Origin of the sequence: Marivivens sp. JLT3646 (assembly GCF_001908835.1) — a bacterium.
Taxonomy (GTDB): domain Bacteria; phylum Pseudomonadota; class Alphaproteobacteria; order Rhodobacterales; family Rhodobacteraceae; genus Marivivens; species Marivivens geojensis.
On the sequence record NZ_CP018572.1, the window covers coordinates 1,018,749 to 1,075,523 of the forward strand.

The window sequence follows — 56,775 nt, forward strand, 5'->3', positions numbered from 1 at the left end:
AAAGGCATGGGCGGCAACGCCTATGCTTTTGAAGTCGTGACAGCCTGTCGCATGTCAAAAGCATAATATATATGTCACATGCGGATTATGACTGAACATGCACACAACCCCGAAAACTTTGGCACGATCGTAAAACCGCTACTTGGCCTTGTGGTTTTGCTGGTGCTGCTTGCCATCTCGATCAAGATTTTTGGCATCGCAGGACTGATGGTTCCCGTGCTCGCACTGGTTCCCACCGTCTATGTCATTTTGATCTGGATCTCGATGGGCAAGTCCTAAGCTTCTGATTTTTCCATCAAAAGCATCCACTCTTCTTCGGCAGCGGCAAGCGCATCTTGTCGCTGCACGAGGGCCTCTGTCGCCTTTTGGAACTTCACCGGTTGTTTGGTGAACAGCTCAGGATCGGCCATCAATTCCTCAAGTTTCGCGATTTCTGCGGTGATTTTATCAATCACGGCAGGTAGTTCTTCGAGTCGGTGTTTTTCGGTAAAGGACAAACCGTTTTTACGAGTATCCGATTTCGGTTTTTCGGTCGTTTTGGGTGTTTCAACTGGCTTTGTCGTCTCTTCAACAACGGTGCCGCGCTGGTTCAGATAATCGGTCCAGCCACCTGCATAGACCGTGGCGTTTCCGTTACCTTCCATCGCGATGGTCGTCGTCGCAACTCGGTCGAGGAAATCGCGGTCGTGGCTGACGAGGACCACAGTGCCATCGTAATCGTCGAGGATCTCTTGCAAGAGATCCAGCGTCTCAATGTCGAGATCGTTCGTCGGTTCGTCGAGGACCAAGAGATTCGACGGTTTCGCCATCAGCTTGGCCAGCAAGAGACGCGCTTTTTCACCGCCCGACAGGGATTTTACAGGCGCACGCGCTTGCGCTTCGTTAAAGAGGAAGTCTTTGAGGTAGGCGACAACATGTTTGGGCACGCCACGGACCATGACCTGATCCGCGCGTCCACCGACCCGCATTTCGGGATCACCTGTGAGGCTGTCCCAGAGCGACATCTCGGGATCGAGCTGCGCACGCGTTTGGTCGAACACAGCGACCTCGAGGTTCGTGCCCAACTTCACACGGCCCGCATCTGGTTCGACCTGTCCCAGCATCATCTTGATCACGCTGGTTTTTCCGACCCCGTTTGGCCCGACAAAGGCCACGCGATCGCCGCGTTGAATGGTGATCGTCAGTCCTTTCACGATTTGCTTATCGCCAAAGGATTTGGTCAGATTTTCAACCTCAATGACCTTCTTACCTGAGGTCGGCCCACTCTCGAGCGTGAGGGCCGCCGTTCCCTGCCGCTTGATCATCGAAGCCCGTTCAGCGCGCAAATCCTGTAGAGCGCGAACACGCCCTTGGTTCCGTTTACGACGCGCAGAAATCCCCTCGACAGCCCATCGCGCTTCGGCTTTGATCTTGCGATCCATCTTGTGCTTGGCGGTTTCTTCTTCGTCCCAAACCTTGTCGCGCCAGGCTTCGAACCCGTCAAAGCCGGTTTCCTGACGACGCACTTCGCCGCGATCAATCCACAGCGTTGCCCGCGTCAAAGCTCGCAAAAACGCACGGTCATGGGAAATCAGAACATAGGCTGCCTTGGTCGATTTCAGTTCATTTTCCAACCATTGCACCGCCTCAATATCGAGGTGGTTGGTCGGTTCATCCAAGAGCATCAATTCTGGTGCTTCGGCCATCAACTTGGCCAAGGCCGCGCGGCGACGCTCACCGCCAGATGCTGTCGCAACATCGCGGGACGGATCAAACTTGAGACCATCCGCAACCATTGCTACGCGGTAAGATTCACTCGGGTCAAGGCCGCTGGCGGCATAATCGCCCAAGGTCGCAAACCCCTCCATCGTGGGGTCCTGCTCCATGTATCCAACCGACACACCCGGTGGAACAACGCGCATCCCTTGGTCGGCTTCTACCAACCCCGCCATCACTTTCATCAGTGTCGACTTTCCCGACCCATTGCGCCCAACCAGCGCGACGCGATCGCCACCCTGTACAACGGCAGAGAGGTCTGAAAATACGGGATCCCCACCAAAGGTCAGGGAAATATCGGATAACTGGAGTAAAGGTGCGCGTGCCATGACGTGCAGCTAATCTGCCCCATCAAAACACGCAAGGGCTCGCCTGCCTTTGTGCCTGAAATATCCCGGGGGTGTGGGGGCAGAGCCCCCATGTTTTATCCGTCGAAGTTCACTTCTTCCATGATCCGAAGTGCTGTTGAGCGGTGGCCAGCAACCTCGGTCAGGTCGATTTTGTCGTGCTCAAACGTACCCCAGCTTGCGACGAGGTCAGACAAGTCCGCGCCTTCCAGCACTGGGTATTCGTTGTTCAGTTCGGCGTAGATGGCCTGTGCCTCGGGGGAGACGAGGAATTCCATCAGTTGCAGGGCTTCGTCGTGGTTCGGTGCTGCTTTGGTCATCGCGACGCCCGAGACGTTGATGTGGGTGCCTTCGCCCTCAAATGTCGGAAACACGATGCGGACAGAGTTCGCCCATTCGGTCTGTTCCGGATCGGCGAGCATTTGGCCCATGTAATAGGTGTTCCCGAGCGAGATATCGCATTCGCCAGCCCAGATTGCGCGAACCTGTGCGCGGTCGTTGCCTTCGGGCTTGCGGGCTAGGTTCGCTTTGACACCTTCTGCCCAAGTGCGCGCGTAATCTTCGCCATGGTGGGCGATGACAGCTGAAAGAAGGGCGAGGTTATAGTCGTGCACGCCTGAGCGGGTGCAAATACGGCCAGCCCATTTCGGGTCGGCGAGGTCTTCGTAGGTGGTCACTTCACCATCTGCCACGCGCTCTTGGCTCGCATAGACGATGCGGGCGCGAGTGGTAAGCGAGAACCAGAGGTTTTCAGGACTGCGCAGTTCCGCCGGGACCGAAGCGGTCAGAATTTCGCTCTCAACAGGCTGGATCACATCAGCATCAACGATCTGCTGCAGGTTTGCGATGTCGACCGTCATCACGAGGTCGGCGGGCGAACGAGCGCCCTCTGCCTTGAGGCGTTCAACTAGACCACTGTCCACGAAGGCGAGGTTCACGTTGATGCCTGTTTCGGCGGTGAAGGCATCCATTACGGGCTGGATCAGTTCCGGCTGGCGTGTGGTGTAGATGTTGACGTCTGCAACGGCAGGGAGGGCAGTCAGACCAGCCACAGAAGCGAGGAGGAGGGAACGAAATGTCATGCTAAACTCCGGCATTTGAATTGCCGTCGTTAAACCTGACTAAAATGATCAGGTCAATACCTGAATTTTATAGTCGGGTTTTTTCCGCTTCCCGTTCTGCCAGTTTAGCAGCGTCCCAAAGTTCGTCCATTTCGTCGAGATTGCTTTGCTCTGGACTGCTGCCTTTGGCAATCAATGCGTCTTCTACGGCGTTGAAACGGCGAATGAATTTCGCATTGGTGCGGCGCAGGGCGGCTTCGGGGTCAACGTTCAGGTGGCGGGCAAGGTTTGCCACAACGAACAGCAGATCGCCCATTTCCTCTTCGACTTCGTCTTGTGTCAGAGTGTCGCGAGCCTCGACCAGTTCGCGCGACTCTTCGATGATTTTGTCGATCACCTGATCGGTTGATGGCCAATCAAACCCGACCCGTGCAGCGCGTTTTTGCAACTTCACCGCACGCAAGAGCGCAGGCAGTCCGACGGCGACGCCATCCAAGACGCGGGTTTCGGATTTGGCAGCACGCTCTGCTGCTTTGACCTCTTCCCACCGGTCAACTTGGGTATCGGCACTGAAGTCATTGCCTTCGGTGCCAAACACGTGTGGATGGCGCGATACCATCTTGTCACTGATGGCCTTGGCGACGTCCTCGAATTTAAAATGGCCCGCTTCTTCGGCCATTTGCGCGTGGAACACGGATTGGAACAGAAGGTCGCCCAACTCGCTGCGCAATTCGTCCCATGCACCGCGTTCGATTGCGTCAGCCACTTCGTAGGCTTCCTCAATCGTGTAGGGCGCAATGGTTGCGAAATCTTGTTCGATGTCCCACGGGCAACCTTTTTCAGGGTGCCTGAGGCGGCGCATGATCTCTAACAGCCGCTCCATTGTTCCGTCGGGGGAATGCACGATGGCGTCAGAAGCAGAGAGGTCCATTGCAGGCGTCCTTGAATTAGGGTTCTGTGGCCAAGGTATCCACCCAAGCACGAGAGTCCACCCATGCCCGTCCTAAACCGCATTGCCGAATTCGAAACCGATATGACCGCGTGGCGCCGCCATTTGCATATGCATCCAGAGATCGGGTTCGAGTGTCATAATACGGCTGCCTTTGTGGTGGAACGGTTGCGCGAATTTGGCGTGGACGAGGTGCATACGGGCATTGCGACCTCTGGCGTGATTGCGATCATCAACGGGCAGGGCGAGGGCCCGACCATTGGTCTGCGGGCAGATATGGACGCGCTGCCGATGCAGGAACATTCGGGCGCTGACTATGCGTCGACCATCGACGGGCGGATGCATGCTTGCGGGCACGATGGGCATACGACGATGCTCTTGGGGGCGGCACGGTATTTGGCCGAGACTCGCAATTTCAAAGGCCGCGTTGCGCTGGTGTTCCAACCCGCCGAAGAAGCAGGCGGAGGCGCGGGCGTAATGGTCAAAGAGGGCGTTCTTGACCGTTTCGACATCAGCCAGATTTACGCAATTCATACGCTTCCTGGTCTGCCGCTGGGCGAATTCTACACGACCTCAGGCCCGATTATGGCTGCTGTCGATGCTTTTGATGTGGAAATCACAGGGAAGGGCGGTCACGTCGCCTATCACCAAGAGGCCCGCGATCCGATCGTTGCGGCCTGCGGCATTACTCAAGCGATCCAAACCATCGTAAGCCGTAGCCGTTCGCCCTTTGACGATCTGGTTGTGTCGGTGTCGCAAATCCACACGGGCACGGCGGACAACATCATTCCAGATCAGGCTTATATCAACGGCACCGTTCGGACGTTCTCGCGCGATGTTCAGGCGATGGTCAAACAACGCCTCCAAGAGATCGTGCAAGGGCAGGCGATGGCTTATGGTGTCGAGGCAAAGCTGATCTACATGGATGATTATCCGCCCACCATTAACGATCCCGAAGCGACCCAATTCGCCATCGCAACGGCCTCTGAAATTGTGGGCGCCGATAAGGTGGACGGCAACGGCGGCAAGGAAATGGGCGCAGAGGATTTTGCGTTCTTCCTCGAAAACCGTCCGGGGGCTTATTTGTTCCTCGGCAACGGTGACACAGCGAGCGTTCACCATCCCGCCTATGATTTCGATGACCGTTCCGCACCGATTGGCGCCAGCTATTTGGCGCGGCTTGTGGAGCGCGCACAGCCGCGCGATTGATCGCTAGGCTTGACGGTTGACCTGACTTCGGGCATGGACCCCTTATGGCCCGTATTGATGAACTCCCCCCTCTGCGTGATGTAATCGCGACGCACCAGCTTTCGGCAAAGAAATCGCTGGGGCAGAACTTTTTGCTCGACCTTAATCTGACTGCGAAAATTGCGCGTCAGGCAGGTGATCTGAGTGGGGCCGATGTTCTTGAAATCGGTCCGGGTCCGGGTGGTTTGACCCGTGGCCTGTTGGCAGAGGGTGCGCGCCGCGTGCTCGCCATCGAAAAAGACGAACGCTGCCTGCCCGCTTTACAGGAGATTTCAGACGCCTATGACGGGCGTTTACAAGTGATCAACGGCGACGCTCTCGAGATTGACCCGCTGCAATATCTCACTCCGCCGATCAAGATCGCAGCGAATCTGCCATACAATGTCGGGACAGAGCTTTTGGTGCGTTGGTTGACGCCGAAAGAATGGCCGCCGTTCTGGCAGTCGCTGACACTGATGTTCCAAAAGGAAGTCGCCGAACGTATCGTCGCCCAACCCGGCGGCAAGGCTTATGGTCGTTTGGCGATCCTTGCCCAGTGGCGTGCTGACGCGAAAATCGTGCTCGACCTGCCGCCGCAAGCCTTTACGCCGCCGCCCAAAGTGTCGTCGGCTGTGGTTCATCTTACCGCATTGCCAGAGCCGCGTTTCCCTGCTGACGCCGCGACCCTATCGCGCGTTGTCGCGGCTGGCTTTAATCAGCGCCGCAAAATGCTGCGTGCCTCGCTCAAGGGCGTTGCCCCAAATATCGAAGATCATCTGATCGCCGCAGGTATTCAGCCGACGGAACGCGCAGAGCAGGTCAGTTTGGAACAGTTCTGCGCGCTGGCTCGGTCAATTAAGGACGCGTAAAACCTGCGATTGCGGCCGCTGAAAAAGCACGATGATGGCAGCCCTCCGCGTGGTCGTTCACCATACCTGCGGCCTGCATGAACGCATAGGCCGTCGTGGGACCTACGAATTTCCAGCCGAGCTTTTTCATCACCTTTGACATCGCCGTTGCAGCGGGTGAAGTGCCTCGCTGCACTGTGCCAGAGCCGAGGTCGTTCGGATCCGCAAAGGACCAGAAGAATGTGGCAAGCGATCCATGAGCAGCGATTGCTTCTAACGCACGATTGGCATTGTTGATCGTTGCCGTGATCTTGCCCCGATGCCGAACGATGCCTTTGTCATTCAAGAGGCGATCTACATCCGCCTCACCAAATTGCGCGACTGTTGCAATGTCGAAATTGGCAAAGCCATGGCGGAACCCATCGCGTTTTTCCAAAATCGTCCGCCAGCTTAGTCCAGACTGAAACGATTCGAGTGTGATCTTTTCAAAGAGGGTGCGGTCATCGGCAGTCGGAACTCCCCAATCGTCATCGTGATAGGCAATGTATTGCTCTGTCGCGGTGCACCACCAGCAGCGGTGCAAACCGTCCGAAGTCTGTTCAATTTTCATAATAGACCAAATAAAAAACCCGACCGTTTCGGGTCGGGTTCCAGTTTACTCTGCCGCGGCTGGGCTGTCATCGCTAGGCGTGTCAGCTTTCGCTTTGGGTTTGCGCGGCGCGCGCGGCTTGCGGGGTGCTTTTTTCGGCTCGTCCGCTTCTGGCGCTTTGCTTTCTGGTGTCTCAACCAGACCGTTGTCGTCTTCGTCCTCCGACGGAGTTTCGATCACATCCTCGCGGCGCGGACGACGAGCCTCGCGTTGCGGGCGGTCCTCGCGCTGCGGACGTTCAGGACGATCCTCGGACACATCAGGCTGTTCGCCTGCGCCAGCAGCTTGCTCTTCCTGAGCCTTCAGGCGATCCGCGCGTTCGCGGTCACGTTCGGCCTGACGCTGACGGTTCTGTTCTTCTTGCTCTTCGCGGGCCTTGTCGACCTCACGCTGAGCCTCAGCCAGAATTCGCAAATAGTGTTCGGCGTGCTGGGCAAAGTTCTCTGCCGCGACGCGGTCGCCGGACAACTGCGCATCGCGGTGCAGCTGATTGTATTTCTCGATGATTTGTTGCGGCGTCCCGCGCACCTTTCCATCAGGACCCGAGCTATCAAACACTCGGTTAATGATGTTACCGCCAGACGGACGATTGTTGTTGCGGTTCTTACCGCGGGACCGTGATTTCGATGATCTCATGAACGTGCTTTCGGGCAGCGGAAAATGCGTTGCGTTTGGCTTTCCCATCTACGGGACAAAATGCCAAAGATGTTCAGGCGAATATCAGAGAGAGGCCGAAGCCTTCTGTCTTCTGATGCCCCGTGACTACCCTTCAAACTGGATACGTTACAAGTCTAAAATGCATCGAATCCGACGAAAGGCGTGCTTTTCTGCACAGAACAGGCGGATTAACCATGATATTCGCCTGAAACGACCCGATCCCGACCATCAAGATCCTGAATCACCCGAACCTTTTCAAACCCGTTGTCCGCAAACATTTGTGCGACGGCGACGGCTTGGGTGGGGCCGATTTCGACGATCAGGCGACCGCCAACACGCAAGAGGTTAGCTGCTTGCTGGCTGATCTCTCGGTAGGCGGATAGGCCATCACCGCCGTCGGTTAGGGCCATGTGCGGTTCGTGATCGTGGACTTCGGGCGACAAACCATCCATCTCGTCCAGCCCGATATAGGGCGGGTTCGACACGACCAGATCAACCTGACCTTCGATGCCGTCGGCCCAAGAGGTGCGTAGGATCGCCGCCCGTTCACCCAGATCCAGCGCATGCATATTGTCCTCTGCCACGCGGCAGGCGTCTTCTGACAGATCAGTGCCAACGCCCCGTGCTTCGGGCATTTCAGCGAGAAGCGTCAGGAGGATACAGCCCGACCCAGTGCCAAGGTCGATCACGCTGGCAAAGGCGTCTTGGAGCGCAACCTCGATCAGGATTTCGGTTTCAGGACGCGGGTCTAAAACATTCCGCGTGACCTTGAACCGACGCCCATAGAACTCACGATAGCCCAACAGATGCGACACAGGTTCCCGACCAGCCCGCCGCTGCAAGAGGGCGGCAAAGCGCGCTTCGGCCTCTTGGGTCACGGGTTCGGGGAGGATCAACGTCAGACGACCAGCCTCAACCCCGACCGCATGAGCTAGTAACCGTCGCGCATCGCGAGGCGCATCAGGCACTCCTGCATCGGTCAATTGTCGCACGCCTTTGGCCAGCAGAACCGATCCAGTGGGCTGGTTCATCCTTCCATCTCCGCAAGGAGCGTCGCTTGGGCATCGGCAATCAACGCATCAATCGTTTCATCCAAGTCACCCTGCATGATCTTATCAAGCGAATAGAGCGTCAGGTTAATCCGGTGATCTGTCATCCGTCCCTGCGGGAAGTTGTAGGTGCGAATGCGTTCAGAGCGGTCCCCAGACCCCACCTGCGATTTGCGGCTGGCAGAGCGTTCATCGTGGAGCTTCTGACGCTCCAAATCAAAGAGGCGGGTTTTCAGAACCTGCATCGCAATTTCGCGGTTGCGGTGCTGTGATTTCTCAGAGCTGGTGACAACGATACCAGAGGGGATGTGGGTGATCCGAACGGCAGAGTCGGTGGTGTTCACGTGCTGACCGCCTGCACCCGACGATCGCATCGTGTCGATGCGGATGTCATTGGCGTTGATTTGAATATCGACGTCTTCGGCTTCTGGAAGAACGGCGACCGTTGCGGCAGAGGTGTGGATACGTCCGCCGCTCTCTGTCTCGGGCACACGTTGCACACGGTGCACGCCGGATTCGTATTTCATGCGGGCAAAGACGCCATCACCTGCGATCCGAGCGATCACCTCTTTGATGCCGCCCAATTCCGTTTCTTGGTGTTCGAGGATTTCCAGCTTCCAGCCTTTGTCTTCGCAATAGCGCTGATACATCCGCAACAGATCACCCGCGAATAGCGAGGCCTCGTCGCCACCCGTGCCAGGTCGGATTTCGAGGATCGCAGGACGGGCATCAGCGGCATCCTTTGGCAGCAGAGCAAGGCGCACGTCTTGTTCGGCCGTCTCTAGCTGGTCGCGCAAGGAAGGGAGCTCATCCTCGGCCAGTTCGCGCATATCTGGGTCTTTGAGCATCAGCTCTGCCTCGGCGATATCGGCAACGATCTGGCGGTAGCCCAAAACGGTTTTTACAACCGGCTCAAGCTCGGAATATTCTTTCGAAAGGGCCGCGATCTGCGACGGCTCAACGCCGCCGTTCAGTTTGGCCTCTAAGAACTGAAAGCGAGAGATAATTTGGTCGAGTTTGTCACTGGGTATCATGTGTTTTGCAATGGCCGACAGGCCGCGCGGCGTCAAGGCTGGTTGATGCCTGCCGCCATGAGCCAACCGTCGATCCGTTTTGCATTCACGCCCAAATCAGAACGCCCAAACCGTAACCGCCCGTGGATTTGAAGGTGCCATTCGGGCGTCTCTGTCGCCTGTTTTATCACGCGGACCGTAGTGTAATCGGGAAAGCCCCAGAGCGCGGTGCGGGTCACGAAAGTGATCATCGCCTCATCGCGAGAGCCCGCGATTTGAACGGTGCGTGGCGTGTCATTGATTGCATCAAAGAGGGCGTCGATGCGGGACGGGTCACTGAGGACCGTTGCGACCGTCAGCCCGTCGGCTTCGGGGTAGCGGCCTGCAGGTAATTGCGGGGCCGCCATCCGATGCCAACGCTGCGCGTCGAGTGGCGCGAGGCGTACATAGGCTGCAAAGCCCAGAACAAGGGCGACAACAATACCGAGCAAAAGCTTCATTTTCTTTTGTTCCAGAGGTTTAGACAGCAAAGCTCCATCGCGACATGAGCACCCGCAACGGCTGTGATATTGCCGTGATCAAAAGGTGGAGAGACCTCAACCACATCACCGCCAACCATGTTGATCCCCGCCAAATCCCGCAGGAGTGCCGCAGTTTGCCACGATGCCAAACCACCCCAAACAGGCGTGCCCGTCCCGGGTGCAAAGGCTGGGTCGAGCGCATCAATGTCAAAGGTCACATAAGTCGGGTTATCGCCGACGATGGACTTGGTCCGCTCAACGACCCAAGGCAGGCCCATTTCATGGACGGAACGCGCGTCGATGTAGTGCATGCCGAGGTAATCATCACAGACCGTCCGAATGCCAATTTGGACAGAGCGGGTCGGGTCCACGTAGCCGAGCTTTACCGCCTTATACATAAAGGTGCCGTGATCGATGCGGTCGAAATCATCATCGGCCCAGAGGTCAGAGTGGGCGTCGAACTGGATCACCGACATTGGACCGTATTTTTCGGCATAGGCCTTCAGGATCGGGAGGGTGATCGAGTGATCACCGCCTAAGGTTACGCTTGCTGCATTTGCGTTTAGAATTGTGCGAATGTGATCGGTCAAGAGCGCGGGGAAGCTTGGCGTATGGGCATAGTCAAAGGCCAGATCGCCGTAGTCGATAATCGAAAATTCCCCTAGCGGGTCAAAGCCCCAACCGATTGGAGGGTCATAGGGCTGCAGGGTGGAGGCTTCGCGGATCGCACGCGGGCCAAAGCGCGTGCCTGTGCGGTGCGTCACAGCCTGATCAAAGGGAACACCTGTTATGGCGATATCGACCCCTGTCAGGTCCTTGGAATACTGACGGCGCAGGAACGACAGTGCGCCACCAAAGGCGTTTTCAAAGGCCAAACCGCGACGATCCTCGCGGGTAAAAGCGAGGTCGATTTGTTTCTTTGCATCCTCAAGTGCCATGGGTCGTTCCTTTTGATCAAATTATGACCAAAGAGCCAGAGCGCGGAGTTTTGGTCAAGAGGGGAAAGGGGCGAGGGGGCTCTGCCCCCGCTGCGCTGCGGCCCCTACGATATTTTCAGGCACAATGACCGATCAGCAGCGCGATTTTGCCATTTTGTCAGCAATGCGTAGAGCGGCGATCATCGACGACGGGTTGGCGATCCCTTTGCCCGCGATGTCAAAAGCGGTGCCGTGATCGGGCGAGGTGCGAATGAAGGGCAGGCCCAAGGTCACGTTCACGCCATTGTCGAAATCGATTGTCTTGATCGGGATGAGGGCCTGATCATGATAGGCGCAGATCGCCGCGTCATAGGTCGCGCGGGCGCGAGCGTGGAACATTGTGTCAGGTGGCATCGGTCCACGCAGGTCGATCCCTTCGGCACGAAGAGCCGCGATGGTGTCGTTCATCCACTCTAGCTCTTCGGTTCCCATCTTGCCGCCTTCGCCCGCATGGGGGTTTAGGCCAGCGACGACGAGGCGCGGACGATCAATGCCGAAGTCACGTCTTAGGGCCGCGTGAGTGATGAGGACGGTATCGGTCAGAAGGCGGGCGGTGAAGGCCTCAGGCACATCGGCTAATGCGATATGGATCGTTGTCGGCACCACGCGCAACTGGTCGCACGCGAGCATCATCACAACTTGATCGACCTTGCCCAAAGCGGCGAGGAATTCGGTATGCCCGGGGTAGGAAAACCCAGCACCGTCTGCGAGCGCCTTTTTGTGGATTGGCGCGGTGGTTATGGCAGAGCATTGCCCAGAAGCGACCAGATCAACAGCCGTTTCAATCGCAGCGATCACACCAGCGGCATGGGCGGGATTGGCGATGCCAGGCGTAAGCGCAGGTCCGAAATCGCGGGCCAAAACGGGCAGGGCGGTTTGGCTAACAGAGGCGGCCTCGCTTGCGTCGGAGATCACCTGATGCGGGGTTCCAGCGGGCAAGTGGCTCGGATCTCCAATCCAGAGCATAGGCATGTCATTGCGAAGCGCGGCCCAAGCCTTGGCAGCGACCTCTGGGCCGACGCCTGCGGGTTCGCCACAGCTGATCGCGATGGTCATTGGCTGCTGATCACGGCTGTATCGCGCAACTGTGCCAAGAGCGCATCCGCGTAGCCAGCGAGTTTTTCACTGCGCAGGCGGCTTGCGACTTGGTCACGATCGACGGTCTCGGCCACCTGAGGAATGCGGTTGCACATCATCACATAAAGCAGGGTTTGACCGTCATTCCGCGTCAGGATGGCAGAGCTTTCGGCAGCATCGAGCTTTGCAAGCTCCAAGGCGATATCGGTGTCGATCTCGGACGGGGTTGCGGTCGTGCGGGTCAGACGATCCTCGGGAAGGTCGCGGGCAATGCCGTAGAGATCATCACAGCTGTCTGTCTCTGCGTCGATGCGGGCCACTTCGGCTTTGGCAGCTTCGGTCAGGCCGCCAGGGATCGTAAAGAGCGCATAGTCAAACTGAGAGGGAGCGACTGTCGCGTTCGGCACCTCACGCAGGTCGCGCAACTGGAGCAGTGCTACAGCGTTTTCCAGTTGCAGTGGAGGGGTGACTTGACCCGGTTCGAGGTTGGTCAAGAGGCCGTGGAGACCTGCAGGCAGCTCGGTCAAGCTCTGCCACGGTAGGCGACCGCCGTCGTCGCGGGATTGGGTCGCAGAATATTCGCGGGCCGCAGCGGAAAACTCTGTGACTGAGGTCATCTGGCTGATGTCTTCAGCGAGTTTAGCGACCTCTTCCGCCTTTTCAGGTGGAGCTGGGATGATGATTTCGGAGATCAGAACCTGAAGGGAAGCAGGGTTGGTGTTGGTGCTCGCCAGAGCGGCGTCAATCTCAGCCTCGGTGACAGTAACCTGACGGTTAAACTTTGATCGGATTAATTCGCGCCAGAGGGTGTTCACCGCCACAAAATCACGCACGGTTTGCTCTGCAACGCCAGCTTGCGTGATATTGTCGAGGAATTCCTCGTAGGTGCGACCGCCGCGGGTTGCGAATTCGGTCATTGCGTTTTTCAGGCCGTCGTCCGAGAGATCAAGACCTTCGCGCTGTAGATATGACATGCGCAGGCGTTCATCGATCAACTGCTCACGCGCTTGTTCTTCGAGGTTGCCAGCCGTGCGGAAGAGAACAAGAAGTTTTACGCGCTGGTCAATTTCGTAGCGTGTGATCGCGCTGTCATTCACGCTGATCGCAGGAGAAAACAGTCCTTGCGCAGATGCGGCGAGGGGCGCCAAAAGGGCGGCAGCGCAGATCAGGTTTTTCAGCAAACGCATAGGTGCCTCATTCAGTTCGTGCAGACCCGACGGGGAGCGACACCCGATGTCGAGGTGCCAAAGCCAGCGATCCCCACGGTCAATCCGTAGTCTGTTATTGGTTCGAGAGTAGAGGAAACAGTATAGTTGCGCGAGGCCGAAAACTCGACTTTCACGCATTCGTTCTGCCATCCCAAGAGAATTTCCGCGTCAACAGGGCTATCTGCGTCGATGTCGTAGCGCCCGTTGAACCCGATATTCCAGTTATCATTGACGATGTAGCCCGCATCCAAGGCCCATTCAGACGTTACTTCAGTGCGGCTCTCGCCAAGGTCAGCAGGTAGCCACAGATATTCTGCAGTAAGGTCGATCCGGTCATTTGCCCATCCAACGCCCAACTCGGATTTGCCCGCGTCCCAGTCTGCGTCAATCAGCGTCCGACCATGAACGTGAAGTCCGTTCGCGAGGGACAGTTGCCCCCCAAGGAGAAAGTCTGACCCTAAACCTGAAAGCCCTGACGATGCCGAGAAATCGGCGGGTTCGTCGCGAACAACTTGTCCCATCAAGAGCCGAGCGTTCCACCCCTGCGGCGCAATGTGAAGCCATGATACGCCATAAGCAGCTTGCGCCCCTGTCTCCACTCGGTCGTCCCCAGGGAAACGCGACAGGCTAAACAGGTTCGCTTCGTCAAAATCGGCGGTACCGCTGTCTTCGTTCGGGACAGTGTCGCCGATGACATCGGACCACCCCAGCATCAATAATGGCTCTAGCAAGTTCACCGAACCATCGCGTTCGGTGCGGGCCATTGGATAACGCAGGGTGACCGAAGCTGAAGGCACCAATCGCAGGGCCGTGTCATTCGCCGGATCGTTGTTGAAGCCATACGCATCCGCCGCAAGCTCCAGATCACTTTCGATCACGATGCCAGAGGGACGCACCCAGTTTCGGTTCCAATCTGTATATGCGCCGATCCGAAATACATCGCGGTCTGCGCCTGTGTTGTCGTGGCCATATCGCAGTTGAAGATCCGCATCGATGCCTGTGGTCAGGACGCCCGCAGCGTAGTTGAGCTGCTTTTCAGTGCTAAGGCTGATGACAACGGGAATGATATCGGCGTCAGTCTCACCTTCTTTGACTGTGTGATAGATCGCGACTTCGCCCATCACAAAGGACTGTGGTTCAATCCTCGCGACCGTGAGTGCGTTCTTCAGATAATCCGCAGAGGAATATCCATATTGAGCGAGGTATTCGTCGTGACTGGTCAGAATGCCGCCAAAGCTCAGCGTGTAATCGCGAGGCAAAGCAAAGTCGCCCTCGTACTCGATGTAGCCCCGTGTCGCACCATCATCGATGGTATCGCGGCTCACTGCGGCATTGATTTCGATGTCACCATTTAGATAGGCCTGCCGATACCTTGCTTCGAGGGTGCGGGTTTCCGCGCTTAGGAAGGGGGTCAGGGTAATGTCGCGGTGATCACCGATCTTAATGAAGTATGGTGTGCGGACACCAAGGCCCAACAAGTTGTTCGACTGGTAGCTCGGTGCCAGAAACCCTGTCGCACGATCGAGTGTCGGATCAGGGAGCCGCATCGTAGGCAGCCAAAACACAGGCACGCCTCGTACACGTAGCACTGCGTTATCGCGGTATAACTCCTTGGCATCCTGATCATGGACGATCCGAGACGCGCGAATATCCCACAACGGAGGGCGTCCGTCGCAGACATTGCAGGATGTCGCAGCAACCTTGGTCAATTGGGTGAGGTGACCGTCAACCCGATCGATCCGGTTCGCCGCTAGCTGCAACTGTTCGTTCAGGACCATACGGGCGCTGAGCAAAAGACCGTTTTGGAGCTTGGGGTCTAGGTCCGCGCTATCGGCTGTGAGGATTGTGCCATCGGCAGCCTTAATGAAAATCGGGCCTTCAATTATCAGACGATCCGTCGCCTCATCATAAGTAATGCGGGCTGCCGAAAGGGTTGTGCCGTCAAAGAATGCCTCAACATTGCCGGACGCGATCAGTCGATTGTCAGCGGTGATCGATACGCTGTCCGCCATGAGGGTTGCCGCATCTTGGGCGGCAACTGTTCCTGCAAAGGGAAGGGCAGCGAGGATAAACGGGGCGAGGCGACGCATTACCCGTCCTCCAGATGCAGTAGTAGACCAAAGGCAAAACCCACGGCAACGAAAGGCGGAGCCCAAGCGGCCAAAGCAATCGGGATTTGCCCGTTTTCGCCCAAAATAGACGCAAAATTCCGAACGAAATAAAGTCCGAAACTGATCAGAATAGCCCAAAGGACCATCTGCCCGGTTTTTCCGCCGCGTTGCGGGCGCATGGTAAAGGCCGCGCCAATCAAAACCATCGCAACCAAGAAGAGAGGCATCGCCAGTTCAGACTGAAGCCAAACCGCATGACGACGCGCACTAAACCCCGCTGTGCGGAGTCGTTCTATGAATGCGGGAAGTTCCCAAATTGGAACCGAAGACGGACTACCGAAACTATCGCGGATTTGATCAACGGTCAGCGACGATGGGATTTGGAACGTCTCGTGATATTCGGCGACGGCTTCGGGGTTTTCAGCATCGGCCAGAGGCCAGACTTTTGCATTTGCGATGTCCCATTGACCGGGCGTCAGACGGGCCGAGGTGGCCTCGATCCGACGAGTGGGGCCACCATCTAGGGTGAATGTGATAAACGTGACCCCAGACAGTTCCGTCCCATCAAGGTTAGTCGCATCTGCGCGGATCACCGTTTGACCGTTCGTTGACCCTTGGCGTAGCCACAATCCGTCCGATGCGAGTGTAAAGCTACTGCCTTCACCAGTTAGGGTGCTCAGACGTGCATCGAACTCTCGGGATGTGCTGGCGACGATGGGGTTGAAAATCCCGATGGTCACGAGGCCGAAGATGAATGCCACGAGACACGGTGCGACAAGCGCCCTGAGTGCGGAACGACCTGCTGCACGCGTTACGACAAGCTCGGATGATCGCGCGAGGCCGAGGAACAGCCAAATCGTTGCGATGATCACCAACAGCGGGATAATCCGATAAAGCGAGTCTGGCAGGTTCAAGAGAGCTAATTGCACCACCTGCCCAAACGACACATCGACATTTCGCAGGGTTCTTAGGCGTTCAACCAATTCAACGAACGCCATCAGGAGGCCGAACACACCGATCACGCCCCCGAGGACAAAGATAAAGCGCTGTGCGAAATATCGGTGAAGGATCATGCAGCAATCCTTCCTTTGGGGAAGCGGAACCGCGCGGGGTAGGACGCGATGGTGAGCAAGACCATAGTGATAACTATGCCCACGAAGATCGGTAGGTAAGGTATCATCCATGCTTCGGGCATCGTGCGCATCATGTTCTCAGCGGTGGACTCTGCTAATTTGACGACAATGATAAGGGCAATGGCAAGCATCACTTGTTTCCAAACCCCAAAGCGGCTGAACCCACCGACGAGCAAGGAGGCAGCTCCAATCATGGCCCCGACGAAGCCCAAAAGGGCTCTCGCATTGCGGCGGTTGGCTTCCATAATTAATTCGCCGGCGGTCTTGCCTGTTTCAGTCTGCAATTCAGGTGTTGCCATCAGCAGTTCGAGTGAGGTCACTTCACCGCTCGATCGCGTTAATCGAGGTGTGAAGTCCACCAGATCGCCAAGGTCGTAGGTGAAATCTTCGAACCTTGTAAGGCTCAGGCGCTGTGTGCGGGTATTAAGCGCCTGCGCCATACCGTCGATCATCACCAGCTGCGGGCCGTTGTCGGTTTTCACGAGGTACGCACGAGACGCGGTATAGGTCATCGTTTCTGCATCATCGCGGGTATCAGAGAGGAACAGGTCCAACAATTCTCCGTTGCGGCTGATGTCTCGGATATAAATCGTTAATCCAGAGGTGGGCGACTGAAACCGTCCTTCGACCAGCATTCGCGCGGCGAGGTTCTGGCTGATCTCTGCTTGGCGTTGATTGGTGATGAGCGCAGCGGTTGGCACAAGGAAATGCGAAGAGACCATCGTCAGAACCGTTACAATGACGCCAAAGATCACCGCAGGGCGGATCAAGCGCACGGGCGAAAACCCTGTGCCCTGCATGACCACCAATTCACTGTCAGAGGTCATACGGTTCATCACGTAAATACTCGCCACCACTGCGGCCAATGGCAAAACGATCTGCACCACACCTGGAAGGGTGAGCATGGTGAGTTCCAGAACCACTTTTGCTGTTTGTCCGTCAGAGATCAGTTCGTCGAACAATTCGACCGCCGCTCTGATCCAGTAGATAAAGACCAATACGAGCGAGAAAAAGCCGAAGAGAGTCAGCAATTGCGACAGTAGGTATCTGTCGAATCGAGCCAATGCGTCCCCCCGGATGCCAGTTATTCATTATCGCCAAGACGCTAACCGATTTGTTGGGGGGATTGAACCGTATTCTGGTCATTCACCACAAGGCAAGCTACCTATTGCCGAAAGATAGCTTTCAGGAGTTCACCACATGACTAGCCCGATCCGGATTACCTTTGCCCCTTTGACCACTGATGCGCTCGCGACGACAGAAGGTCGTATTGCGATTTTCGTGACCGAAGACGGTAAAATGGACATCGGTGCGCGTAAAGTGAACACCCTGTCTCGCAAGGCTATCGACCGTTTGGTGGCTTCTGATCGTTTTGCTAAATTGGGCACTGGTGATTTGGCAGAGATCACATGGCCAGTTGGTGTCGCGGCTGAGGCGCTCTTGGTAGTGAAACTGCCCCGCCGCGCCACTGCCGAGGAACATCGCAAGGCAGGTGCAAGTATCGCGAAGGCGCTGGGCAAAGGCGATCTGACAATTTTGGCGGCAGCGGTCAACAAACCTGAAGAGCTCGCCTTTGGCATCGCGATGCGCGCCTATGTGTTTGAGGACCACAAAACGGGTGACAAGACCACATATGGCGCCGTCACTGTCATGGTCAAAGACGCTGAAGAAACCACCGCAGCCTACGCACCTCTGGCGGCTGTTGCAGAAGGCACCTTCTTTACCCGCGATCTGGTGAATGCGCCTGCAAACATCCTGACCACCACGTCCTTTGCCGAAAAGCTCAACGATCTGAGCGCTTTGGGTGTAACCGTTGAAGTTCTCGAAGAAGCTGATCTCGAAAAGCTGGGCATGGGGTCGCTCCTCTGCGTTGGGCAAGGATCGGATAGCCCGTCCAAGGTCGTCGTCATGCAATGGAACGGCGGCGGCGATGAGGCACCCTTTGCCTTTGTCGGTAAAGGCGTCGTGTTCGACACGGGCGGTATCAGCATCAAACCAGCCGCGGGCATGGAAGACATGACCATGGATATGGGCGGCGCTGGCGTTGTGGCTGGCGTGATGAAAACGCTCGCTCTGCGCAAGGCCAAGGCAAATGTGGTTGGCCTTGTTGGGTTGGTTGAGAACATGCCGTCGGGCAACGCGGTGCGTCCGGGCGACATCGTGACCTCGATGAAGGGCGACACGATCGAAGTGATCAACACCGACGCTGAGGGCCGTTTGGTTTTGGCCGATGTGCTCTGGTATGCGCAGGAACGGTTCAAACCAACGGGCGTGATCAACCTCGCCACGCTGACGGGTGCGATCATCATTGCGCTGGGCCATGAAAACGCGGGTGTGTTTTCGAACAGTGACGAGCTGTCGAACAAACTGCTGAAAGCCGCAGCAAACGAGGGCGAGGGTGCATGGCGGATGCCGATGGGACCTGCTTACGATGCGATGTTGAAATCAGCCAAAGCGGATATGAAAAACGTCGGCGGCCGCGATGGCGGGTCGATCACGGCAGCGCAATTCTTGCGCCGTTTTATCCAAGACGACATGCCGTGGTGTCACATCGACATTGCGGGCACCGCGCAGACCAAATCGGACACAGCACTCGCTCCGAAAGGCGCGACTGGCTGGGGTGTGATGGCGCTGAACCGTCTTATCGCTGACAACTACGAGGCTTGAGTTCGTGGGTGCCGCCTATTTCTACCACCTGACTGAAAGCTCGCTCGAGAAAGCCTTGCCCCTGTTGTTGAGCAAGGCAAGAGAACAGGGCTGGCGGGTCGAAGTGCGCGGCACCAATGCGGATCGCATGGCGGCGTTGGATGTCGCCCTTTGGGATTGCGGCGATACATCCTTTCTAGCGCACGGTTTGGCGGGCGGTCCACATGACGCCCATCAGCCGATTTTGCTGACCAGCGATGGTCGGCCAGCACAAAATGAACCAAATTGTATAGTTTGCGTCGACGGGGCGACAATCTGTGCCGAAGATGTTATTAGGGTTGAACGAACCATGATTATATTCTCGGGATTCGATGACGGTCTGGTTCAACTCGCACGGGAGGCTTGGAAGGGTCTAACCTCTCAAAACGTGTCAGCCCAATACTGGGCCCAAGAAGACGGCCGTTGGACAAAAAAGGCAGAAAGTCAGTCCGACTAAAGACGACAAATGCTGGCGGAGGCAAAAATGTCTAATCTTCACGCTGGTGGGTGTCAGTGCGGTGCAATCCGGTTCCGCGTGACATCAGTTATGAATAACGCACACGTGTGCTATTGCCGGATGTGTCAAAAAGCGACTGGGAGCCTGTTCGGTGCCTGGATCGGGGTTCCGATCAACGCGGTGACATGGACCCGTCGTGTTCCATCGATTTTCAAAAGCTCTGAAGGTGTGTCGCGGGGCTTTTGTTCAGAGTGCGGGACCACTTTGAGCTATAAACGTGATAACCGGCAGTCGTTTTGGATGGCGATTTCGGTTTTTGATAAGTTCGACGAAGTGAAGCTGAAGTTCGCTTGGGGGGCTGAGTCGAAATCACCGTTGCTCAGCCAATTGCCGAGCCTCACGGAACACACCTGCGACGAGGATTATATCAACGCAGAAAGCGTGAAAAAGACCAACAATCAGCACCCCGATTATGAGACTTAACGGGTGAGGATCAGGCGGCCGCGGGTGATTTCGATTTTGCTGAAACGGTTGAGGTAGCTCATCCCCAACAGCGATCCTTCCATCGGGCCGCCATTCACGACCGCACGAATGTTGCGGTCGGTGACATCGCCGATGGTTAGAGTCTCAATCCGAATTGGTGCTGTGCGAACAACGCCGTTTGCCGTGTTGGCCGAGCCGATGTAGGTCACGTCATTGAGGTCGATGCCTATGCGTTTTGCGTCCGCTTGGTTCAGCACCACATGCGTAGCGCCCGTGTCCACGACAAATTCAATCGGGACACCATTGACCATCGCGGTCATGTAGTAGTGACCGTCTGGTTGGATGGCCAATTCGATGCGTCCATCCGACAGCGTCGATTGCGACCGGAATGGCATAAAGCCTGCGCCTTGGTAGCTCGAAACGGCGAGGATCACGCCGCCAAAAATCAGCGTCCAAATGCCAAGCTGTTGAGCAACTTTGCCGAGCCTGTTGCGCGAACGGATCATCACCCCGCCAAAAATGACGGTTATAAGGATGCCGAGATACAAGAGGCGAAGCTGGTCGTTTGTGTCCATAAACCAATAGATAGGTCTTAGGGGGCCAATCCGAAAGAGCGCAATCCATCAAGAATGAACTGAATAGCCAAGGCAGCCAACAGCATGCCGAGGATACGGGTCACGACGTTCACCCCGACGCGCCCCAGAATCCGCTCTAACATATTGGAAACAAGGAATAAGATAAAAACGATCAGCAGAACTGAGAGCATCACGCCCATCACCGCCGCAAATCCGCCGATGCCCTCTGCCTGATCGGTCAAAAGGATCATCGTCGCGATGGCACCAGGGCCAGCGATGAGGGGGATGGCAATCGGAAACACGGATGGATCGTCGATGTGGTCCTCTGCTGCGTCGTCGGTATGACCCTGTCGACGGGTCTGGCGTTTTTGGAATAACATCTCGAGCGCGGTCAAAAACAACAGAACCCCGCCCGCGATGCGGAAGGCGGGCATTGAAATCCCGACAAAGCCCAAGAGCGCCTCGCCGAAGATACCAAAACAAAACAAGATCACCGCAGCCGTGATGCAGGCCCGAAGCGCGATTTTGCGGCGCAGTTGAGCAGATGCCCCATGGGTGAGCGCCACGAAAAGCGGCGTCAAACCGATTGGGTCAATGATCACGAAAAGCGTGGTGAAGGCGGCGATATAATCAGTCATGGGGTGGTTCTAACGGATTTGATCAAATGGACAAAGGGAAAAGCCTCAAGGGCAGGGGGCTCTGCCCCCTGCACCCCCGAGATATTTGAGGCACAAAGGCAGGGGGTCAGGCCGGATTTTCGGCCTTATCCAAGGCTTCGAGCGCGTCCATCCACATGGCCTCTGCGCGGTCGATGGCGGCATTGGCTTCGGCGTATTTACGGTTGAGACCCGCGAGTTTCACCGCGTTGACGTCTTCGTAAATGGACCGATCCGCGAGTTCCGAGACAACGCGATCCCGAATTTCGTTGATCTTGTTCACGCGCTCTTCGCATTTGCGCACCTCGGCCCTCAGGGCGAGGATGGTGTTGCGGTCGGCTTTTTCTGCTTTGGGCTTTTCGACAACGGGTTTTTCGGCCTTTGGTTTATCGCTAGACAAAAGCAGTTTGCGATAGGCGTCGAGATCGTCCTCATATGGTGTTACGCGACCGTCTTTGACCAACCAAAGGCGGTCGGCCACGAGGCTCAGCAGGTGCATGTCGTGGCTGACAAGGATCACCGCGCCTGTATAGGCGGTGAGCGCCTCGACCAGAGCCTCGCGGCTTTCGATGTCGAGGTGGTTGGTCGGTTCGTCGAGGATCAAGAGATGCGGCGCGTCGAGCGTGGCCAAGAGGAGGGAAAGGCGCGCTTTCTGCCCACCAGAGAGGCGGCCAACCTCGGTTTCGGCTTGGGCAGCCATGAGGCCAAAGCCAGCGAGACGGGCACGCAGTTTCGGCTGCTGAACGTCAGGCATCGCCCGCGCGATATGCTGGAGCGGGGTTTCCTCAACGCGCAATTCATCGACCTGATGCTGGGCAAAGAACCCGATACGCAGCTTGGAGGACGAGTGTTTATCCCCCTCCATCAAAGGCAAACGATCCGATAGCAGTTTCGACAGGGTCGATTTACCTTCGCCGTTGCGGCCCAAGAGCGCGATACGGTCATCCTGATCGATGCGCAGGTTCAAACGGGTCAAGATGGCCGTGCCGTCATAGCCAACTGCGCCGCCCTCAACGCGGATAATTGGGGGCGAGAGCGGTTCTGGCGTCGGGAAGGTAAAGACCGTGCGGGCGGCATCCTCTGGTACGCGAATGCTCTCCATTTTTTCGAGCATTTTAACGCGGGATTGCGCCTGTTTTGCCTTACTTGCCTTCGCCTTGAAGCGGTCCACAAAGGACTGAAGGTGGGCACGCTTTGCGTCTTGTTTCTTGGCGGCTTGCATCAACACTGCACGCTGTTCAGCGCGTTGGCGGGCAAAGCTGTCGTAGGTGCCTGTGTAATAGGTCAGGTTCTGGCTATCGAGGTGCAGAATGCCTGTGACCGAGCGGTTCAAAAGCTCTCGGTCGTGGCTGACAATCAAAACCGTATGTGGATAGCGAGTCAGATAGTTTTCGAGCCAGAGCGCGCCTTCGAGGTCGAGGTAGTTCGTCGGTTCGTCAAGAAGCAGGAGATCGGGTTCCGAGAAGAGAACCGCCGCGAGAGCCACGCGCATCCGCCAACCGCCCGAGAAGGCAGAGCAGGGCATTTTTTGTTCTTCGTCGGTAAATCCCAAGCCCTTGAGGATGGAAGAGGCGCGGGCATCCGCGCTCCACGCATCGATATCAGTGAGACGGGTCTGAATGTCGGCGATACGGGCTGGATCGGTTGCGGTCTCTGATTCCAACAGAAGTGCTGATCGTTCGATATCTGCGGCAAGAACAGTGTCGATCAAAGAGACTTCATTTCCAGGAACCTCTTGGCTTACGCCGCCGATTTTCCACCCTTTGGGCAGTTCGATGGTTCCCGTGTCGAGGTGTAGTTCGCCTCGTATCAGTTTGAAAAGAGTGGTTTTCCCCGTCCCGTTGCGGCCCACAACGCCAACCTTATGGCCGGTGGGAATGACGGCGGTGGCGTGGTCAATGAGGACCCGGCCTTCGATCGAATAACTGATGTCATCTAAACGTAGCATAGGTGCGTCATTGCCTGACCTAGGAGGCGCGGTCAATCACGGCTTTTCTTGTGCGCTAACACATGTTAGGGCAGCGCCAATTCTTAACCCGCCCCAAATGGGGCCGACGCAAGTGAGGCTATCATGGCTGTAGAACGCACCCTTTCGATCATCAAACCGGACGCAACCGAGCGTAACCTGACCGGCAAAATCGTTGCTAAATTCGAAGACGCTGGTCTGCGCGTTGTCGCATCCAAGCGCATCCACCTGACACCTGCTCAGGCTGGCAAATTCTACGCAGTACACGCAGAGCGTCCGTTCTACGGCGAACTGTGCGAATTCATGGCGTCCGCACCGGTTGTTGTTCAGGTTCTCGAAGGCGAAGGCGCTATCCTGAAAAACCGTGAAGTCATGGGCGCAACCAACCCTGCTGACGCTGCTGCTGGCACCGTGCGCGCAGAGTTCGCGAAATCCGTTGGTGAGAACTCGGTTCACGGTTCGGATTCGCCTGAAGCTGCTGCAGAAGAAATCGCATTCTTCTTCTCGGGTCTTGAACTGGTCGGCTAATCGCTGCTTTTCAGATTTGGATAACCGCAAGGCCCGCACATTAGTGCGGGCTTTGTTCGTTTATGGGGGCGCTGCCCCCAAGCCCCCGGGATATTTGCAGCACAAAAGGCTCGATCAGGCGAGGCCCATATCTGATAAAAAGCGGGCGAGGTCATTTGACGGGCGGTCTGGTGTGTCTGAGGCGAGGAGCGCGTCAAAGCGGGTGCGTAGGGCGTCTTTTTCGGCGCCTTTGCAGTCGTTCCATGGACGTCCTTGGAGTGCCATGTGAAGAGCGTAGTAGCCAATGAAGTGCGGGCGGATGCCTTTGGCGATCATCCGTGCATAGGCATCATGGGCACCGAGCGCCCTTAGGGTTTCGGCATCAGGTATGCCTGCGCGGACCATGTCCGTTTCAGTCGCGGGGCCGATGCCCGAAATCGTGCGAAGGGATGTCATACTTGCAGGTTACTCTGCCTGAGGTGTCTCGTCATCCTGTTCCGCGCTTTGTTTGCGGAGGAAACGCATCAGTGCTGTATCGTCGAGCGGTTTGGTCATGACGGTCGACGCGCCTGCTTTTTCAAATTGGCGCATGTCATCGCCTACGACCGCAGCGGTGAGGCCGATGATCGGTTTGGTAAAGCCGTTGGCGCGTAGGGTGCGTGTCAGTTCATCGCCTGACATCTCTGGCATAAAGAGGTCGGTGACGACCACATCAGGCGGATCTTGGGCGATAAGATCGAGCGCTTCACGGCCAGAGCCGACCACCTCAACGCGACCCATGAATTTGCGGAGGCGGGCACTGGTGACTTCGGCAACCAGAGCGTTGTCTTCGGCCAAGAGAACATACATCGAGCCAAAGTCGACCGTGTCGTCGTCCAAATGCGCGACCTGACGCAAATCCTCTGCTGAGGCGAGCGGTTCCGCGATCCGAACGTGATAACCAGCGCCGCCTTCGGGAGCGGGGAAATAGGTCACGCTGCCGCCCAAGAGCTGCGCGGTGGTTCGCACGATGTAGAGGCCAAGTCCCGAGCCATCCGCACGGTTACGGGCATCTTCGCCGCCGCGTTGGAACGGTTGGAACAGGCGTTCGACTTCTTCGGCAGCGATCCCAATGCCATTGTCCGTGATTGACCAAACGCCCGTGCGGTCGTTCAGATTATCTCCGATCGACGACCGATACGTCACGGTGATCGCAGAGCAGCGAGAGTGAATGATCGCGTTCCGAATGAGGTTGCCGAGGATTTGTTTGATCCGAACGCTATCGGCCAAGACCATCTCGTTTGCGCCTTCGCCGAACCGCAGTCTGATCGTGATGCCGCTGGCCTGAGCCTGCATTTCAAACGTATTGCGGATCGATTCCGCGAGGTCGGCAGGGACGAACGGGACGGGGTTGATCGGAAGGTTCTTTTCTGGGTTCACGGCCTGACGCATGTCGGTCAAAACGCCGAGCAGCTGATCGGTCGCTTCGCGTAGGCGCTTGGCAAGGTGCTCCTGGTCCGCTTCGTCGTCATTGAGATCGTCGATCAGCATCGAAATCACCGATGCAGGTGTCCGCAATTCGTGACTGATGATCGAGAACATTTGTTTCTGCTGATCCTGACGGATCGACAATTCGGCCAATGTTTCCTTGAGCGCACGTTCCTGTAGATGTTCGCCTGTCACGTCGACCACAAGGCCATAGACGACCGGTAGATTGTCAAAGCTACGTTCATACCAGAGGAACAGGCGAATGACGCGACGGTGGTTGCTTCCAGGCGCTTCGCGAAGACGGGCGAGGAGGGTCGTGGTCTCTCCTGGACGTTGGAACATCATGCGCCGCAGTTCGGTTTGTTCATGGTCGCCGAATTTGCGCATCATTGACGCGATATCGAAATTCTGCGGAACGCCCAGCATGCGCTGCGTTACGGGATCGACAGATACCATGCGGGACGTGAGATCAACGGCGAATACGCCAACGCCCGCATAATTTCGAACAGTGTTTAGCCGACGTAGGGAGCTGACCTGTTGGTCTTGCAGATGCAGCCCATGGCTGCGCAGGCCGAGTACGAAAATGATGATACCGAGGGCAATGACCGCGTAAATTTCGATGACAAGGTCGGATTGCGAAGTGATTATCGGAGGCGTCACAATCGCGCCAGTCATTGACGCGTAGATTAGCATACCTGTTGTCAGGGTCGGGACAACCAATCGGATCGGTAGAACGACAGCAAAAATTGCACAGAGCGCGATCGCATCGAGGGCGACGTGCAGTTGGAACCCATACCGTCCCAACGTGGCGAGCACACCAAAACTCAAGACAAACGGAGTCGCCCAGAGGACATCCGATGGCCTTGGGAATTGGATCATCCCAATGAAGAAGGTGGAAACGACAATGCCGCCATATCCACAACGGATCGCTGCTTGGAGCAGGAACTCTTTATCGAGTGAAAGTGCGGCAACGGTCTCGGGGAAAGACGATGTCAAGACGCTGGTGAGCGTTGAGATTGTCGTAACTGATACGATGAAGAAAACCACACCAGTCAGTACTGAAATCGTAAGGTCGACCGTATAGGGGGCAAGGCGTTTGTTGAGAAAGTTCAACGCCAGTCGCAACATGAACCCAACAAGGCCACCGATAAACAGGTTCACCCCCAGCCCGACCCAGAACATGCGAGCTATACTGTCCGATGTTGCGTCAAGCGGCAGGATGTAAGTGGGTATGATTGCTTGAGCCAAATAAATGCCGATGAAGGCGAGAATTGGCCAAAAAAGCATGCGGATGGGATAGATGAGAACACCCAAAACCAACACAAAAAGCGCCGTGTGCGGCACAAAGTAAATCGCGATCTTCGAGAGATCAGTTGCCACAGCACCCAAAGCCAAACCAATGACCCATATCGACGTAAAAGCGACGTATATCAGGGTGTGTCGAGACGGGTGACGCGCGATTTTTGCGCGCAATCGGAGAAGTTGAGACCCATCCAGATCGCGAAACAGCAGGGAGTCGCGCAGGTCATCTGGCGTCTTATTGCTGGAGATCGCGAAGGTGGTTTTAAGTGCCATTGGGCCTCGGTGTCTCTTTTTGGTTGTCGGTCTTCCCTAAATTCAGGGGTATGTCATCCGGATCGGTGCTGAAACGCCGCATTGGGATAAGCTGCCGTATCCAAAAGGCTAACACCCCAAATGATGTGCCTCAAAACGGAAAACATCCAAGGGTTGTTCGTTTATGATCACGTCTTAGAGACTAGCAAAGTCACGAATGAGGTAGGTTGTCTCTGCGGCGACAGGTGTTTGTCTGTTTGTTTCTGTTGGCGGCTTGGACTGTTTCGGTGCTTTTTTCACTTGATGGGCTGGCATGGCGGTCTCGCTTTACTCAAATCCACTAGGGTGACGTATGGTAAGCATACGCTTCAATCATGGCAGAGATGAGGCAGTTAAGATGTGACAAGCCACGATTTTCGGACCATTCGCCTGTAAAATCGACCGTTTGTTGACGTTTGTTCTGATTAAAAAATAACCAAAGCACCTATTTGTGATTAAAAAGTGACCACCTGTGTTGAATTTTGAGTTTCTCGATTTGATGGAAATTGCGATGTGCCGCAGCGCAGCATCTTCTCTTCCTCGGGCGACGGATAAAGCCGCTCACAATCGCCGCACGGGGACGCAATCCTGGCAGATAACAGACCCCGCGCGACATCAGCAACAAAGCTGAGACCTAATGATATGCGTTTTGACCCGATTTGACCACTGGTCACGGGCCGCTGATGGGTCTCAAACAGGGGACACTTTAGATGTTTAAAAAAATTATGCTGCCCGCACTTTCCTCCGCTGCTCTGATCGCAGGTGCAGGCGCCGCTCTTGCCGAATGTGCTGACCCGATCAAGGTTGGCGTGCTGCACTCCCTCTCGGGGACGATGGCAATTTCTGAAACCACTCTCAAAGACACTATGCTCATGCTGATCGCAGAGCAGAACGCAAAGGGCGGTCTGTTGGGCTGTGAAATCGAAGCTGTCGTGGTCGACCCTGCGTCGGACTGGCCGCTTTTTGCGGAGAAGGCTCGTGAACTGCTGACCGTTCACGACGTTGATGTGATTTTCGGCAACTGGACCTCGGTATCGCGTAAATCGGTCCTCCCTGTGCTTGAAGAGCTGAACGGCCTGCTGTTCTACCCTGTTCAATACGAAGGCGAAGAATCTTCGCGCAACGTTTTCTACACTGGCGCTGCTCCGAACCAGCAGGCGATCCCTGCGGTTGACTACTTCCTCGAAGAACTTGGTGTCGAGAAGTTCGCGCTGTTGGGCACCGACTATGTCTATCCACGCACCACCAACAACATTCTCGAAAGCTACCTTCAGTCCAAGGGTATCGCCGCCGAAGACATCTTTGTGAACTACACCCCGTTCGGTCACTCTGACTGGGCAACCATCGTGTCCGACGTGGTCGCATTGGGCGCTGACGGTAAATCGGTTGGCGTGATCTCGACCATCAACGGGGACGCGAACATCGGCTTCTACAAAGAACTCGCAGCCCAAGGCGTTTCTGCTGAAGACATCCCAGTTGTTGCCTTCTCCGTCGGCGAAGAAGAACTCTCGGGCCTCGACACCACCAACCTCGTCGGTCACTTGGCGGCTTGGAACTACTTCATGTCCGCGGATACCGCTGAAAACGCTGCTTTCATTGATGCATGGCACGGCTTTATCGGTGACGATGCGCGCGTGACGAACGACCCGATGGAAGCGCACTATATCGGCTTTAACATGTGGGTAAACGCTGTCACCGAAGCGGGCACCACCGATGTTGACACGATTATCGACGCGCTTCCGGGCCAAGAGTTCACGAACCTTACAGGCGGAACCGCTGTCATGCTGCCGAACCACCACCTGACCAAACCAGTTCTGATCGGCGAAATTCAGGCGGACGGCCAGTTCGACATCATCAGCCAAACCACCGAAGTGGCTGGCGACGCATGGACCGACTTCCTGCCAGAATCCGCTGTTCTGGAATCCGATTGGATCGACCTGAAATGCGGTATGTATAACACTGAAACTCAGACCTGCGTTCAGTTGACCTCGAACTACTAAGGTTTTGAAATTTGGGGTGGGGGCGCGCCCTCCACCCCGAACCTTCCCCCCAAGACTACCCCATAAGGAACGCGCCGATGCTTCGCGCCGTTGTGATGGCTGTGTCCATCTTCTTTTTGGCTGCTGCCGCTGCCGCTCAGGACCTACAATCTGTCCTGCAAACCTATTCCGATGACATCGCCAAACCGTCTCGCCGCACTGTAGGCGAAGCGATCACCGCGTTGATCGACAGCGATCTGCCCGAAGTCCCTGCGTTTCTTCAGGCGTGGCAGGAAAAGAACGTCTGGCAGAACGTAGACACTGGCCTGTTTTACTATGTCGAAGGCTCTGATCCGGTCACTTTGATCGACCTTTCGACGGGTGTAGCCGTGGGCACCGCGCCCAAAGCTGTCATGTCTCAGATCAAACCCAACGCAGGTGTGCGCGGTGTGATTGGCTCTGCCTTGGTGCAATATCAATTGCTCGATCCTGATTATGATCGTCGGGCTGCAGCATTGGATGCGATCAGCCGCGATGGCTCTGCCGAACAGCTTGCGCCTCTAGCCGCGTCGATAGCTGATAAGCCTGACGCAGGTTTGCAGGCCCGCAAAGAACGGCTGTTGATGATGCTCACCGCCCGTTTTGCGCCCTCAAGCGAGGACCGCGTAGCGGCGATTGAGGCGCTGTCGTCCGATGTAAGCGTCGATGTTCGCGCTGTGATGAACCAAACACTGACCTCGACCACTGGCGTTGCGGCCACATTGCCCGAAGGTGCCAATATCGCAGCGATCCGCGAGGTTGGCCCTGATTTCGATGTGAACACCGCCTATGCAGAGCTAGCGTCCGCTGGGCTGGCGCAGCCCACTGTGACCGAAGAAGACCTGAAATCCGCCCTTGTCGCGAATATCGTGGACGGCAAGATTGCGGGTGTGCCGGTCGCCGCAATGTCAGATCCCGATGAACGCATTCGTGCCTATCAAGGGCTTGTTGATGCGGGGCTCGCTGCCCCCTTTGTGCCGATGGCGGATCGCGAATCTGCCGTTGCAGCCCATGTGTTCTACACCCAATACGACGAGGCGGATCAGGCTGTCACCGATGCTGCCGCCGCTGCGATCAAACAGATCGAGCTAAAGGTGGGGGCCATGCAGACGGCTGACCTCGCGCTCGATGCGATCTCTCTGGCGTCGATCTATTTCCTCGCTGCGATTGGCCTTGCCGTCACTTTTGGCGTGATGGGTGTGATTAACATGGCCCATGGCGAGTTCATCATGATGGGCGCCTACACGGGCTATGTGATCCAGCAGGTGATCCCTGATTACACCGTGTCGATAATCGTCGCACTTCCCGTTGCTTTTATCGTCACCTTTGCGGCTGGCGTCGCGATGGAGCGGTTGGTCATTCGCCACCTCTATAAACGTCCGCTGGAAACGCTCCTCGCGACTTTCGGTATATCAATTGCACTGCAACAAATCGCAAAGAACATCTTTGGCACGCAGGCCCGCCCGCTGACCTCGCCGTCATGGTTGGATGGCGCACTTGTGTTCAACGATGTGGTGGCGATCAGCTACATCCGTATCGCGATCTTTGTGCTCGCCGTGATGTTCCTCTGCCTGATCTTGTTTATCTTGAAAAAGACACGTCTGGGGCTTGAGGTCCGCGCAGTGACCCAGAACCCAGGGATGGCGGCCTCGATGGGCATCAACCCTGATCGCATCAATATGCTGACCTTCGGGCTTGGCTCTGGGATTGCGGGGATCGCAGGCATTGCCATCGGACTCTATGCCAAAGTCACGTCCGAGATGGGTGCCGATTACATCGTACAGAGCTTCATGACCGTCGTGGTAGGTGGGGTGGGTAATGTCTGGGGCACGCTAGCGGGAGCATCGTTGATTGGCTTCCTGCAAAAAGGGATCGAGTTCTTCAATCCGTCGAACACGCTCGCCGCGCAGACCTACATGATCCTCTTTATCATCATCTTCATCCAATTCCGCCCCAAAGGCATCGTCGCCCTCAAGGGCCGTGCGGCAGGGAACTGAGTCATGACAAAATCATTCCTTGCAACGAACCGTTCGGTCCTTGTGTTCCTCTTGGTCCTATCACTCTTCACCCTTGCGGTGACTGTGATGGCAGAGGCAACGGGCTATGGGTTGATCTCGACCTCCTTTGTCAAAACACTGGGCAAAACGCTCTGCTTGTGTTTGATCGCAATCGCCATGGATGTGGTCTGGGGCTATTGTGGCATCCTAAGCCTCGGCCATTTTGCGTTCTTTGGGATCGGTGGCTACGCGATTGGCATGTGGCTTATGTATGCCCGAACCGAAGAAATCGTCGCGGGGTCGCTGGCGAACCAGCCGTTGCCCGCAACTGCGCAAGAGCTCTCTGACGCTATTGGAACTCAGATTTTCGGCGTCGTTGGCAGTAGCGATTTTCCCCTGATCTGGAGCTTTGCCCATTCGCTGCCGCTCCAGCTTTTGGCGATCCTCATCGTTCCCGGATTGCTCGCTCTGGTCTTTGGCTGGCTGGCCTTCCGTAGCCGCGTCACTGGGGTTTATCTTTCGATCCTGACCCAAGCGATGACCCTCGCGCTGTCACTCTACCTGTTCCAGAACGACAGCGGTTTGCGGGGGAATAACGGCCTCTCCGGTCTGCAGAACATCCCCGGTGTCTCCGCATCCCAAGACGATGTTTCGATCTGGTTCTTCTGGGCTTCGGCCGTCGCGCTCGGCCTCGGCTATGTCCTCTTTGCCTTTGTTACATCGGGCAAAATGGGCAGTGTCATTCGGGCTATTCGGGATGACGAAGCACGAGTGAGATTCCTTGGGTATCACGTTGAATCGTATAAGCTATTTGTCTTTACGATCACAGCGATGGTGGCGGGCATTGCGGGTGCTCTCTATTATCCGCAGGCGGGCATCATTAACCCTGCCGAGATCGCACCGATTGCCTCCATCTACCTTGCGGTTTGGGTGGCGATTGGTGGGCGCGGACGGCTCTATGGTGCTGTGATCGGCGCAACGCTCGTCTCGCTCTTGTCATCGTGGTTCACAGGCGGCAGCGCACCAGCGATCAACCTCGGTTTCTACAAAATCGTCTGGACCGACTGGTGGCTCGTTCTGCTGGGCCTGTCCTTTGTCGCAGTCACGCTGTTCTTCCCGCAGGGTATCGGCGGTCTGTTCGATTTCGTCGCGGTCAAACGCAACTCTGACTACGGCCCGTCCGAGGGGGCATGGCGCGCAGAAGAAGGAAAACCGGAATGAACAAACGTCTCCTCGAAGTTTCAGGTGTTTCGGTCACCTTTGACGGATTTCGCGCGATCAATAACCTCTCCATCGCGATTGCAGAGCCAGAGTTGCGGGCGGTGATCGGGCCGAATGGGGCGGGTAAAACGACCTTTATGGACATCATCACGGGCAAGACAAAACCTGACGAGGGCAAGGTCATTTGGGGCGAAAAATCCATCAGCCTTTTGGGGATGAGCGAAAGCCAGATCGCCCGTGCAGGCATCGGTCGTAAGTTCCAAAAGCCTACGGTGTTTGAGGCACAGACCGTGCGCGAAAACCTCGCGATGGCGTTGAAAAACAAACGTGGACCGTTTGATGTGTTGTTCTATCGCAAGACGGCAGATGGGGCTGCGCGGATCGAAGCGCTCGCTGCCGAAATCGGGCTGAGTGATCAGCTAACCCGCGTGGCAGGCGAACTGTCCCACGGTCAAAAGCAATGGTTGGAAATTGGCATGCTATTAGCCCAAGACCCGCGTTTGCTCTTGGTCGATGAACCCGCTGCGGGGATGACGCCTGCGGAAAGGGAACAAACGACGGATCTTCTTGTTCGGGCGGCGAAGACCCGTGCCGTTGTGGTGGTCGAACACGATATGGAGTTTGTCCGCCGTTTGAATTGCAAGGTCACCGTGCTCCATGAAGGATCGGTTCTGGCCGAAGGGTCGCTCGATCACGTGACCCAAAACCCTGACGTGATCGAAGTTTATCTGGGACGCTAAGATGCTCGAAATTGAAAATCTCACATTGAAATACGGGCAAAGCCAGATCCTGAACGGCATCACGATGACCGCAAAGCCGGGGCGGGTGACGGCGGTGATGGGCACCAATGGCGTTGGTAAGACATCGCTTCTCAAGGCGATTGCGGGGCGTCATCCATACGACAAAGGCACTATTCGGTTGGACGGAAAGGACCTACCGCACCTGACTGCATTCGGAGCCGCAAGGGCAGGGATCGCCTACGTCCCACAAGGCCGCGAAGTGTTCCCCCTGATGACCGTGCAGGAAAATCTGGAAAGCGGGTTTGCCTGCCTTGATCGGTCTGAACGCGGCGTGCCCGATAAGATTTTCCAGCTCTTCCCAATTCTCAAAGAGTTCCTGCATCGCCGTGGCGGTGACCTCTCTGGCGGGCAGCAGCAACAGTTGGCGATTGCGCGCGCACTGATCACACGGCCCCGCGTGTTGCTTTTGGACGAGCCAACCGAAGGCATTCAGCCCAATATCATCCAGCAGATTGGTCGCGTGATCGCCCAGTTACGCGATGAGGGAGAGATCGCGGTGGTACTGGTCGAACAGTATTTCGATTTCGCCTTTAACCTCGCAGATGAGTTTTATGCGCTCAACCGTGGCGATGTCGTGCTGAACGAGGGGAAAGAGCACCTTGCGCGGGAACGGTTGCTGGCGGCGGTTTCGATTTGACGCTCTGGGGGCGCTGCCCCCAGACCCCCGGGATATTTGGAGCACAAAGGAGCCTTAGGTGCCGCAGAAGGTGGCCATTACGCGTTCGTGCGGTTCAGGTGCCCGAGCGAAGTCGGGGTTTTCAATGAATGGTGCGGTGACGGCAGAGAGCATAGCGTCAAAGGGTGCGCGGTTTCCGTCAGCGGCTTCTCGGATGACCTCTTCAATCCGATGGAGGCGGGGGATGACCTGCGGGTTCGATTTTGCGGCGAGGGCGAGGTCGGGTTTTGCGGCCTGCCAATCGGCGCGCCAATCGGCATAGTCCTGATGGTCGAGCGGCTGATCAAGATTGACGAAGGTCAGCGTAAAGTCCGCGCCCGTATCCTCCATCATCTTGAGGAACCGTTGGGCGAGGGATTCGGCCTGATCCGATGGAGGAAGGCCAAGTTTCGGGGCGAAATGGCGTATCCACGCACTGCGGTAGAGGCCCGCGAAGTTACCCATCATAGCGTTCAGGTGATCAACGGTGGCGTCTTGATCGGGGGCCATGGGCACGAGGCTTGATGCGAATTGGGCGATGTTCCAAATCGCGATATGCGGCTGGTTTGCATAGGCATAGCGCCCCATTCGATCGATGGAGGAGAGCACTGTGGCGGGGTGATAGGCGTCCATAAAAGTGCAGGGACCATAGTCGATGGTTTCACCAGAAACGGTCATATTGTCGGTGTTCATCACCCCATGGATAAAGCCGAGCGCGGACCAGCGGGCGATAAGGTCCGCCTGACGGTCCATCATTTGGGTGACGACATCTTCGACGGTTTCGGCATTGGGGAAATGGCGGGCGAGGGCGTGATCGTAGAGCGCCCGCAACGCCTGTTCGTCGCCGCGAAACGCTTGCAGTTGGAAGGTGCCGACGCGGATGTGGCTAGAAGCGACGCGGGTGAGGATTGCACCGGGGACGGGACCTTCGCGGAGGATTTGTTCGCCTGTGGTGACGGCAGCGAAGGCGCGGGTGGTCGGCACGCCCAGAGCATTCATCGCCTCTGACACGAGGTATTCGCGGATTACGGGGCCGAGGCCCGCGCGACCATCGCCAGCGCGGGAATAGGGGCTGCGGCCTGATCCCTTGAGTTGGAGATCAAAGCGGCCTTTGTCACTGATAACTTCGCCCAAGAGGAGCGCTCGACCATCGCCAAGGCCCGGGTTCCATTGGCCAAACTGATGGCCGCCGTAGGCTTGGGCGATGGGGTCGGCGCCTGCGGGCACCGCGTTGCCCGCAAAGATATCTACGTTGGCACGCAGGGCGTCCGGGTCCGCACCGAGGTCGCGAGCAAGCGCGTCGTTCAGGGCAAAGAACTGTGGCGAACGCACAGGTGTCGCTGTCTGGCGGGTGTAGAGCTGCGCGGGGAGCCGTGCGTAGCTGTTATCAAAGGCGAAAAGCTGCATAGGTTCTATATGGTGCGCGGGGCTGCGATAACCAGTTCAGAGCGTGTCGGTTAGCACCAACAGCCCGTCGCGCTGGCGGAAGCCGACCCGTTCGCAAAAGGCAATCAGTGAGGGATCAGGGATCGGAAGGCGGGCATGGAGGGCCTTGACCCCGCCTTGACCCAAGGCGACAGCAACGGAATGGAGAACCTCCGTGCCGATGCCGCGGCGACGAACCGAAGGCCGGATAAAGGTTTCATCGACCCAACCTTCCATCCCGCCAAGCGCGATAGACCAGCCAAAGGTGACGAGCACATAGCCCAACGGGGCACGTTGCGGGCCAATGAGCCAGATCGCACCATGCGGCGAGCCGTTCAACAGTGGAGTAATCGCGCGACGTCGGCCTTCGTCGTCAGATGGGATACCGATTTCGCTGTGGTTGCGTTCAACGAGCGACAGCACACGATCGAGCGCGTCGGGACCCGCGAGCGTTATAGACGTGGTCATAGGCGAGAAATCCGATCTGTCAGCAGACGGTAGAAGCCTTCGGCATGAAGATCACCGATAAACAGCGCATTGGGTTTTCGACCTGTTACACGCCACCAATCCGCCACGGTCATACCGAGCGTCAATTCTGACTGGGTTTCAATCTCTACGTTGATATAGCGGCCAGAAAACAGATGTGGATCAATCAGATAAGCGATGGTGCAGGGATCATGGAGAGGGGCACCTTCGGAGCCGTATTTCTCCATATCGAAGCGTTCAAAGAAGTCGGTCCATTCCGCGACCATCGTGCCCACATGTGTGCCCATATTGCGGAAGGCATCAATGCGGGATTTCGTGGTCAGCGCCTTGTGCGTCACATCTAGGGGCATGACGACGAGGGGTACGCCGGATTGAAACACGATCTGAGCGGCTTCTGGGTCAACGTAGATGTTGAACTCTGCTGCGGGCGTGATGTTGCCCACCTCAAAATAGGCGCCACCCATAAGAACGATTTCCTGTACGCGCGGGATAATATCGGGTGCGCGTTCAAAGGCGGTTGCGATATTTGTCAGCGGCCCGATAGGGCAGAGCGTTACCGTGCCTGAGGGCTCATTTCGCAGCGTTTCGATAATAAAATCAACAGCGTGCTGGTCTTGGAGCGGCATTTTCGGGTCGGGTAATTGCGGACCATCTAGGCCCGTTTTGCCGTGCACATGTTCTGCGGTGACGAGCTTGCGTTTCATCGGTGCATCGCAACCCGCAAAGACCTTAACGTCGGTGCGACCTGCGAGTTCGCAAACGATCCGCGCGTTTTTCTGGGTCAGCGGAAGGGGCACGTTACCCGCAACGGCGGTGATGCCGAGAAGGTCGATGTCATCAGGGCTGCCAAGGGCCAAAAGTATGGCGACTGCGTCGTCTTGGCCGGGATCGGTGTCGATGATGATTTTACGGGGTGCCATGCCTGCCTCTAGTTCGCGTATCGCGGGCACAGTGCAGGTGGATTGCCGCAGGTTCAAGCGGAAAGGCAGGGGCGGGAGTCGTCCCCCAGCGTCAGTGCTAATAAAGAACGGGCGGGATGTGATCCCGCCCGTTCAGGTACTAGTGATCGCCGCGCGACAGGGCAGCAACGCCCGTGCGGGCCACTTCGACCAGCCCCAAGGGGCGCATGAGGTCGGCAAAAGCGTCGATTTTCTCGGGCGTACCGGTGAGTTCGAACACGAAGCTTTGTAGTGTGGTGTCGACCACGTTGGCGCGGAAGATATCGGCAAGGCGGAGCGCCTCAACACGCTGTTCGCCTTTGCCTGCAACCTTAAAAAGGCCCAGTTCACGCTCAACGCTCGGTCCTTCGGCGGTAAGGTCGTGGACCTCGAGCACGGGAACGATACGGCCCAGCTGGGCTTTGATCTGAACGATCACCTGTGGGGTGCCAGAGGTGACGATTGTGATGCGCGACTTGTGACCTTCGTGGTCCACTTCGGCCACGGTGAGGCTTTCTATGTTATAACCGCGACCCGAAAACAGGCCGATCACACGGGCGAGGACGCCCGGTTCGTTCATCACAGTGACTGCGAGCGTATGGCGTTCAACGGTGTCGCCATAGGTCGAGCGTAGGTCATAAGCCGAGTGAGAGGAGGAGCCTTTTTTGATCCGTAGTGCAGACATATTCAGTCCTCCTTAAACTAGGGTTGCGCCGCTGGCGAAGGCCGCAGCATCTGCTGCGAGCAGCATTTCGTTGTGCGGTTTGCCCGATGGGATCATCGGGAAGCAGTTCTCGTGTTTCTCAACAAGGCAGTCAAAGATCACCGGACCGTCGTGTTTGATCATCTCCATGATCGCGTCATCGAGGTCGGCTGGGTCTTTGCAGATGATACCTTTGGCGCCAAAGGCTTCGGCCAGTTTTACGAAGTCGGGCAGGGATTCAGACCACGACGACGAATAGCGTTCGCCGTGCAGCAGTTCTTGCCACTGACGGACCATGCCGAGGCGTTCGTTGTTGAGGATGAACTGTTTTACAGGCAGGCGATACTGCATCGCGGTGCCCATTTCTTGCATGTTCATCAGCCACGAGGCTTCGCCTGCGACGTTGATAACCAGAGCATCGCGGTGCGCCATCTGAACGCCGATCGACGCAGGGAAGCCGTAGCCCATGGTGCCCAGACCGCCCGAGGTCATCCAACGGTTCGGATCCTCAAAGCCGAGGAATTGCGCAGCCCACATCTGGTGCTGGCCAACTTCGGTCGTGATGTAGCGGTCCATCCCTTTGGTCAGTTCTTCGAGACGTTGCAGCGCGTATTGCGGTTTGATCGTCTTTTCAGAGCCCGTGTAGGCGAGGCAGTCGATTTTGCGCCACTCGTTAATCTGGGTCCACCATTTCGCCAGACCTTCTTTTTCGGTCACGCGGCCACGGGATTTCCAGACCTTCAAGATGTCTTCGAGGACATGAGCAACATCGCCAATGATGCCGAGGTCAACGTGGATGACCTTGTTGATCGAGGATGGATCGATGTCGATGTGCACCTTTTTCGACTTCGGCGAGAAGGCATCGACGCGGCCCGTAATACGGTCGTCGAAACGCGCGCCAATGTTGATCATCAGATCACAGTCGTGCATCGCCATGTTGGCTTCATAGAGGCCGTGCATACCCAGCATACCGAGCCATTTGTCGCCCGAAGCTGGATAAGCGCCCAGACCCATCAGGGTCGAGGTGATCGGGAAGCCAGTTGCTTCGACCAGTTCGCGCAGCAGTTGGGATGCCGCTGGGCCAGAGTTAATCACGCCGCCACCGGTGTAGAAGATCGGGCGTTTGGATTTCTCCATCAGTTTCACGAGGTCATTGATGCCCTCGATAGAGCCCTTAACTTGCGGCTGGTAGTGCGATTTACGCTTTGTTTTTTCGGAATATTCGGCGGTCGCGAACTGAACATCTTTGGGGATGTCGATCAGAACCGGACCCGGACGGCCCGACGACGCGATGTGGAATGCTTCGTGGATTGTACCCGACAGCTGAGCAGTGTCTTTGACAAGCCAGTTGTGCTTGGTGCAGGGGCGGGTGATGCCAACGGTGTCAGCCTCTTGGAACGCGTCCGAGCCGATCATAAAGGTCGGAACCTGACCCGAGAAAACAACGATTGGGATCGAGTCCATCAGCGCGTCGGTCAGACCCGTTACAGCGTTGGTCGCACCTGGACCAGAGGTCACGAGGGCAACGCCAACCTTACCAGTCGAACGTGCATACCCTTCGGCCGCGTGGATCGCAGCCTGTTCGTGACGGACCAGAACGTGGGTGATGTCGCTCTGTTGGAAAATTTCGTCATAGATCGGTAGCACGGCGCCGCCGGGGTAACCGAATATCGTGTCCACACCCTGATCTTTCAGAGCTTGAACAACCATTTTAGCGCCGGTCATCTGACGAGACATTTCGTTCTTCCTTATCCTGCGTCGTCGTTATTCTTAACGTCGTTTTCATACAAAAAAGCCCCCGAGATTTTCGGGGGCGCATGGGGAACCGTTATGGTAAAACCGTTACCGGCCCATGCGCCATTTTCCCACCACTACTAGAAGGTTTTTCATCCCTCGGGCCTTTCGATTGCGTGCGCGAACCTTATGCACGCCCGAAAAGCGAGGTCAACCTGTCTGATAGAGAAAATGTCGTCAGGGGCGCATTTTTCGCAACTTTCTTTCAATTTGTCGCGGGTGGGGTCGAATCGATAAGGGGCCGCTTGGGGCAGGGAACTGGTTAACGGCACGTTAAAACGCGGGGCTTTGGGCGCGATTGTTTCTGAAATCAGGCCAATCAGAGTTATTCACAGTATTTGTGAGGGTGGCAGAGTCACCGCGTTAGGAATTTCTTTACGATTGTGTCGAGATTGAGGCATGGTCCCTATGGTTGTTTAATCGTGGGGGATTTTCAAATGACTTTGATCAATGATCTTATTGCTGCACGTCAGGCCGTTAGCGCAGTTGGTGTGACCTATTTGGTCCCAGCGGTTGATATTGGAAACGCGGCAGGGACGAGCGTTTTTATCTGGGAAGAACCGTCACTTGCGACCGATGGGGCGACAGATTTGTTCGTGGCGCTGGTCGACGCTGATGACAACGTCATCCCGCAAGGCACCCAAGAGATCGTCGGCATTGGGCCGACGCAAACCGGTGATACGCTCTATGTCTATTCTGACACGGGCGTTGTGACACTGGAATATGACTCGACCGATGGTTTGGTAAAGCTGGAACTGACCGTCGATGGCGAAGACCTAACGGATATCGCCGTCACGCCTATTGAAGACTTTAGTGTCAACGTCGATGCAGATCTCGCTGTTTTGGACGGCACCGATGACGGTGAAACGATCACGGGTGGCGCGGTTGCGGATCAGATCAACGGTTACGGCGGCAATGATGACATTCGCGGTTTTAACGGAAACGATGTGATCGACGCGGGTGCGGGTGCTGACATCGTGCGCGGTGGCACGGGCGATGATTTCGTGTCCGGCGGTGTCGGGAATGATACGATCTACGGCCAAGGCGGCAATGACGAGCTGAACGGCAACAATGGTCAGGACACGATCTACGGCGGGTTCGGTGACGACAAGGTCTTTGGCGGCGAAGGTGGTGATCTGCTCAAAGGCGGCGCTGGCAACGATATCATGCGGGGTGGTGCGGGCGCAGACAATGTTTCAGGCGGTGCTGGCAACGATACGATCAATGGCAACCTTGGCGATGACGCGCTCTATGGTGGTCGCGGCGACGATACGGTCAGCGGCGGTACGGGCGACGACAGCATTTGGGGTGCTTTGGGCAATGATGTGCTCTACGGCGATGCTGGTGATGATGTGGTCCTCGGTAATTCGGGCGATGACATGATCTATGGCGGGGATGGCGATGATAAACTGCACGGCGGCGCAGATGATGACACTATCAACGGTGGCAATGGCAGTGATGTTGTGACGGGTGGTGCGGGCAATGACGTGATCGACACGTCAGGCAACGTTGCGACCGAGGTTGTGGTGGCCGATATCGCGCTTGGCACTGTGAGCGGGACACCGGATATGGCCTATGAGGGCGTGTTCACCGCGGACACTGATCCGAGCGATGATATGGATAAAGTCTGGGGCGGCAACGGTGCGGACACCATCATCACAGGCGATGACGCTGACCAAGTCTGGGGCGGCAAGGGCGACGACACCATCGACGGTGGGTTCGACAACGACTCGCTCTATGGCAACTTTGGTCAGGACATGATCATCGGTGGCGAAGGGTCCGACTATATCGACGGCGGCTCGGGCGATGACGTGATCTATGGCGGCCAAGGCCCTGATGAGGTGCAAATCCTCGACATCGCTGATGTAGGCGAAACACCCGATCTGGCCCCCGACAACGATGACGACGATATCTATGGCGGTGGCGGCAACGATACCATCTACGGTGGCGACGACAGCGATACGATCCACGGCGGGGTTGGTGATGACTTTATCCAAGGTGGCATCGACGACGACGCGCTGTTTGGTGATGCGGGCAACGATATTTTTGACTTTGCGGATGGTGACGGATCGGACGTGATCGGCGACTTTACCATTGGTGAGGATAAAGTGCAGATCCTTGGCGGATCGTTTGATGACCTGATGCTGTCCCAAGACGAAAGCGCCGCTATCATTGAATATGGCGACCTGATGATCCGTATGGAAAACATGAACGCGGATGACCTGTCCGCGTCCGACTTCTTGTTCGGGGATATTCTAGAGCCGATTGCGGTCGGTTAATTTAGGCCACGAGCGACACATAAGAACGGTGCGCGATTAGCGCACCGTTTTGCTATCAGGCAGTTGGATGCGCGACACTTGTTCCGCAATCGGATCGACCGAGAGCGGATGGGTCGTCGCTTCGTAATCATTGGGATCGCCGATGTCCTGCCAGTTGCCCTGATGGAAAATCTCGAGCGCGGCATAGTTGGCCTTATACCCCATCTTAGGGCTGCCAGGCACCCAATAGCCCAAATAGACATAGGGCAGACCCATTTCGCGGGCGATCTCAACATGGTCAAGCACGAGATAGGTGCCGAGCGATTGACGCTCTAGCTCTGGGTCAAAGAACGAATAGACCATGCTCAACCCGTCATCGAGGATGTCGGTCAGGCAGACGGCCCGCAGCGCTCGGTCGTCCTCTGTGGTATCGGTATATTCGATGAGCCGCGTGCGGATCGGCGTTTCCTCGACCATGGCTGCAAATTCAAAGAGATCCATGTCCGCCATGCCACCCGTTGCGTGACGACTGTCGAGGTAGGTGCGGAACAGATCGAACTGCTCTTCAGTCGCCCAAGGGCTGGTCGCACGGCGAGACAGGGCGCGGTTACGCTTTGTTACGCGGCGTTGGCTTTTGGATGGGGCGAAATCTGCCACCCGAATACGGGCGGACATACAGGCCGAACAGTCCGAACAGGATGGTCGGTAGAGCACGTTTTGCGACCGACGGAAGCCCTGTTTTGAAAGGGCATCGTTTAGTTTTGTGGCGCCTTCGCCCTGAAGTGCAGTGAACAACTTCCGCTCCATCCGTCCGTCGAGATACGGACAGGGTTGGGGGGCCGTCACATAAAACTGGGGCGCTATGGGAAGCGTGTGGCGCATATACTCGGATCACGATGAATTTGCGCGAGGTTAGCAACCTCGCGCTGTTTGTCCAAGTCTCTACGACGACTAAAGCATTCTGTTTATAGCGGCTGTGCCAAGAATGTGATCCGTCAGCCCTTGGTTGCGTTCGGACAAGAGCATCATCAGCACGGATACGAGCTGCAGCGGAAAGACTGCGATCGAGACAGTATAACCGACGGTGTGCCAAAACGCAGTGCCACTGTCCAAGCGGTGGCCGTCGCGGTCACGCAGTTCGACGCCCATCATCCGCATCCCCCATGTGGCGCCCGCGCCTGACAGGGTTGACCAGCGATAGATGAACCCCACCACAAACAAAAACACAGGGAAAAAGAACAGGGCTGTGAAGGCCGTAAAGGGGATCAGAACAATTGCCGTGCCGAGGATCAGTGCCGTGTCGATCACCCAAGCAATCGCACGCTTGGCTGTGACACCGTCGTAAAAATCGGCGCGCATCTGAGGATCAGGAAGGCCGTAGGTCATTGGTTCGCTTTCATGGTCAGAGGGTGGGTGGCCGAGGGGAGCGGCCACCCGAGGGTAAAGGGTTTAGACGGTTTCGTCTTCTTCTTTGGGCGCACGAGCGGCACGCGCACGGTCATCCATGAATTGATCGAATTCCGATTTGTCTTTGGCTTCGCGCAGACGTTCAAGGAAGGCCTCAAAATCCTGCTGTTCTTGTTCAAGGCGGCGCAGGGTTTCGGTTTTGTAGGCGTCGAAGGCCGTGTTGCCGGAACTCCGGTAGGCTGCGTGTGTGCCAAAGGGCGAATGTGCCTTGCGGCGGTTAGAACATTTTCCACTGAACATGCGTTTGCTCCAGATCATATATGCAAGAAGGGCGAGGCCAACCGGCCAGAAAAAGATAAAGCCAAGGACCATTGCTGCGATCCAAGCGCCTTTGCCGCGTTCGTCGAGCCAAGTTTCGGCCCGCGAGAACCAGCTACCGTTCGGTGCGGTCGGGTGAGGGGTCGTAAAGGTATCAGACATTGAAGGGCTCCGTTTCGGGGTGATGTTAATCTGTTTCACATCACCGATATCGGAATGAACAACCCCACCTTCAAGGGTCTATGTTAAAGATTTTCACATTTATTTCTGGTTGTGTGATTAACAGATTGATCCCGTTCAGAAATTATTTCGTAAAATCGGCAGAATTTGCGCCTGTGATCCGCAAAAGATCGGCGGGCGCTATGGGGAAGATGTGGCGCGGGGTGCCTGCTGCGGCCCAGATTTCGGTGAACTCGGACAATCGGGGATCAAAAAACGCGCGTATCGGGTTTAGATGCCCGACAGGGGAGACGCCGCCAATGGCAAAACCTGTTTGCGCCCGAACGAGGTTTGCATCCGCGCGGCCCAAGGGTTCACCCGCGAGAGCTGTGGCCTTATCGGTGCAGACTTGGTTTCCGCCGGCGGTGAGGAACAGGATTGCCTCGCCAGAGGTTTCGCCCTGAAAGATGATCGACTTTGCGATTTGGTCGATGGTGCAACCTGCGGCTTCTGCGGCTTGGGCGGCGGTGCGGGCTTCGCCCAATTCGACAGGCGTGATGTCGAGACCTGCGTCAAGGAGCGCTTTGGTCACACGTTTCAGGCTCTTACTCATCGCTTGCTCCGCTTTGCGTCTGATCAAAGCAGTTGAATGGGGAATTGACGAAAATTCAATGGCCTATGAGAGTGTTTCCATGACCTTCGAATCCCGAATGACCCGTTTTCCCCGTCCTTTTGATTCTGACCGCGCAGAGGATGCCTTTGGCTATCTGCCCGCGGCCCCTGTGGGTTTGGTCCCGCTGATCAAGGGGGCAGGAGGCTGTAGCCCTTATTTGCTGGACCTAATGAAAAAAGAGGCGGATTGGATTATCCCAGCCTTTGACGATCCAGAGGCGGCGTTCAAGGGTGTTTTGGCCGAGGTTGCCGCGCTTTCGGTGGATCAATTGTCCTCTGGTTTGCGTCGTGCAAAACGTCGCGTGGCGCTGCTGACGGGTTTGGCAGATTTGGGTGGGGTCTGGCCGCTGGAGACCGTGACCCAAGCACTCTCTGATTTCGCGGATGCCTCGGTCGATGTGTGTCTAAAGACCCTCGTGGCGCATGAGATCGGGCGTGGGAAAATTCCAGGTTTGACTGAAGAGGCCGCCGAAACGGCGGGTGGTATGGTCGCTTTGGCGATGGGCAAGGGCGGTGCGGGGGAGCTGAATTATTCCTCTGACATCGACCTTATCATGCTCTTTGACGAAGAGCGGTTCGATGACAGCAATTACCATGATGCACGCGCAGCCTTTATTCGTGTGACCCGCAAAATGACCACGCTGTTGTCGGATAACACTGCCGAAGGTTACGTGTTCCGCACCGATTTACGTTTGCGCCCTGATGCCAGCGTGACGCCCGTCTGTATCCCAATGATCGCGGCAGAGCATTACTATGAATCGGTCGGTCGGACGTGGGAACGCGCGGCGTATATCAAGGCCCGTCCGGCGGCAGGCGACCTAGAAGGCGGCGCGAAGTTCCTAGAGACGCTGCGCCCGTTTGTGTGGCGCAAGCACCTCGATTTCGCGGCGATTCAGGACGCCCACGATATGCGCCTGAAAATCCGTGACCATAAGGGACTGCATGGGGCGCTGAACCTTGATGGGCATAACATTAAGCTCGGTCGCGGTGGTATCAGAGAGATCGAGTTCTTTACTCAAACCCGTCAGTTGATCGCGGGCGGACGTGATCCGAAATTGCGGGTGCGCGAAACGCGTCGCGGGTTGGAACGGCTCGCGGCTGCGGGGTGGGTGCCGGAACAGGATGCGGTAACGCTATATGATCATTATCGTTTCCACCGAGAGGTCGAACACCGTGTTCAGATGATCAACGACCAGCAGACCCATGCTTTGCCAAATTCGGCAGAGGGTTGGGCACGGCTCGCGGCCTTTATGGATCGCGACGTTGCGGACCTACGGGCCGAATTGACCGACCGTTGCGAAGAGGTGCATACACTGACCGAAGGGTTCTTTGCCCCCGGTCAGGCGGCAAAGCCCGAGGATGATTTCGGCGCAGATATGGAAGTCCAGTGGCGCGGCTATCCCGCGTTTCGTTCTGAACGCGCGGTCGAGATTTTCAAACGTCTCAAGCCAGAGATTTTCGGACGGTTGAAAGAAGCGGCAAAGCCCGAAGAGGCCCTGTTGCAGTTCGATGGGTTCTTGCGTGGATTGCCTGCGGGCGTTCAGCTGTTTTCGCTCTTTGATGCGAACCCGCAGCTGACGCAGTTGATCGTGGATATTTGTTCGACGGCCCCTGCGCTGGCGCAATATCTGTCGCGCAATTCGGACGTTTTCGACATGGTAATCGGGGGGTCGTTCTTTGCCCCATGGCCTGGGGTAGCAGAGCTATCGCGATTGCTGGAACGCGCTATGTCAGAGGCGCCCGATTATGAGGCGCAGTTGAATATGGCGCGGCGGTTCATGAAGGAATGGCACTTCCGCGTTGGCGTGCATCACCTGCGTGGTTTGATCGATGCCCAAGAAAGCGGTCGCCAGTATGCGGAATTAGCCGAGGCCGTAATTGCGGGACTTTGGCCGCTGGTCGTCGCAGAGTTTAGCGCGAAACATGGCACGCCTCCGGGTCGGGGCGCGGTGATCCTTGGCATGGGATCGCTCGGGGCTGCGCGGCTGAATGCGGGGTCCGACCTCGACCTGATAATGATCTACGACGATCAGGGTGTCGAAATGTCCGACGGGCGGCGCCCGTTGGCAACGCGCCCCTATTACGCCCGCCTGACCCAAGCCCTGTTGACCGCTGTGACCGCGCCGATGACAGACGGGCGGCTCTACGAGGTCGATATGCGGCTTCGCCCATCAGGGCGTCAGGGGCCAGTGGCGACCTCGATCCTGTCGTTCGATAACTATCAGCGGACAGAGGCGTGGACATGGGAACACCTCGCGCTGACGCGGGCGCGGCCTGTAGCGGGGAACATGGAATTGGGCGCTGAGGTGGAAGCACTCCGCCTTGCGGTGCTCAACGAAAAATCGACGGGCGAGGCGGTTCTCAAGGATGTCGCAGATATGCGTCGACGTATCGCCGAAGCCAAAGCCCCACAAGGCGATTGGGACGCGAAAATCGGTGCGGGACGGTTGCAGGACGTGGAGCTATGCGCCCAGACAGCGGCCTTGCGAGCGGGGAGTGCAGCGCGCACCGTGCCTGAACAGATTGCTGCAGGTGTCGCCTCTGGATGGCTGGATGCCGCGGATGAAGCGGCCCTGACACGCTCTGCCGCGCTATTTTGGCAACTGCAGGCAGCAGCCCGACTTCTCACGGGGGGTGTTTTACATCCCGAAGACCTTGGCGAAGGCGGTCGGCGCTTTATCTTGCGGGAGACCGGATATGCGGACACCGACAGCTTACTTCAGACGATGGAGGCAGCCGCGGCAGAGGCGGATGCGGTTATCACCCGTTTGTTGGATTAAATGGACCATGTCAAAAGACAAACTCGACCCTGTAGGCGTTATTCGCGAGTCCTATAACATCGACGGCATTGGTGCCGACGATTGCCGGACGATTTTCCTTGGCTGGGTTCTTAAGGTGCCTGTCGAAGAGGACACCGATGATTTCGTGCGTCAGTTGCTAGAACGGCACGCCGACGAGCCTGCAGATCACCCGATGACGGTGACGCTCAAGGCGGCTCTGGAAAAAACAGACCGCCCGGCGCGGCGCGGCGGACGGTCTGCACGGGTCATTACCCAGTAAAGATCAACGGGCGAGAGCGGCGGCCTCTTTGGCCAATGCCTCGATCCCAGCCCAATCGCCAGCTTTGACGAGGTTCGTGGGCGCAACCCACGACCCCCCGCAGCACAGCACGTTGGACAGCGACAGGTAGTCGTTGACGTTCTTCATGCTGATACCGCCTGTGGGGCAGAATTTGACCTGCGGGATCGGTGCGCCAATCGCCTTGAGCGCGGGTGCGCCGCCATTTGCCTCGGCGGGGAAGAACTTCATCACGGTATAGCCGCGCGCGTAGAGCTTCATCACGTCCGACGGGGTCGCAGTGCCAGGGAGGAGCGGCAGGTCGTTAGCCTCGCAGGCGTCCAGCAGTTCGTCGGTCACACCCGGCGACACGCCAAAGGTCGCACCCGCAGCCTTGGCCGCTTCGACGTCTTTCGGGGTGAGGAGAGTGCCTGCACCGACAACACCACCCTGAACGGTTGCCATTTCGCGGATCACGTCGAGGGCAGAGGGGGTGCGCAGTGTCACTTCGAGGGCGGGCAGACCACCCGCGACGAGGGCGCGTGCGAGATCCGCAGCGGTGCTTGCGTCATCTACGACGAGCACGGGAACGACAGGGGCCAGTTCACAGATTTTGCGGGCTTCAATGGATGCAGCTTCAGGGGTCATATGTGTATTCCTGTTAAATGAATGGGCGCGGTCAGAGGACGACCGCAGCCCCGTCAGAAGCGAGGCCGACATTGCGGCGGAAAACGTTAAAGAGTTCGCGGCCAACGCCGTTGCCATTTGCCGAAAGGTCCGGTTTGGCGGCAGTGCGGGTCGAGAGGTCCACGCCGATCACCTCAAGCGTGCCGGCTTTTGCGTCGAGGCGGACAATGTCGCCGTCTTGCAGATAGGCGAGCGGACCACCGTTCGCGGCCTCTGGCGATACGTGGATCGCGGCAGGCACTTTGCCCGATGCGCCCGACATACGGCCATCGGTGACAAGCGCCATTTTATACCCGCGGTCTTGCAGAACCGAGAGGGTTGGCGTCAGTGAGTGCAACTCAGGCATCCCGTTCGAGGACGGCCCTTGGAAGCGGACAACCACCACTGTGTCGCCTGTGAATTCGCCGTTCTGGAAGGCTGTTTTTACGTCGGCTTGTTCGTGGAATACGCGGCAGGGGGCTTCGATAATTTGGCGGTCCTCGGCGACGGCAGAGACTTTGATCACACCGCGACCAAGGTTGCCTGTCAGTTGTTGCAACCCACCATGCGCGTTGAATGGCTCTGCCACAGGGCGGAGGATTTTATCGTTCAGCGTCTCTTTTGGGCCTTCGGTGTATTGCACGCGGCCTTCGGCGAGTTTCGGCTCTTGGGTATAACGCTCAAGTCCTTTGCCAGCGATCGTGGTCACGTCATCATGCAAGAGACCCGCATTCAGCAGTTCGGAAATCATAAACTGAAGCCCGCCCGCCGCATGGAAGTGGTTCACGTCAGCGAGGCCGTTTGGATAGACCTTAGCCAAGAGAGGAACCGCTTCGGACAATTGCGCGAAATCTTCGAGGTCGAGGATGATTCCCGCCGCACGCGCCATCGCAGGCAGGTGCAGAACGAGGTTCGTCGATCCACCCGTTGCCATCAGACCCACGATACCGTTCACAAAGGCGCGTTCATCCAGCACGTCACAGGCGGGGGTGAATTCGTTACCCAGCGACGTGATCTGCGCCGCACGTTCAACGCCCGCAACAGTTAGTGCATCACGTAGTGGGGTGTTCGGGTTCACAAAGGACGAGCCGGGGAGGTGGAGGCCCATGAACTCCATCAACATTTGGTTGGTGTTTGCAGTGCCATAGAAGGTACAGGTGCCCGGACCGTGGTAAGAGGCCATTTCAGCCTCCATCAGTTTGTCACGACCCACTTCGCCGGTTGCGAATTTCTGGCGGACTTTGGCTTTTTCATCATTCGGGAGGCCAGACGTCATCGGGCCGGCGGGGATAAAGACCGATGGAAGGTAGCCAAAGGTTGCTGCGGCCATCACCAGACCCGGAACGATTTTATCACAGACACCAAGGTAGAGCGCCGCATCGAATGTATTGTGCGATAGGCCAACGCCAGCAGCCAGCGCGATCACGTCTCGAGAAAAGAGCGACAGCTCCATCCCTGTTTGGCCTTGGGTCACGCCATCGCACATCGCAGGCACACCGCCCGCAACCTGCGCCGTCGCGCCGACCTTGCGGGCGATGTCGCGGATCATGGTGGGGTAGGTTTCATACGGCTGATGCGCCGAAAGCATATCGTTGTAGGCCGTGATAATGCCGAGGTTCGGGGCGCGGTCGTCAACGAGCGCTGCCTTGTCTTCACCCATTGCAGCATAGGCGTGGGCTTGGTTTCCGCAGGCGAGGTGGGCACGGCGCGGCCCTTGGGCAGCAGCGGCTGACATGTGGTCCAGATAGGCGCGGCGCGTGTTTTCACTGCGCGCGCGGATACGGTCGGTTACCTCGACTAGCGTCCGGTGAAGGGACATTGGATTCTCCTGCGGTCTCTCTCTCGAGCGGCACTTAACACAATATGTTAACGCTAACAACTCTCAACGCAACAGAAATGCCTTTGTCGTTATGGGAGTGAAGTTTCACGAAATCAGACCACTCCCGCCACAGTTGTGCCGCTATTCGAATGGATAGTTAATCAAACCTTAATGGTAGAAGAGTGGCCGCAGCGCCGCCGAAGGGACTGAAGATGCGACTTTTGAAAACAGTATTGGCAACTGCACTGGTGTTCTTTGTTGCTGGGTGTGTGAGTGATAACGGTGTGACCCGAAACGCAACACTTGAGGCGCCGTTGCCTTCGGTGGGTGAGCAGGCTTTGCCGAGCTATACCGTGCGGAACGTTCAGATCATTGTGCCTGAGACACTCTCTGTTTCTGAGGCCAACTCTATTAAGCCTGTAGCCGACATCGTGTGGCGTGGAGATATTGGTGGCACGCGTCACGAACAACTCCGCGTTCTGTTCGAAGAGGCCGCTCGTGATGGGGCTGAGCGTCTTCGGGGTCAGGTGCCTGTCGTTGCTGAAATGACGCTGACACGGTTCCACGGTCTGACCCAGCGTACCCGTTATACTTATCAAGGCGACTATGACATCAGCTTTGTCCTCGTTGTGCGCAATGCCAATACGGGCGACGTGATTGAAGGTCCGCGCAATGTGCGCCTCGTCCTTGATAGCCCGCATCCCGATGACGTGCTGGCGATGGATGCCCGCGGCTATTCCGAGCGGATGTTCGTGAAGGACTACCTCGTTGGGGCGCTTGCACAGGTTCTGACGCACTAACAGCCTTTCCGAGGCAAACGAAACAGAGTAGGAGGGCGGCATGAACATGCAGTCCTCTTTGCCTATTGTGCGCCTCATGCCCAAAGCTGACGCCAGAGCTATCCGCTTTGGTTTCCCATGGGTTTATTCCAACGACCTCGTCACCGACCGCCGTACAAAGGCGATTGAGGCGGGCGCTATCGCCGAACTGCAGGATGCCGAACGGCAACCGCTCGGACTTGTGGCGTTTAACCCTGACTCGCGCATCATTGCGCGGATGTTGGACCGAGATACCTCGGCGGTGATTGATAAGGCTTGGATTGCGACACGTCTGAAAAAGGCGCTCGACCATCGTGAACGTGTCTTTGCGGAACCCTTCTATCGCTTGATCCATGCAGAGGCTGATGGCTTCCCTGGTGTCGTGATCGACCGTTTCGGCGATACTGTAGTGATGCAGCCGAACGCGGCTTGGGCTGATCGTCTGGTGCCAGAATTTACAGCGGCTCTCCAAGAGGTCGTTGGCATTAAAACCGTGATTATGAACGGTTCTGGTCGTGCGCGTGGCCTCGAAGGTTTGCCTGAGGAAATGAAGGTCGTTGCGGGCGATGCCCCAGCAGCGCCGATCCCCGTGCCGATGAACGGTGCGATCTATATGGCGGATGTCATGGGCGGGCAGAAAACGGGCCTGTTCTACGACCAACGCCCGAACCATGCGTTCAATGCGGGGCTCTGCAAGGGCGCTAAAGTGCTCGACGTGTTTTCGCATGTGGGTGGGTTCTCTCTCGCCGCGCTGGCTGGCGGGGCAGAGAGCGCGCTTGCGGTCGATGGATCGGCACCTGCGCTGGCACTTGCTGAACAGGGTGCAGAAGCGATGGGCGTCTCGTCGAAATTCACGACCCGCAAGGGCGATGCCTTCGATGTGCTAGCGGCCTTGGCCGAAGAGGGCGAAACCTTTGACGTGGTCGTCTGTGACCCGCCTGCCTTTGCCCCGTCGAAACAATCGCTTGAGGCTGGCTTGCGGGCCTACGAACGTGTGGCGCGCCTTGCTGCGCCGCTTGTGCGCGAAGGCGGATACCTCGCGCTGTGTTCCTGTTCGCACGCGGCGGACCTGTCGAAATTCCGCAATGCCTCGGCACGTGGGATCGGTCGGGCAGGGCGCTCTGCTCAGATCATCCACACAGGCTATGCTGGGGCGGACCACCCGATGATGCCGCAACTGGCAGAGAGCGGATATCTGAAGTCCGTCTTTTTCCGCCTGTGAGAGTTCTGATCGACGCCTGCGTTCTGTTTCCCACGGTCATGCGGGAAGTGGTGCTGGGCGTCGCGGCGCAGGGTCTTTTTGAACCCCGCTGGTCGGATCGCATCCTCGAAGAATGGGCGCGAGCAACGCCCAAGCTCGGCGATGGGGCAGAGGCTGTCGCGCGGGGCGAAATTGCCCTTTTGTCCGTACGGTTCCCAAGAGCGATTGTCCCTGTCGCACCCCATGTCGAACAACGGCTGTGGCTCTCGGACGAGAACGACATTCACGTGTTGGCCTCCGCGATTGCGGGGTCGTGTGATGCGATCCTGACGATCAACGCGAAGGATTTCCCGAAACACGTATTGGCCGAAGAAGGCCTTGCGCGATTGGACCCTGACGGTTTCCTGTATTCCCTCTGGCTCGACCATCCCGCGCAGGTTCAAGCGGCAGCAGATGCCGTTCTAGCAGAGGCGCGGCGGTTATCAGTAGATGACTGGACCATGCGGTCCTTGATGAAAAAAGCGCGGTTGCCCCGTTTGGGGAAAGCGCTGGATTAAGTCCATTTCGCCGTGTTGTCGCGGATGGCGGCGATGCGTTCGTCGGCCTTGGGGTGGCTCAGTAGCCATGCAGGGATTTGGTTCGCGTTGCCACCAGAGAGCCGTTCGAGTTTCTGAAACAGGCTGATCTGCGGATCCGCACCGATCCCCGCCTTGAGCAAGAGCGCGGTCGCATAGGCGTCGGCCTCGTATTCATCGCGGCGGGACAGTTTCGCGGCCAACAGCGACAAGAGTGTATTGGCAAGCCACGGCCCTATCACCGGAATAAACCGCCCGAGGATACCCATCAGCAGCATCCGCAACGCGTTCTGACCGCTGAAATCAATCATCCGACGGCGTGAGTGGCCTAATGCCACATGTCCCATTTCGTGGGCGATCACGCTGGCGATCTCTTCGCCCGATACCTCTCCGCTTCGGAATTTCTGCAGGAACCCACGGGTGATGAAAATCCGACCGTCGGGTGCGGCCAGCCCGTTGATCTGCGGGATTTCGTAGACAAAGACCCGCACCCGCGGAATATCCAGAGCCCTAGCCAGTTTGTCCGTCACAGGTTTCAGCGCGGGATCAGCGAGTTCTGTCGATTTCGCATCCAATTCGCGCCGAAGACGCCACGACGAGAAGTGCCACATGGCGAGGGCGTAGAGGATCGGGAGGACGAAAATGAGATAGCGCATGATGTAAATATGGGAACCTCACGCCCCGCGACAAGCCTAGCCATGTCGATGATGGTCGCGCCAACGTTTCCAAAGCCAATGACCAAAGCCAAACGTGAGGACGAGCGCGACCAGAAGGCCTGAAAGGTCAGAGGCAACCTCTGCGGCATAGATGATCTGATCCGCGAACATCAGGCCGAGGGTGATGTAGATCAGCACCCAAACGGCTTCGCCCGCTGCGCCCCAGAGGGTGAACCGCAGACGGTTCATCCCGACGATCCCACCTGCCACGTTTGCATAGGGCCCCAGAGGGCTGAGAGCCCACCGGCTGAGGAAAATCGCGATGCCGCCGTGTTTATGGGTGAGGTCTTTGGCTTGTTGAAACAGTTTCGCCCGTTTTGGGTGGCTGGTGAACTTGTGGCGGATATGTCGGCCACCGTGTTTGCCGATGATATAGCCCGTCTGATCGCCGACCATTGCGCCGCCAAACGCCGCAGAGGACACCGCGAGGTAGCTTAGATCACCCGCGCCGACAAACGCACCACCCGCCATCATCGCGAGAGAGGCCGGGATCGGCAGGGCGAGGCACGATAAGAAGGTCACAATGAACAATATCCACGCGCCATAGACCGCGACTTGCCCCAGCACCCATTCGGTCACCGCGCATTCTCCGCCAAAAAGGCCTGAACTTCGGCGATGACTTGGGCGACGGGAACGCCGCGCATCTCTGCGATATCTTCCAGCGTTGGTCGACCTTCGGGTTTTTCGGTGATGCCGATGGCGGCTGCAAGATCGCGACCGTCCACATGCCAACTGTGCGCAATGAAACCAGGCGTCATCCATTCCGCAGGATCAACGCGCCGATGGGCGGGGTCGTTCCAGAACAGCATGTCGAGCACGAATTTAACGAGGAAGAACCCCAGCAACACCACAGCCAGCACAAAGCCCACAATGGCAATTCGGTGTTTGGTAAAAAAACGGTTTAGCCTGCTCATCCCAGTGCCTTCATCCCGCGTTCGATCCCTTCGAGCGTCATTGGCACCATGCGGTCAGCACCAAAGATGTCACGGATCATTCCGATGGATTGAGTATATCCCCAAAGCCGTTCGGGAACAGGGTTGATCCAAAGATGGTTCGTCCATTGATCCCGCGCCCGTTCGAGCCAGACCTGCCCCGCTTCTTCGTTCCAATGTTCATTGGCGCCACCGCGATAGGCGATTTCATAGGGTGACATTGAGGCGTCACCGACAAAGATACATTTGTAGTCGGAGCCATACGTATGCAGTACGTCCCACGTCGGTGTTTGCGCGTTCCAACGGCGGGCATTGTCGCGCCAGACGCCTTCGTAGAGGCAATTGTGGAAATAGAAATGTTCGAGGTGTTTGAATTCGCTCCGCGCGGCGCTGAACAGCTCTTCGACCACCTTGATATGCGGGTCCATTGAACCGCCGACGTCAAAAAACAGCAGCACCTTTACCGCGTTGCGCCGTTCTGGGCGGGTCTGCACGTCGAGATAGCCATGCTCTGCCGTGGCGCGTATCGTACCGTCGAGGTCCAACTCATCTGCGGCCCCATCCCGAGCCCATTTGCGCAGACGTTTGAGCGCAACCTTGATATTGCGGGTGCCGAGTTCGACGCCGTCGTCGAGGTTCTTAAATTCCCTTTTATCCCAGACTTTTACGGCGCGTTGATGACGCGACTTATCCTGACCAATACGGACGCCTTCGGGGTTGTAGCCGTAGGCGCCAAAAGGTGATGTGCCTGCTGTGCCGACCCACTTTGATCCGCCCTGATGTCGGCCTTTTTGTTCTTCAAGCCGCTGTTTCAGCGTTTCCATCAGCTTATCAAACCCACCGAGCGATTGGATTTCGGCCTTCTCCTCTTCGCTCAGCGTCTTTTCCGCGAGCTTGCGGAGCCACTCTTCGGGAAGGTCCATCGCTTCGACCACATCGTCGAAACTGATGGCCTCAAGACCCTCAAAACTGGCAGCAAAGGCGCGATCGAATTTGTCGAGATGACGTTCGTCTTTCACCAGCGCGGCGCGGGCTAGGTAATAAAAGGCATCGACGTCATATGTGGCGATCCCTGCGGCAAGCCCGTCGAGGAACGACAGGAATTCCCGCAGCGAGACCGGCACGCCGCCTTTCCGAAGGGTTTCGAAAAAGGGCAGAAACATCGGTTACGGCCGATAGCTGCGGTCGATTCCGATCATGATAAACAGCGCGATCGTACCAAGGATCAGCGCGTAGACCGCTGCCCATTGGAGAATATCGAGGGTGGAACCGCCACGTAGCTTTGCCCGAAGGCCCCCGAAAATGGCACCGATGAGCAGGCCGAAAATGGGGATGAGCATGGGGCGTGTCTCCTTATTTTGGATCGAGTGCGGCAACCTCGCGCAGTCGGGTCCTGACGTTTTGATCGGAACCAAATCCATAGCGCGCCCAAGCCAAACTGTCCATGCGGGTTTGGGACGCCTCTGACGCACGACCGAGGTTGTCCAGCGCTTCGGCTTTGAACATCATGAGCGTCGCCAAAAGAGCCGCGTTTTCATGGGCTGCGGCAATCGGGATCGCCTCGTTTGTGATCTGCAGTGTCTGAATATTGTCCCCCTCCGAGAGCGAGAACGCCGCGAGTTGAACGGCTACATGGGCGCGTTGCAAACGGGTTTCCGCACTGGTGCGATAGGCACGGTCTGCGGCCTCGAACGCTGCGCGGGCAAGGGCAGGGTCACGTCCAACCTGCAAGCGACCATAGACGAAATTGGCAAAGCCTTCGCGGGTGTTCGACCAACCATAGCTACGCGCAAGGTTCACAGCGCGTTCGGCCGCAGCTGTTCGTCCACCAGCGGGTGTCCCAGAGGACAGCGCCGTTTCCATAGCGTCAATCCAGTCACGAGAGGTGTCGTTAACGGGGCGACCATCGCTGCGTTCCCCAGCGGGGTTCAACCGAGCCAGAATAGCGGGCAGGCGGGCGGCGACTTCACCACGGGTCATGCCATTGCGCAGTTCGGGCGAATAATAAGCCTTGAGCATCAGCATATCAAAGCTCGTCAGCACCGCGTGCATGTTGTCGTCGTTAAAGATCGAATCCGGCAGGCGATAGAGATCGTTGAGTGGGCCAATGGCTTGGGCCAGTTCTTCGTGCAGGCAGTCGCGGATTTCTTGTGGAGCCACATCGGCGGGCACAAAGACAGTCGCACGGTCGCGGCGTTCCAGCGTGGTCCAATCGACCTGCGGGGTGCGGCGCACTTGTTTAAACTCTTCCCAGCTCGATACGCGGGGCACAACGAAACAAGCAGCGCGTGGGACGGCGCGGGTCAGTTCGGCCCGAGGAATGGCTTGGATCGTGATGGCGGCCTCTGGCGCACCCGTAAGGAAAATGTCGATGCCCGCCTCGTTTTGCATCCGTGCCAGAAGCGCGCGCAGATCAGTGACAAGGGTCGCATTGGCAGGGCCAGTGACACGCACCGAAATCGGGCCTTCGAACCGCGTGAGCGTGGCAATCGGGCGGCCGCTTTCCATGCGGAACGAGAGGTCTAGGAAATCGCGCAGCAATTCGCTGTTCGGGCGGGTCGGCAAGGACACGTTATTATTCGCGAACGTTCGCATCGGCGGCAGGTGATCGTCCATGCTCAGCGCACGGGTCGGTTCAAACGTCTGCGGCATCGGTGTGCAGGCAGTCAGCGTGGTCACAGCCATCAGGTAGGCAGCTCTCATAGCAGGCCTCCTTTGGGGTGACAGGTCGCATTGGCGCCCAGCAGGGTGGCGCCAATTGTATGTAACAGTCCAGACAGGCGCGATTGCGCGGTCTGGTGATCTTTAACGGTCCACAGCCTAGCCCAACCCGCAACCGTTGCGGGGGGGAACTGGCGGCATTCGACCGGCATTTTTGCCTTGGTCAAAGTGCTCTCCTCAATTTACCCACAACCCTAACCTGCCGAAGGAGTGGGGCCGCATTCAGATCGCAAAGGGGTTTTACCAAGGCGAGCCACATGCAACACGACAACTAAAAGGCGTCGTGCTGCCACAAATCACGCGAAAAATGGCAATTGTTTACCAATTTGGCGAAATCGTGTCGCAGCCGCGCCACTATCGTAGTGCGTGGCAACAATCATGCCGCTAGATATTGAATCGAAACCTTAGCGTTGGCGACGCGCCATAAAGGCGAGTCGTTCAAAAAGGT

General features: G+C 57.1%; 55 protein-coding genes and 1 pseudogene (1 of these 56 cut by a window edge). 19 read left to right on the forward strand and 37 right to left on the reverse strand.

Features of this window, described 5'->3' with window-relative positions:
* Positions 1-87: 87 nt before the first annotated feature.
* Entirely contained in the window at positions 88-279 is a 192-nt protein-coding gene (locus tag BSK21_RS05085) for a hypothetical protein (RefSeq protein ID WP_067548999.1), read from the forward strand.
* Here BSK21_RS05085 and BSK21_RS05090 read toward each other — a convergent pair.
* The 3 genes from BSK21_RS05090 to mazG all read right to left on the reverse strand — a co-directional run bounded on the left by BSK21_RS05090 (position 276) and on the right by mazG (position 4,094).
* On the reverse strand, positions 276-2,084 hold the full coding sequence (locus tag BSK21_RS05090) for an ABC-F family ATP-binding cassette domain-containing protein (RefSeq protein WP_067548995.1): 1,809 nt from the start codon (positions 2,082-2,084) through the stop codon (positions 276-278). The genes BSK21_RS05085 and BSK21_RS05090 overlap by 4 nt on opposite strands.
* A gap of 95 nt (positions 2,085-2,179) precedes the next feature.
* Positions 2,180-3,184 (reverse strand): Fe(3+) ABC transporter substrate-binding protein, encoded by a 1,005-nt coding sequence (locus BSK21_RS05095; protein WP_067548992.1) that lies wholly within the window; start codon positions 3,182-3,184, stop codon positions 2,180-2,182.
* Between the two features lie 67 nt (positions 3,185-3,251).
* On the reverse strand, positions 3,252-4,094 hold the full coding sequence (gene mazG, locus BSK21_RS05100; protein ID WP_067548989.1) for a nucleoside triphosphate pyrophosphohydrolase: 843 nt from the start codon (positions 4,092-4,094) through the stop codon (positions 3,252-3,254).
* A gap of 63 nt (positions 4,095-4,157) precedes the next feature.
* Here mazG and BSK21_RS05105 point away from each other — a divergent pair, with 63 nt between their 5' ends.
* Together BSK21_RS05105 and rsmA are read left to right on the forward strand one after the other, a co-directional pair.
* Positions 4,158-5,321, forward strand: a complete 1,164-nt coding sequence (locus BSK21_RS05105; RefSeq protein ID WP_067548986.1) for a M20 aminoacylase family protein — start codon at positions 4,158-4,160, stop codon at positions 5,319-5,321.
* A 44-nt stretch (positions 5,322-5,365) separates the two neighbouring features.
* Positions 5,366-6,208: a 16S rRNA (adenine(1518)-N(6)/adenine(1519)-N(6))-dimethyltransferase RsmA gene (gene rsmA / locus BSK21_RS05110; RefSeq protein ID WP_067548983.1), complete on the forward strand. Its 843-nt coding sequence runs from the start codon at positions 5,366-5,368 to the stop codon at positions 6,206-6,208.
* On the opposite strand, the gene BSK21_RS05115 is transcribed toward rsmA, so the two are convergent.
* The 11 genes from BSK21_RS05115 to lptF form a co-directional block, all read right to left on the reverse strand.
* The gene (locus tag BSK21_RS05115) at positions 6,195-6,797 is read right to left on the reverse strand and encodes a DNA-3-methyladenine glycosylase I (RefSeq protein ID WP_067548982.1); all 603 of its coding nucleotides are present in this window, start codon (positions 6,795-6,797) and stop codon (positions 6,195-6,197) included. The two genes, rsmA and BSK21_RS05115, sit on opposite strands and share 14 nt — an antisense overlap.
* A gap of 45 nt (positions 6,798-6,842) precedes the next feature.
* The gene (locus tag BSK21_RS05120) at positions 6,843-7,472 is read right to left on the reverse strand and encodes a DUF4167 domain-containing protein (RefSeq protein ID WP_067548980.1); all 630 of its coding nucleotides are present in this window, start codon (positions 7,470-7,472) and stop codon (positions 6,843-6,845) included.
* 209 nt (positions 7,473-7,681) lie between these two features.
* On the reverse strand, positions 7,682-8,524 hold the full coding sequence (gene prmC / locus BSK21_RS05125) for a peptide chain release factor N(5)-glutamine methyltransferase (RefSeq protein WP_067548977.1): 843 nt from the start codon (positions 8,522-8,524) through the stop codon (positions 7,682-7,684).
* Positions 8,521-9,576 (reverse strand): peptide chain release factor 1, encoded by a 1,056-nt coding sequence (prfA, locus tag BSK21_RS05130; RefSeq protein WP_067549707.1) that lies wholly within the window; start codon positions 9,574-9,576, stop codon positions 8,521-8,523. The genes prmC and prfA overlap by 4 nt, the downstream gene beginning before the upstream one ends.
* A 32-nt stretch (positions 9,577-9,608) precedes the next feature.
* Positions 9,609-10,055 (reverse strand): DUF1499 domain-containing protein, encoded by a 447-nt coding sequence (locus tag BSK21_RS05135; RefSeq protein ID WP_067548974.1) that lies wholly within the window; start codon positions 10,053-10,055, stop codon positions 9,609-9,611.
* A complete protein-coding gene (gene speB / locus BSK21_RS05140; protein WP_067548971.1) occupies positions 10,052-11,014 on the reverse strand; it encodes an agmatinase in 963 nt (320 codons plus the stop codon). Before speB ends, BSK21_RS05135 begins: the two co-directional genes overlap by 4 nt.
* A gap of 132 nt (positions 11,015-11,146) precedes the next feature.
* Positions 11,147-12,109, reverse strand: coding sequence for a 4-hydroxythreonine-4-phosphate dehydrogenase PdxA (gene pdxA / locus BSK21_RS05145; RefSeq protein ID WP_067548969.1), 963 nt, complete (start codon positions 12,107-12,109; stop codon positions 11,147-11,149).
* The gene (locus BSK21_RS05150; RefSeq protein WP_067548968.1) at positions 12,106-13,317 is read right to left on the reverse strand and encodes a peptidylprolyl isomerase; all 1,212 of its coding nucleotides are present in this window, start codon (positions 13,315-13,317) and stop codon (positions 12,106-12,108) included. Before BSK21_RS05150 ends, pdxA begins: the two co-directional genes overlap by 4 nt.
* Before the next feature lie 11 nt (positions 13,318-13,328).
* Positions 13,329-15,428: an LPS-assembly protein LptD gene (gene lptD / locus BSK21_RS05155; RefSeq protein WP_067548960.1), complete on the reverse strand. Its 2,100-nt coding sequence runs from the start codon at positions 15,426-15,428 to the stop codon at positions 13,329-13,331.
* On the reverse strand, positions 15,428-16,522 hold the full coding sequence (gene lptG / locus BSK21_RS05160; RefSeq protein ID WP_067548958.1) for an LPS export ABC transporter permease LptG: 1,095 nt from the start codon (positions 16,520-16,522) through the stop codon (positions 15,428-15,430). The genes lptD and lptG overlap by 1 nt, the downstream gene beginning before the upstream one ends.
* Entirely contained in the window at positions 16,519-17,646 is a 1,128-nt protein-coding gene (gene lptF, locus BSK21_RS05165) for an LPS export ABC transporter permease LptF (protein WP_067548955.1), read from the reverse strand. Before lptF ends, lptG begins: the two co-directional genes overlap by 4 nt.
* 136 nt (positions 17,647-17,782) lie before the next feature.
* On the opposite strand from lptF, the gene BSK21_RS05170 reads away from it, so the two are divergent.
* From BSK21_RS05170 to BSK21_RS16110, 4 genes and pseudogenes are all read left to right on the forward strand, one after another.
* A complete protein-coding gene (locus BSK21_RS05170) occupies positions 17,783-19,249 on the forward strand; it encodes a leucyl aminopeptidase (protein ID WP_067548952.1) in 1,467 nt (488 codons plus the stop codon).
* A 4-nt stretch (positions 19,250-19,253) separates the two neighbouring features.
* The gene (locus BSK21_RS05175; protein WP_067548948.1) at positions 19,254-19,724 is read left to right on the forward strand and encodes a DNA polymerase III subunit chi; all 471 of its coding nucleotides are present in this window, start codon (positions 19,254-19,256) and stop codon (positions 19,722-19,724) included.
* 120 nt (positions 19,725-19,844) lie between these two features.
* Positions 19,845-20,006: pseudogene (locus BSK21_RS16260) on the forward strand (GFA family protein); the annotation flags it as partial.
* A gap of 18 nt (positions 20,007-20,024) precedes the next feature.
* Positions 20,025-20,207 (forward strand): hypothetical protein, encoded by a 183-nt coding sequence (locus BSK21_RS16110; protein ID WP_232230451.1) that lies wholly within the window; start codon positions 20,025-20,027, stop codon positions 20,205-20,207.
* On the opposite strand, the gene BSK21_RS05185 is transcribed toward BSK21_RS16110, so the two are convergent.
* The 3 genes from BSK21_RS05185 to BSK21_RS05195 all read right to left on the reverse strand — a co-directional run bounded on the left by BSK21_RS05185 (position 20,204) and on the right by BSK21_RS05195 (position 23,386).
* Positions 20,204-20,782, reverse strand: coding sequence for a TIGR02281 family clan AA aspartic protease (locus BSK21_RS05185; protein WP_067548941.1), 579 nt, complete (start codon positions 20,780-20,782; stop codon positions 20,204-20,206). The two genes, BSK21_RS16110 and BSK21_RS05185, sit on opposite strands and share 4 nt — an antisense overlap.
* 17 nt (positions 20,783-20,799) lie before the next feature.
* Positions 20,800-21,420: a MarC family protein gene (locus BSK21_RS05190; RefSeq protein ID WP_067548935.1), complete on the reverse strand. Its 621-nt coding sequence runs from the start codon at positions 21,418-21,420 to the stop codon at positions 20,800-20,802.
* Positions 21,421-21,526: 106 nt separating this feature from the next.
* Positions 21,527-23,386 (reverse strand): ABC-F family ATP-binding cassette domain-containing protein, encoded by a 1,860-nt coding sequence (locus BSK21_RS05195; RefSeq protein WP_067548932.1) that lies wholly within the window; start codon positions 23,384-23,386, stop codon positions 21,527-21,529.
* Between the two features lie 123 nt (positions 23,387-23,509).
* On the opposite strand from BSK21_RS05195, the gene ndk reads away from it, so the two are divergent.
* Positions 23,510-23,932, forward strand: a complete 423-nt coding sequence (gene ndk, locus BSK21_RS05200; RefSeq protein WP_067548927.1) for a nucleoside-diphosphate kinase — start codon at positions 23,510-23,512, stop codon at positions 23,930-23,932.
* A 114-nt stretch (positions 23,933-24,046) separates the two neighbouring features.
* On the opposite strand, the gene BSK21_RS05205 is transcribed toward ndk, so the two are convergent.
* Positions 24,047-24,367, reverse strand: a complete 321-nt coding sequence (locus tag BSK21_RS05205; RefSeq protein WP_067548925.1) for a TfoX/Sxy family protein — start codon at positions 24,365-24,367, stop codon at positions 24,047-24,049.
* A 9-nt stretch (positions 24,368-24,376) separates the two neighbouring features.
* The gene (locus BSK21_RS05210) at positions 24,377-26,953 is read right to left on the reverse strand and encodes an ATP-binding protein (protein WP_067548923.1); all 2,577 of its coding nucleotides are present in this window, start codon (positions 26,951-26,953) and stop codon (positions 24,377-24,379) included.
* A gap of 743 nt (positions 26,954-27,696) precedes the next feature.
* Here BSK21_RS05210 and urtA point away from each other — a divergent pair.
* The 5 genes from urtA to urtE all read left to right on the forward strand — a co-directional run bounded on the left by urtA (position 27,697) and on the right by urtE (position 33,644).
* Positions 27,697-28,971 (forward strand): urea ABC transporter substrate-binding protein, encoded by a 1,275-nt coding sequence (gene urtA / locus BSK21_RS05215; protein WP_231924774.1) that lies wholly within the window; start codon positions 27,697-27,699, stop codon positions 28,969-28,971.
* A 77-nt stretch (positions 28,972-29,048) separates the two neighbouring features.
* A complete protein-coding gene (gene urtB, locus BSK21_RS05220) occupies positions 29,049-30,986 on the forward strand; it encodes an urea ABC transporter permease subunit UrtB (protein WP_067548919.1) in 1,938 nt (645 codons plus the stop codon).
* A gap of 3 nt (positions 30,987-30,989) precedes the next feature.
* Positions 30,990-32,207, forward strand: coding sequence for an urea ABC transporter permease subunit UrtC (gene urtC / locus BSK21_RS05225; protein WP_074038975.1), 1,218 nt, complete (start codon positions 30,990-30,992; stop codon positions 32,205-32,207).
* Entirely contained in the window at positions 32,204-32,947 is a 744-nt protein-coding gene (gene urtD, locus BSK21_RS05230; RefSeq protein WP_067548916.1) for an urea ABC transporter ATP-binding protein UrtD, read from the forward strand. The genes urtC and urtD overlap by 4 nt, the downstream gene beginning before the upstream one ends.
* A gap of 1 nt (position 32,948) precedes the next feature.
* Positions 32,949-33,644, forward strand: a complete 696-nt coding sequence (gene urtE / locus BSK21_RS05235) for an urea ABC transporter ATP-binding subunit UrtE (RefSeq protein WP_067548913.1) — start codon at positions 32,949-32,951, stop codon at positions 33,642-33,644.
* 54 nt (positions 33,645-33,698) lie between these two features.
* Here the strand turns inward: urtE and BSK21_RS05240 are convergent, their stop codons facing one another.
* The 5 genes from BSK21_RS05240 to BSK21_RS05260 form a co-directional block, all read right to left on the reverse strand.
* On the reverse strand, positions 33,699-35,069 hold the full coding sequence (locus BSK21_RS05240; RefSeq protein WP_067548907.1) for a YdiU family protein: 1,371 nt from the start codon (positions 35,067-35,069) through the stop codon (positions 33,699-33,701).
* A 36-nt stretch (positions 35,070-35,105) separates the two neighbouring features.
* Positions 35,106-35,555, reverse strand: coding sequence for a GNAT family N-acetyltransferase (locus tag BSK21_RS05245; RefSeq protein ID WP_067548905.1), 450 nt, complete (start codon positions 35,553-35,555; stop codon positions 35,106-35,108).
* Positions 35,552-36,493, reverse strand: coding sequence for a nucleoside hydrolase (locus BSK21_RS05250; RefSeq protein WP_067548902.1), 942 nt, complete (start codon positions 36,491-36,493; stop codon positions 35,552-35,554). The genes BSK21_RS05245 and BSK21_RS05250 overlap by 4 nt, the downstream gene beginning before the upstream one ends.
* A 139-nt stretch (positions 36,494-36,632) precedes the next feature.
* The gene (ilvN, locus tag BSK21_RS05255) at positions 36,633-37,196 is read right to left on the reverse strand and encodes an acetolactate synthase small subunit (RefSeq protein ID WP_067548899.1); all 564 of its coding nucleotides are present in this window, start codon (positions 37,194-37,196) and stop codon (positions 36,633-36,635) included.
* A 12-nt stretch (positions 37,197-37,208) separates the two neighbouring features.
* Entirely contained in the window at positions 37,209-38,951 is a 1,743-nt protein-coding gene (locus tag BSK21_RS05260; RefSeq protein ID WP_067548896.1) for an acetolactate synthase 3 large subunit, read from the reverse strand.
* 494 nt (positions 38,952-39,445) lie between these two features.
* Here BSK21_RS05260 and BSK21_RS05265 point away from each other — a divergent pair, with 494 nt between their 5' ends.
* Positions 39,446-41,287, forward strand: coding sequence for a calcium-binding protein (locus tag BSK21_RS05265; protein ID WP_067548894.1), 1,842 nt, complete (start codon positions 39,446-39,448; stop codon positions 41,285-41,287).
* A gap of 36 nt (positions 41,288-41,323) precedes the next feature.
* Here BSK21_RS05265 and BSK21_RS05270 read toward each other — a convergent pair whose 3' ends face one another.
* From BSK21_RS05270 to BSK21_RS05285, 4 genes are all read right to left on the reverse strand, one after another.
* On the reverse strand, positions 41,324-42,148 hold the full coding sequence (locus tag BSK21_RS05270; protein ID WP_067548891.1) for an arginyltransferase: 825 nt from the start codon (positions 42,146-42,148) through the stop codon (positions 41,324-41,326).
* A 69-nt stretch (positions 42,149-42,217) separates the two neighbouring features.
* The gene (locus BSK21_RS05275; RefSeq protein ID WP_067548889.1) at positions 42,218-42,652 is read right to left on the reverse strand and encodes an RDD family protein; all 435 of its coding nucleotides are present in this window, start codon (positions 42,650-42,652) and stop codon (positions 42,218-42,220) included.
* Positions 42,653-42,715: 63 nt separating this feature from the next.
* Positions 42,716-43,153 (reverse strand): DUF2852 domain-containing protein, encoded by a 438-nt coding sequence (locus tag BSK21_RS05280; RefSeq protein WP_067548885.1) that lies wholly within the window; start codon positions 43,151-43,153, stop codon positions 42,716-42,718.
* A gap of 142 nt (positions 43,154-43,295) precedes the next feature.
* Entirely contained in the window at positions 43,296-43,763 is a 468-nt protein-coding gene (locus BSK21_RS05285; RefSeq protein ID WP_067548880.1) for a YbaK/EbsC family protein, read from the reverse strand.
* Between the two features lie 79 nt (positions 43,764-43,842).
* Between BSK21_RS05285 and BSK21_RS05290 the strand changes: the two genes are divergently transcribed.
* Together BSK21_RS05290 and BSK21_RS05295 are read left to right on the forward strand one after the other, a co-directional pair.
* A complete protein-coding gene (locus BSK21_RS05290; RefSeq protein ID WP_067549705.1) occupies positions 43,843-46,602 on the forward strand; it encodes a glutamine-synthetase adenylyltransferase in 2,760 nt (919 codons plus the stop codon).
* A 7-nt stretch (positions 46,603-46,609) separates the two neighbouring features.
* Positions 46,610-46,882 carry a hypothetical protein gene (locus BSK21_RS05295; protein ID WP_067548875.1) on the forward strand — a complete coding sequence of 91 codons (273 nt, stop codon included), beginning with the start codon at positions 46,610-46,612 and terminating at the stop codon, positions 46,880-46,882.
* A 3-nt stretch (positions 46,883-46,885) separates the two neighbouring features.
* On the opposite strand, the gene eda is transcribed toward BSK21_RS05295, so the two are convergent.
* Both eda and edd read right to left on the reverse strand, forming a co-directional pair.
* Positions 46,886-47,527, reverse strand: coding sequence for a bifunctional 4-hydroxy-2-oxoglutarate aldolase/2-dehydro-3-deoxy-phosphogluconate aldolase (gene eda / locus BSK21_RS05300; RefSeq protein WP_067548872.1), 642 nt, complete (start codon positions 47,525-47,527; stop codon positions 46,886-46,888).
* Between the two features lie 31 nt (positions 47,528-47,558).
* Positions 47,559-49,364, reverse strand: coding sequence for a phosphogluconate dehydratase (gene edd, locus BSK21_RS05305; protein ID WP_067548869.1), 1,806 nt, complete (start codon positions 49,362-49,364; stop codon positions 47,559-47,561).
* Between the two features lie 212 nt (positions 49,365-49,576).
* Between edd and BSK21_RS05310 the strand changes: the two genes are divergently transcribed.
* The 3 genes from BSK21_RS05310 to BSK21_RS05320 are packed head-to-tail and all read left to right on the forward strand — an operon-like array spanning position 49,577 to position 51,940.
* Entirely contained in the window at positions 49,577-50,164 is a 588-nt protein-coding gene (locus BSK21_RS05310) for a DUF6778 family protein (protein WP_067548866.1), read from the forward strand.
* 40 nt (positions 50,165-50,204) lie between these two features.
* A complete protein-coding gene (locus BSK21_RS05315; RefSeq protein WP_067548863.1) occupies positions 50,205-51,404 on the forward strand; it encodes an RSP_2647 family RNA methyltransferase in 1,200 nt (399 codons plus the stop codon).
* Positions 51,401-51,940 (forward strand): RSP_2648 family PIN domain-containing protein, encoded by a 540-nt coding sequence (locus tag BSK21_RS05320; RefSeq protein WP_067548860.1) that lies wholly within the window; start codon positions 51,401-51,403, stop codon positions 51,938-51,940. The genes BSK21_RS05315 and BSK21_RS05320 overlap by 4 nt, the downstream gene beginning before the upstream one ends.
* Here the strand turns inward: BSK21_RS05320 and BSK21_RS05325 are convergent.
* From BSK21_RS05325 to BSK21_RS05355, 7 genes are all read right to left on the reverse strand, one after another.
* A complete protein-coding gene (locus BSK21_RS05325; protein WP_067548857.1) occupies positions 51,937-52,617 on the reverse strand; it encodes a M48 family metallopeptidase in 681 nt (226 codons plus the stop codon). The two genes, BSK21_RS05320 and BSK21_RS05325, sit on opposite strands and share 4 nt — an antisense overlap.
* Before the next feature lie 33 nt (positions 52,618-52,650).
* On the reverse strand, positions 52,651-53,253 hold the full coding sequence (locus tag BSK21_RS05330; RefSeq protein WP_067548854.1) for a DedA family protein: 603 nt from the start codon (positions 53,251-53,253) through the stop codon (positions 52,651-52,653).
* Positions 53,250-53,588 carry a hypothetical protein gene (locus BSK21_RS16020; RefSeq protein WP_067548851.1) on the reverse strand — a complete coding sequence of 113 codons (339 nt, stop codon included), beginning with the start codon at positions 53,586-53,588 and terminating at the stop codon, positions 53,250-53,252. The genes BSK21_RS05330 and BSK21_RS16020 overlap by 4 nt, the downstream gene beginning before the upstream one ends.
* Positions 53,585-54,769 carry a VWA domain-containing protein gene (locus tag BSK21_RS05340; protein ID WP_067548848.1) on the reverse strand — a complete coding sequence of 395 codons (1,185 nt, stop codon included), beginning with the start codon at positions 54,767-54,769 and terminating at the stop codon, positions 53,585-53,587. Before BSK21_RS05340 ends, BSK21_RS16020 begins: the two co-directional genes overlap by 4 nt.
* A 3-nt stretch (positions 54,770-54,772) precedes the next feature.
* Positions 54,773-54,946 (reverse strand): hypothetical protein, encoded by a 174-nt coding sequence (locus BSK21_RS16025; RefSeq protein WP_197498141.1) that lies wholly within the window; start codon positions 54,944-54,946, stop codon positions 54,773-54,775.
* 13 nt (positions 54,947-54,959) lie between these two features.
* On the reverse strand, positions 54,960-56,309 hold the full coding sequence (locus BSK21_RS05345; protein WP_067548845.1) for a DUF2927 domain-containing protein: 1,350 nt from the start codon (positions 56,307-56,309) through the stop codon (positions 54,960-54,962).
* A 422-nt stretch (positions 56,310-56,731) separates the two neighbouring features.
* Positions 56,732-56,775 carry the end of a MoxR family ATPase gene (locus BSK21_RS05355; RefSeq protein WP_067548839.1) on the reverse strand. Its footprint extends 796 nt past the window's final position, so 44 of the gene's 840 nt are visible here — the last part of the coding sequence; its start codon lies off the right edge, out of view; its stop codon occupies positions 56,732-56,734.

Bases quoted from the DNA above. Each gene is read 5' to 3' on its own strand.
- BSK21_RS05085 (WP_067548999.1), top strand. From the start codon at position 88: ATGACTGAACATGCACACAACCCCGAAAACTTTGGCACGATCGTAAAA.
- BSK21_RS05090 (WP_067548995.1), bottom strand. From the start codon at position 2,084: ATGGCACGCGCACCTTTACTCCAGTTATCCGATATTTCCCTGACCTTT.
- BSK21_RS05095 (WP_067548992.1), bottom strand. From the start codon at position 3,184: ATGACATTTCGTTCCCTCCTCCTCGCTTCTGTGGCTGGTCTGACTGCC.
- mazG (WP_067548989.1), bottom strand. From the start codon at position 4,094: ATGGACCTCTCTGCTTCTGACGCCATCGTGCATTCCCCCGACGGAACA.
- BSK21_RS05105 (WP_067548986.1), top strand. From the start codon at position 4,158: ATGCCCGTCCTAAACCGCATTGCCGAATTCGAAACCGATATGACCGCG.
- rsmA (WP_067548983.1), top strand. From the start codon at position 5,366: ATGGCCCGTATTGATGAACTCCCCCCTCTGCGTGATGTAATCGCGACG.
- BSK21_RS05115 (WP_067548982.1), bottom strand. From the start codon at position 6,797: ATGAAAATTGAACAGACTTCGGACGGTTTGCACCGCTGCTGGTGGTGC.
- BSK21_RS05120 (WP_067548980.1), bottom strand. From the start codon at position 7,472: ATGAGATCATCGAAATCACGGTCCCGCGGTAAGAACCGCAACAACAAT.
- prmC (WP_067548977.1), bottom strand. From the start codon at position 8,524: ATGAACCAGCCCACTGGATCGGTTCTGCTGGCCAAAGGCGTGCGACAA.
- prfA (WP_067549707.1), bottom strand. From the start codon at position 9,576: ATGATACCCAGTGACAAACTCGACCAAATTATCTCTCGCTTTCAGTTC.
- BSK21_RS05135 (WP_067548974.1), bottom strand. From the start codon at position 10,055: ATGAAGCTTTTGCTCGGTATTGTTGTCGCCCTTGTTCTGGGCTTTGCA.
- speB (WP_067548971.1), bottom strand. From the start codon at position 11,014: ATGGCACTTGAGGATGCAAAGAAACAAATCGACCTCGCTTTTACCCGC.
- pdxA (WP_067548969.1), bottom strand. From the start codon at position 12,109: ATGACCATCGCGATCAGCTGTGGCGAACCCGCAGGCGTCGGCCCAGAG.
- BSK21_RS05150 (WP_067548968.1), bottom strand. From the start codon at position 13,317: ATGCGTTTGCTGAAAAACCTGATCTGCGCTGCCGCCCTTTTGGCGCCC.
- lptD (WP_067548960.1), bottom strand. From the start codon at position 15,428: ATGCGTCGCCTCGCCCCGTTTATCCTCGCTGCCCTTCCCTTTGCAGGA.
- lptG (WP_067548958.1), bottom strand. From the start codon at position 16,522: ATGATCCTTCACCGATATTTCGCACAGCGCTTTATCTTTGTCCTCGGG.
- BSK21_RS05170 (WP_067548952.1), top strand. From the start codon at position 17,783: ATGACTAGCCCGATCCGGATTACCTTTGCCCCTTTGACCACTGATGCG.
- BSK21_RS16110 (WP_232230451.1), top strand. From the start codon at position 20,025: ATGGCGATTTCGGTTTTTGATAAGTTCGACGAAGTGAAGCTGAAGTTC.
- BSK21_RS05185 (WP_067548941.1), bottom strand. From the start codon at position 20,782: ATGGACACAAACGACCAGCTTCGCCTCTTGTATCTCGGCATCCTTATA.
- BSK21_RS05190 (WP_067548935.1), bottom strand. From the start codon at position 21,420: ATGACTGATTATATCGCCGCCTTCACCACGCTTTTCGTGATCATTGAC.
- BSK21_RS05195 (WP_067548932.1), bottom strand. From the start codon at position 23,386: ATGCTACGTTTAGATGACATCAGTTATTCGATCGAAGGCCGGGTCCTC.
- ndk (WP_067548927.1), top strand. From the start codon at position 23,510: ATGGCTGTAGAACGCACCCTTTCGATCATCAAACCGGACGCAACCGAG.
- BSK21_RS05205 (WP_067548925.1), bottom strand. From the start codon at position 24,367: ATGACATCCCTTCGCACGATTTCGGGCATCGGCCCCGCGACTGAAACG.
- BSK21_RS05210 (WP_067548923.1), bottom strand. From the start codon at position 26,953: ATGGCACTTAAAACCACCTTCGCGATCTCCAGCAATAAGACGCCAGAT.
- urtA (WP_231924774.1), top strand. From the start codon at position 27,697: ATGCTGCCCGCACTTTCCTCCGCTGCTCTGATCGCAGGTGCAGGCGCC.
- urtB (WP_067548919.1), top strand. From the start codon at position 29,049: ATGCTTCGCGCCGTTGTGATGGCTGTGTCCATCTTCTTTTTGGCTGCT.
- urtC (WP_074038975.1), top strand. From the start codon at position 30,990: ATGACAAAATCATTCCTTGCAACGAACCGTTCGGTCCTTGTGTTCCTC.
- urtD (WP_067548916.1), top strand. From the start codon at position 32,204: ATGAACAAACGTCTCCTCGAAGTTTCAGGTGTTTCGGTCACCTTTGAC.
- urtE (WP_067548913.1), top strand. From the start codon at position 32,949: ATGCTCGAAATTGAAAATCTCACATTGAAATACGGGCAAAGCCAGATC.
- BSK21_RS05240 (WP_067548907.1), bottom strand. From the start codon at position 35,069: ATGCAGCTTTTCGCCTTTGATAACAGCTACGCACGGCTCCCCGCGCAG.
- BSK21_RS05245 (WP_067548905.1), bottom strand. From the start codon at position 35,555: ATGACCACGTCTATAACGCTCGCGGGTCCCGACGCGCTCGATCGTGTG.
- BSK21_RS05250 (WP_067548902.1), bottom strand. From the start codon at position 36,493: ATGGCACCCCGTAAAATCATCATCGACACCGATCCCGGCCAAGACGAC.
- ilvN (WP_067548899.1), bottom strand. From the start codon at position 37,196: ATGTCTGCACTACGGATCAAAAAAGGCTCCTCCTCTCACTCGGCTTAT.
- BSK21_RS05260 (WP_067548896.1), bottom strand. From the start codon at position 38,951: ATGTCTCGTCAGATGACCGGCGCTAAAATGGTTGTTCAAGCTCTGAAA.
- BSK21_RS05265 (WP_067548894.1), top strand. From the start codon at position 39,446: ATGACTTTGATCAATGATCTTATTGCTGCACGTCAGGCCGTTAGCGCA.
- BSK21_RS05270 (WP_067548891.1), bottom strand. From the start codon at position 42,148: ATGCGCCACACGCTTCCCATAGCGCCCCAGTTTTATGTGACGGCCCCC.
- BSK21_RS05275 (WP_067548889.1), bottom strand. From the start codon at position 42,652: ATGACCTACGGCCTTCCTGATCCTCAGATGCGCGCCGATTTTTACGAC.
- BSK21_RS05280 (WP_067548885.1), bottom strand. From the start codon at position 43,153: ATGTCTGATACCTTTACGACCCCTCACCCGACCGCACCGAACGGTAGC.
- BSK21_RS05285 (WP_067548880.1), bottom strand. From the start codon at position 43,763: ATGAGTAAGAGCCTGAAACGTGTGACCAAAGCGCTCCTTGACGCAGGT.
- BSK21_RS05290 (WP_067549705.1), top strand. From the start codon at position 43,843: ATGACCTTCGAATCCCGAATGACCCGTTTTCCCCGTCCTTTTGATTCT.
- BSK21_RS05295 (WP_067548875.1), top strand. From the start codon at position 46,610: ATGTCAAAAGACAAACTCGACCCTGTAGGCGTTATTCGCGAGTCCTAT.
- eda (WP_067548872.1), bottom strand. From the start codon at position 47,527: ATGACCCCTGAAGCTGCATCCATTGAAGCCCGCAAAATCTGTGAACTG.
- edd (WP_067548869.1), bottom strand. From the start codon at position 49,364: ATGTCCCTTCACCGGACGCTAGTCGAGGTAACCGACCGTATCCGCGCG.
- BSK21_RS05310 (WP_067548866.1), top strand. From the start codon at position 49,577: ATGCGACTTTTGAAAACAGTATTGGCAACTGCACTGGTGTTCTTTGTT.
- BSK21_RS05315 (WP_067548863.1), top strand. From the start codon at position 50,205: ATGAACATGCAGTCCTCTTTGCCTATTGTGCGCCTCATGCCCAAAGCT.
- BSK21_RS16020 (WP_067548851.1), bottom strand. From the start codon at position 53,588: ATGAGCAGGCTAAACCGTTTTTTTACCAAACACCGAATTGCCATTGTG.
- BSK21_RS05340 (WP_067548848.1), bottom strand. From the start codon at position 54,769: ATGTTTCTGCCCTTTTTCGAAACCCTTCGGAAAGGCGGCGTGCCGGTC.
- BSK21_RS16025 (WP_197498141.1), bottom strand. From the start codon at position 54,946: ATGCTCATCCCCATTTTCGGCCTGCTCATCGGTGCCATTTTCGGGGGC.
- BSK21_RS05345 (WP_067548845.1), bottom strand. From the start codon at position 56,309: ATGAGAGCTGCCTACCTGATGGCTGTGACCACGCTGACTGCCTGCACA.